General features: G+C 58.9%; 52 protein-coding genes, 1 tRNA gene and 1 pseudogene (1 of these 54 cut by a window edge). 19 read left to right on the forward strand and 35 right to left on the reverse strand.

The window, feature by feature from the left end:
- Positions 1-390: 390 nt before the first annotated feature.
- Complete coding sequence (locus B3F77_RS04475) at positions 391-735, reverse strand: c-type cytochrome (RefSeq protein ID WP_293603796.1); 345 nt, start codon at positions 733-735, stop codon at positions 391-393.
- A 335-nt stretch (positions 736-1,070) separates the two neighbouring features.
- A complete protein-coding gene (locus B3F77_RS04480) occupies positions 1,071-1,541 on the reverse strand; it encodes a hypothetical protein (RefSeq protein WP_293603797.1) in 471 nt (156 codons plus the stop codon).
- A 547-nt stretch (positions 1,542-2,088) separates the two neighbouring features.
- On the opposite strand from B3F77_RS04480, the gene B3F77_RS04485 reads away from it, so the two are divergent.
- A complete protein-coding gene (locus B3F77_RS04485) occupies positions 2,089-2,466 on the forward strand; it encodes a DUF2784 domain-containing protein (RefSeq protein WP_293603798.1) in 378 nt (125 codons plus the stop codon).
- Between the two features lie 89 nt (positions 2,467-2,555).
- Here the strand turns inward: B3F77_RS04485 and B3F77_RS04490 are convergent, their stop codons facing one another.
- Both B3F77_RS04490 and B3F77_RS04495 read right to left on the reverse strand, forming a co-directional pair.
- Positions 2,556-2,846, reverse strand: a complete 291-nt coding sequence (locus B3F77_RS04490) for a hypothetical protein (protein ID WP_293603799.1) — start codon at positions 2,844-2,846, stop codon at positions 2,556-2,558.
- Between the two features lie 339 nt (positions 2,847-3,185).
- Positions 3,186-4,040, reverse strand: a complete 855-nt coding sequence (locus B3F77_RS04495; RefSeq protein ID WP_293603800.1) for an oxidoreductase — start codon at positions 4,038-4,040, stop codon at positions 3,186-3,188.
- A gap of 160 nt (positions 4,041-4,200) precedes the next feature.
- Between B3F77_RS04495 and B3F77_RS04500 the strand changes: the two genes are divergently transcribed.
- On the forward strand, positions 4,201-4,329 hold the full coding sequence (locus B3F77_RS04500; RefSeq protein ID WP_293603801.1) for a hypothetical protein: 129 nt from the start codon (positions 4,201-4,203) through the stop codon (positions 4,327-4,329).
- Positions 4,330-4,424: 95 nt separating this feature from the next.
- Here B3F77_RS04500 and B3F77_RS04505 read toward each other — a convergent pair whose 3' ends face one another.
- The 4 genes from B3F77_RS04505 to B3F77_RS04520 all read right to left on the reverse strand — a co-directional run bounded on the left by B3F77_RS04505 (position 4,425) and on the right by B3F77_RS04520 (position 7,903).
- On the reverse strand, positions 4,425-5,180 hold the full coding sequence (locus tag B3F77_RS04505) for a sulfite exporter TauE/SafE family protein (protein ID WP_293603802.1): 756 nt from the start codon (positions 5,178-5,180) through the stop codon (positions 4,425-4,427).
- A gap of 116 nt (positions 5,181-5,296) precedes the next feature.
- Positions 5,297-6,499, reverse strand: coding sequence for a 3-oxoadipyl-CoA thiolase (pcaF, locus tag B3F77_RS04510; protein ID WP_293603803.1), 1,203 nt, complete (start codon positions 6,497-6,499; stop codon positions 5,297-5,299).
- 43 nt (positions 6,500-6,542) lie between these two features.
- On the reverse strand, positions 6,543-7,184 hold the full coding sequence (locus B3F77_RS04515) for a 3-oxoacid CoA-transferase subunit B (RefSeq protein WP_293603804.1): 642 nt from the start codon (positions 7,182-7,184) through the stop codon (positions 6,543-6,545).
- A 2-nt stretch (positions 7,185-7,186) separates the two neighbouring features.
- Positions 7,187-7,903, reverse strand: a complete 717-nt coding sequence (locus tag B3F77_RS04520; RefSeq protein ID WP_293603805.1) for a 3-oxoacid CoA-transferase subunit A — start codon at positions 7,901-7,903, stop codon at positions 7,187-7,189.
- Between the two features lie 117 nt (positions 7,904-8,020).
- Between B3F77_RS04520 and B3F77_RS04525 the strand changes: the two genes are divergently transcribed.
- Positions 8,021-8,824, forward strand: a complete 804-nt coding sequence (locus tag B3F77_RS04525) for an IclR family transcriptional regulator domain-containing protein (RefSeq protein ID WP_293603806.1) — start codon at positions 8,021-8,023, stop codon at positions 8,822-8,824.
- Between the two features lie 43 nt (positions 8,825-8,867).
- Here the strand turns inward: B3F77_RS04525 and B3F77_RS04530 are convergent, their stop codons facing one another.
- On the reverse strand, positions 8,868-9,089 hold the full coding sequence (locus B3F77_RS04530) for a hypothetical protein (protein ID WP_293603807.1): 222 nt from the start codon (positions 9,087-9,089) through the stop codon (positions 8,868-8,870).
- Between the two features lie 185 nt (positions 9,090-9,274).
- Between B3F77_RS04530 and B3F77_RS04535 the strand changes: the two genes are divergently transcribed.
- Positions 9,275-9,709, forward strand: coding sequence for a DUF1841 family protein (locus B3F77_RS04535; RefSeq protein WP_293603808.1), 435 nt, complete (start codon positions 9,275-9,277; stop codon positions 9,707-9,709).
- An 82-nt stretch (positions 9,710-9,791) separates the two neighbouring features.
- Here B3F77_RS04535 and B3F77_RS04540 read toward each other — a convergent pair whose 3' ends face one another.
- The gene (locus B3F77_RS04540; RefSeq protein ID WP_293603809.1) at positions 9,792-10,457 is read right to left on the reverse strand and encodes a c-type cytochrome; all 666 of its coding nucleotides are present in this window, start codon (positions 10,455-10,457) and stop codon (positions 9,792-9,794) included.
- Positions 10,458-10,601: 144 nt separating this feature from the next.
- On the opposite strand from B3F77_RS04540, the gene B3F77_RS04545 reads away from it, so the two are divergent.
- The 7 genes from B3F77_RS04545 to B3F77_RS04575 all read left to right on the forward strand — a co-directional run bounded on the left by B3F77_RS04545 (position 10,602) and on the right by B3F77_RS04575 (position 19,735).
- The gene (locus B3F77_RS04545) at positions 10,602-11,444 is read left to right on the forward strand and encodes an AAA family ATPase (protein WP_293603810.1); all 843 of its coding nucleotides are present in this window, start codon (positions 10,602-10,604) and stop codon (positions 11,442-11,444) included.
- A gap of 16 nt (positions 11,445-11,460) precedes the next feature.
- Positions 11,461-11,694 carry a hypothetical protein gene (locus B3F77_RS04550; protein ID WP_293603811.1) on the forward strand — a complete coding sequence of 78 codons (234 nt, stop codon included), beginning with the start codon at positions 11,461-11,463 and terminating at the stop codon, positions 11,692-11,694.
- Complete coding sequence (locus B3F77_RS04555) at positions 11,691-12,287, forward strand: GNAT family N-acetyltransferase (RefSeq protein ID WP_293603812.1); 597 nt, start codon at positions 11,691-11,693, stop codon at positions 12,285-12,287. The genes B3F77_RS04550 and B3F77_RS04555 overlap by 4 nt, the downstream gene beginning before the upstream one ends.
- Before the next feature lie 13 nt (positions 12,288-12,300).
- Positions 12,301-13,515 (forward strand): vWA domain-containing protein, encoded by a 1,215-nt coding sequence (locus B3F77_RS04560; protein ID WP_293603916.1) that lies wholly within the window; start codon positions 12,301-12,303, stop codon positions 13,513-13,515.
- Between the two features lie 123 nt (positions 13,516-13,638).
- A complete protein-coding gene (locus B3F77_RS04565; RefSeq protein WP_293603813.1) occupies positions 13,639-15,537 on the forward strand; it encodes an autotransporter assembly complex protein TamA in 1,899 nt (632 codons plus the stop codon).
- 11 nt (positions 15,538-15,548) lie between these two features.
- Positions 15,549-19,586, forward strand: a complete 4,038-nt coding sequence (locus B3F77_RS04570; protein ID WP_293603814.1) for a translocation/assembly module TamB domain-containing protein — start codon at positions 15,549-15,551, stop codon at positions 19,584-19,586.
- Positions 19,587-19,660: 74 nt separating this feature from the next.
- Positions 19,661-19,735: transfer RNA gene (locus B3F77_RS04575), tRNA-Arg, on the forward strand.
- A 315-nt stretch (positions 19,736-20,050) separates the two neighbouring features.
- On the opposite strand, the gene B3F77_RS04580 is transcribed toward B3F77_RS04575, so the two are convergent.
- The 9 genes from B3F77_RS04580 to B3F77_RS04620 form a co-directional block, all read right to left on the reverse strand.
- On the reverse strand, positions 20,051-21,445 hold the full coding sequence (locus B3F77_RS04580; protein ID WP_293603815.1) for an MFS transporter: 1,395 nt from the start codon (positions 21,443-21,445) through the stop codon (positions 20,051-20,053).
- Positions 21,446-21,972: 527 nt separating this feature from the next.
- On the reverse strand, positions 21,973-22,545 hold the full coding sequence (locus B3F77_RS04585) for a hypothetical protein (protein WP_293603816.1): 573 nt from the start codon (positions 22,543-22,545) through the stop codon (positions 21,973-21,975).
- 73 nt (positions 22,546-22,618) lie between these two features.
- Entirely contained in the window at positions 22,619-22,840 is a 222-nt protein-coding gene (locus tag B3F77_RS04590) for a CsbD family protein (protein ID WP_293603817.1), read from the reverse strand.
- Positions 22,841-23,318: 478 nt separating this feature from the next.
- Complete coding sequence (locus tag B3F77_RS04595) at positions 23,319-24,056, reverse strand: lysophospholipid acyltransferase family protein (protein WP_293603818.1); 738 nt, start codon at positions 24,054-24,056, stop codon at positions 23,319-23,321.
- A gap of 15 nt (positions 24,057-24,071) precedes the next feature.
- Positions 24,072-25,370: a dihydroorotase gene (locus B3F77_RS04600; protein ID WP_293603819.1), complete on the reverse strand. Its 1,299-nt coding sequence runs from the start codon at positions 25,368-25,370 to the stop codon at positions 24,072-24,074.
- A 103-nt stretch (positions 25,371-25,473) separates the two neighbouring features.
- The gene (locus tag B3F77_RS04605; protein ID WP_293603820.1) at positions 25,474-26,436 is read right to left on the reverse strand and encodes an aspartate carbamoyltransferase catalytic subunit; all 963 of its coding nucleotides are present in this window, start codon (positions 26,434-26,436) and stop codon (positions 25,474-25,476) included.
- A 66-nt stretch (positions 26,437-26,502) separates the two neighbouring features.
- Positions 26,503-27,009 (reverse strand): bifunctional pyr operon transcriptional regulator/uracil phosphoribosyltransferase PyrR, encoded by a 507-nt coding sequence (pyrR, locus tag B3F77_RS04610; RefSeq protein ID WP_293603821.1) that lies wholly within the window; start codon positions 27,007-27,009, stop codon positions 26,503-26,505.
- Positions 27,006-27,422, reverse strand: a complete 417-nt coding sequence (gene ruvX / locus B3F77_RS04615) for a Holliday junction resolvase RuvX (RefSeq protein ID WP_293603822.1) — start codon at positions 27,420-27,422, stop codon at positions 27,006-27,008. The genes pyrR and ruvX overlap by 4 nt, the downstream gene beginning before the upstream one ends.
- The gene (locus tag B3F77_RS04620) at positions 27,419-28,006 is read right to left on the reverse strand and encodes a YqgE/AlgH family protein (RefSeq protein ID WP_293603823.1); all 588 of its coding nucleotides are present in this window, start codon (positions 28,004-28,006) and stop codon (positions 27,419-27,421) included. The genes ruvX and B3F77_RS04620 overlap by 4 nt, the downstream gene beginning before the upstream one ends.
- Positions 28,007-28,114: 108 nt before the next feature.
- Here B3F77_RS04620 and B3F77_RS04625 point away from each other — a divergent pair, with 108 nt between their 5' ends.
- Entirely contained in the window at positions 28,115-29,596 is a 1,482-nt protein-coding gene (locus tag B3F77_RS04625) for a cryptochrome/photolyase family protein (protein ID WP_293603824.1), read from the forward strand.
- A 56-nt stretch (positions 29,597-29,652) separates the two neighbouring features.
- Here B3F77_RS04625 and B3F77_RS04630 read toward each other — a convergent pair whose 3' ends face one another.
- The 6 genes from B3F77_RS04630 to B3F77_RS04655 form a co-directional block, all read right to left on the reverse strand.
- Positions 29,653-35,751: an Hpt domain-containing protein gene (locus tag B3F77_RS04630; protein WP_293603825.1), complete on the reverse strand. Its 6,099-nt coding sequence runs from the start codon at positions 35,749-35,751 to the stop codon at positions 29,653-29,655.
- 70 nt (positions 35,752-35,821) lie between these two features.
- Positions 35,822-37,927, reverse strand: a complete 2,106-nt coding sequence (locus B3F77_RS04635) for a methyl-accepting chemotaxis protein (protein WP_414702960.1) — start codon at positions 37,925-37,927, stop codon at positions 35,822-35,824.
- 225 nt (positions 37,928-38,152) lie between these two features.
- On the reverse strand, positions 38,153-38,683 hold the full coding sequence (locus tag B3F77_RS04640; protein ID WP_293603827.1) for a chemotaxis protein CheW: 531 nt from the start codon (positions 38,681-38,683) through the stop codon (positions 38,153-38,155).
- Between the two features lie 22 nt (positions 38,684-38,705).
- Positions 38,706-39,071, reverse strand: coding sequence for a response regulator transcription factor (locus B3F77_RS04645; RefSeq protein WP_293603828.1), 366 nt, complete (start codon positions 39,069-39,071; stop codon positions 38,706-38,708).
- A 5-nt stretch (positions 39,072-39,076) separates the two neighbouring features.
- Positions 39,077-39,469 carry a response regulator gene (locus B3F77_RS04650; RefSeq protein WP_293603917.1) on the reverse strand — a complete coding sequence of 131 codons (393 nt, stop codon included), beginning with the start codon at positions 39,467-39,469 and terminating at the stop codon, positions 39,077-39,079.
- A gap of 75 nt (positions 39,470-39,544) precedes the next feature.
- On the reverse strand, positions 39,545-39,718 hold the full coding sequence (locus tag B3F77_RS04655) for a rubredoxin (RefSeq protein ID WP_293603829.1): 174 nt from the start codon (positions 39,716-39,718) through the stop codon (positions 39,545-39,547).
- Between the two features lie 82 nt (positions 39,719-39,800).
- Here B3F77_RS04655 and thiD point away from each other — a divergent pair, with 82 nt between their 5' ends.
- On the forward strand, positions 39,801-40,766 hold the full coding sequence (thiD, locus tag B3F77_RS04660) for a bifunctional hydroxymethylpyrimidine kinase/phosphomethylpyrimidine kinase (protein WP_293603830.1): 966 nt from the start codon (positions 39,801-39,803) through the stop codon (positions 40,764-40,766).
- Complete coding sequence (gene hemL / locus B3F77_RS04665; RefSeq protein ID WP_293603831.1) at positions 40,747-42,078, forward strand: glutamate-1-semialdehyde 2,1-aminomutase; 1,332 nt, start codon at positions 40,747-40,749, stop codon at positions 42,076-42,078. Before thiD ends, hemL begins: the two co-directional genes overlap by 20 nt.
- Before the next feature lie 167 nt (positions 42,079-42,245).
- Here hemL and purH read toward each other — a convergent pair whose 3' ends face one another.
- The 3 genes from purH to dusB all read right to left on the reverse strand — a co-directional run bounded on the left by purH (position 42,246) and on the right by dusB (position 45,271).
- Positions 42,246-43,835, reverse strand: a complete 1,590-nt coding sequence (gene purH, locus B3F77_RS04670) for a bifunctional phosphoribosylaminoimidazolecarboxamide formyltransferase/IMP cyclohydrolase (protein ID WP_293603918.1) — start codon at positions 43,833-43,835, stop codon at positions 42,246-42,248.
- 102 nt (positions 43,836-43,937) lie between these two features.
- Positions 43,938-44,174 (reverse strand): Fis family transcriptional regulator, encoded by a 237-nt coding sequence (locus B3F77_RS04675; RefSeq protein ID WP_293603832.1) that lies wholly within the window; start codon positions 44,172-44,174, stop codon positions 43,938-43,940.
- Positions 44,171-45,271 carry a tRNA dihydrouridine synthase DusB gene (gene dusB, locus B3F77_RS04680; protein WP_293603833.1) on the reverse strand — a complete coding sequence of 367 codons (1,101 nt, stop codon included), beginning with the start codon at positions 45,269-45,271 and terminating at the stop codon, positions 44,171-44,173. The genes B3F77_RS04675 and dusB overlap by 4 nt, the downstream gene beginning before the upstream one ends.
- Positions 45,272-45,426: 155 nt before the next feature.
- On the opposite strand from dusB, the gene B3F77_RS04685 reads away from it, so the two are divergent.
- Entirely contained in the window at positions 45,427-45,909 is a 483-nt protein-coding gene (locus B3F77_RS04685; protein ID WP_293603834.1) for a YqaA family protein, read from the forward strand.
- Here B3F77_RS04685 and B3F77_RS04690 read toward each other — a convergent pair.
- Entirely contained in the window at positions 45,906-46,655 is a 750-nt protein-coding gene (locus B3F77_RS04690) for an rRNA pseudouridine synthase (RefSeq protein ID WP_293603835.1), read from the reverse strand. The genes B3F77_RS04685 and B3F77_RS04690 overlap by 4 nt on opposite strands.
- A 145-nt stretch (positions 46,656-46,800) precedes the next feature.
- Positions 46,801-47,892 carry a redox-regulated ATPase YchF gene (gene ychF / locus B3F77_RS04695; RefSeq protein ID WP_293603836.1) on the reverse strand — a complete coding sequence of 364 codons (1,092 nt, stop codon included), beginning with the start codon at positions 47,890-47,892 and terminating at the stop codon, positions 46,801-46,803.
- A 168-nt stretch (positions 47,893-48,060) separates the two neighbouring features.
- Here ychF and B3F77_RS04700 point away from each other — a divergent pair, with 168 nt between their 5' ends.
- Positions 48,061-48,687 (forward strand): integrase arm-type DNA-binding domain-containing protein, encoded by a 627-nt coding sequence (locus B3F77_RS04700; RefSeq protein ID WP_293603837.1) that lies wholly within the window; start codon positions 48,061-48,063, stop codon positions 48,685-48,687.
- 688 nt (positions 48,688-49,375) lie between these two features.
- Here B3F77_RS04700 and B3F77_RS04705 read toward each other — a convergent pair.
- The 5 genes and pseudogenes from B3F77_RS04705 to B3F77_RS04725 all read right to left on the reverse strand — a co-directional run bounded on the left by B3F77_RS04705 (position 49,376) and on the right by B3F77_RS04725 (position 53,199).
- Positions 49,376-50,377, reverse strand: coding sequence for a catalase family peroxidase (locus B3F77_RS04705; RefSeq protein ID WP_293603838.1), 1,002 nt, complete (start codon positions 50,375-50,377; stop codon positions 49,376-49,378).
- A gap of 210 nt (positions 50,378-50,587) precedes the next feature.
- Positions 50,588-50,944: a rhodanese-like domain-containing protein gene (locus tag B3F77_RS04710; protein WP_293603839.1), complete on the reverse strand. Its 357-nt coding sequence runs from the start codon at positions 50,942-50,944 to the stop codon at positions 50,588-50,590.
- A 419-nt stretch (positions 50,945-51,363) separates the two neighbouring features.
- Positions 51,364-51,903, reverse strand: a complete 540-nt coding sequence (locus B3F77_RS04715; RefSeq protein WP_293603840.1) for a cytochrome c — start codon at positions 51,901-51,903, stop codon at positions 51,364-51,366.
- Between the two features lie 206 nt (positions 51,904-52,109).
- A pseudogene (locus tag B3F77_RS04720) lies at positions 52,110-52,208 on the reverse strand (GTPase); the annotation flags it as partial.
- 64 nt (positions 52,209-52,272) lie between these two features.
- The gene (locus B3F77_RS04725; protein WP_293603841.1) at positions 52,273-53,199 is read right to left on the reverse strand and encodes an MOSC domain-containing protein; all 927 of its coding nucleotides are present in this window, start codon (positions 53,197-53,199) and stop codon (positions 52,273-52,275) included.
- A 125-nt stretch (positions 53,200-53,324) separates the two neighbouring features.
- Between B3F77_RS04725 and B3F77_RS04730 the strand changes: the two genes are divergently transcribed.
- The 3 genes from B3F77_RS04730 to B3F77_RS04740 form a co-directional block, all read left to right on the forward strand.
- Positions 53,325-54,470, forward strand: a complete 1,146-nt coding sequence (locus tag B3F77_RS04730) for an FAD-dependent monooxygenase (RefSeq protein ID WP_293603842.1) — start codon at positions 53,325-53,327, stop codon at positions 54,468-54,470.
- Positions 54,471-54,507: 37 nt separating this feature from the next.
- The gene (locus B3F77_RS04735; RefSeq protein ID WP_293603843.1) at positions 54,508-55,227 is read left to right on the forward strand and encodes a DsbC family protein; all 720 of its coding nucleotides are present in this window, start codon (positions 54,508-54,510) and stop codon (positions 55,225-55,227) included.
- A 161-nt stretch (positions 55,228-55,388) separates the two neighbouring features.
- Positions 55,389-57,045, forward strand: partial view of a M61 family metallopeptidase gene (locus B3F77_RS04740; protein ID WP_293603919.1) — the 5' portion only. Its footprint extends 155 nt past the window's final position; only the first 1,657 of its 1,812 coding nucleotides appear in the window; it begins with the start codon at positions 55,389-55,391; the stop codon falls past the right edge of the window.

The following is a 57,045-nucleotide window of genomic DNA, read 5'->3' on the forward strand; positions in this document are numbered from 1 at the left end:
CAAAGTCATTGACAAATTCCGCGAGGGCGAAAGAATGGTTCCGCACTAGCATTGAGGAAGTTGAGTCAATTATCAAGTTCGTCAAAGGGGGGAGTGCAAAGAGCCGGAACTCTCCAAGTTGCACATTTGGCGTGGTGTGAATCGAAATACAAAATTATGGGCACCTTCCAGTCGGTCGCCATGATTTGCACGCACAGACAAGCAGCATCGCACAGGCCAAGCCAGTAGCCCGTGGGTGCCGGAATGCCCACTAGAGCCGGGGCAGGAAACAGTACAGCAACTCGAATCCGATTGGTCGACCTTATATGGCTGACCGCGGAAAATTGATTTAAGAAACCACCCGATTGCGGTGGCTTTTTTTGTCTTGTTTCCGACTTTGCACCAACAAAACTATTGCGACAAAATCCAGTCGGCCAGGTTCTTCTGCGCTGCCAAGTCCTTGGTATCAATTACCTTATGCTCCTCTTCGCTGCCGTCGTCGAGCTTGACCTTGGGGCCGGTCGTAAAGTTCTTAATGGCTTTTTCCTGGCCATCAGGTTTGCCTTTGTATTTGGCGGCAATCTTTTTCAGGGAGGGACCTTTTTTGGTCTTGTCGACAGAGTGGCACTTAGTGCAATCATTCTTTTTGAACAAAGCTTGAGCGGCGTCGGCATCGACAGCTGCGTGGGCCGGAAGCATGCTGGCAAACGCCAGTACCGCAGATGCGCTGACGAGGGAGAGGGAAAACTTCTTCATTTGAAACTCCTTAAAGACTATGTGTAAGCCTCACATGCTCAACGCAGTACAGGGGCCGCGTGATGACGACGGTAAATTTTGCTTACAAAACTTTGCAGCTTAGCGACCTGTCGCATGCAACGCCAACTGTGATGTCCCTGGTTCGAGCCCAGGTTGAGGAGCCGAAAACAAGAAACGAATCAAGCACTTAGGTCACAAGCCTAGGTGCTTTTCTCATTTCCGGACTGGTCTATAGCCACTCTGTGGGTTCTGCATTGGTTCGGTTGGAGGGATGTGGGATGTGGCGGAAGGCCTTTGGGGTTTCAGCGAGAGCATCATTTGGGCAGCGTACGCATTCAAATGAGCTTCTCGATGCCACCGCTAACCCCGTTTGCAAACTTCCAATGCTTGCGCTCATCGGCACCAAGATTCCGACTCGCAAAGAGGATAGCGAGCCTCAGCAACGGCGAAGCGCCCACGTAATCATCCTTTATGGCGACCGCCTCGGAGCGATTGCCCGATGAATGCACTACAAGGACAGCGTGGCGCTTGATCACCTCAGATGTGGACTCGGAATAAAGCGCAACAATGTCTGTTGCGTGGTTCCACGCTGATTCTGAGGCAAAAATGTGGAGAATCCACGTGGCGTAGTAAGGGGGCGGCGGGTTTCTCTTACTCTTGAGTGGTCGAAGAAGTTTTGTTGCGATTCGCTTTTGTTCTACGCGCGTCAGGTCATCGAACGACAAGACGTACTTGGCAATCTGCTCAGCGACCGGATAGAGGAGTTCTGCGTTGTCGATGACGAGATCGAGGAAGTCGCGCTTCAACTCTGGCGGTGCGCCAGGGATAGCTTAAAAAAGTCCGGTGTCTTTACGTCGAATCAGTGACCTGGCGCTATGTAAGAAAGGCAGACATGCAGGAAATTATTTTATAGGGCTCAATGCCCAATTACAAGTTTGATGTTGTGCGCCGCAGCGCTCCTCTCCGGAGGGCTGCTGATATGGCGACTTACGGCACACAATCAGGGGAGCATTTCACCGGAATTCGCCTCCGCACCCACCAAAAATTCAAAGGTGGGTTTGAGACAAAAAAAAAGGAACCAAGCAGTGGGCAGAAACGCACGCAGCTTTACACGCCAATTCGACGGGGACGATAAAGGGCATGGGTCCAGACAAGACCCTGCTGGCCGTCGCCTTGCGAGACTATGCTTACGACGTGATGGTCCTGCAAAAGGGTCCGACATAAGTTCCTCAAATCCCACCAGCTCTTCCCCTTACACCGAGGGCATTTTTGAACTTCTTCGGCACTTCTGCACAATAGCGGTATGGCCGTGTCTCGCCCTCATTTGGCATCAACCATTGTGTCGACTTTCTCATGTACTTTCGTTTTGCCGCTGACGGCACCCTCCTGCTCCACTTGGCATTCATCCTATTTGCCCTTTTTGGTGGGGCACTCGCCGTGAGGTGGCGCTGGATGCCACTTGTTCATCTTCCAGTGGCGGCTTGGGCGCTCTTTGTAGAGCTGACTGGTCGCATCTGCCCGCTCACCTATATCGAGAACGATTTTCGTATCAGAGCCGGTCAATCGGGTTACACGGAAAGCTTCGTCGAGCACTATCTCCTCGACGTCATCTATCCTTCAGGTCTAACCCGCGAGGTTCAGTTCGAACTTGCTGCCGCGGTCGTTGTCATCAACATCGCAATCTATTTTTGGCTTTTCCTTCGCCGGCCGACTCAACATAGAGAGGCCTAACCTCTCAACGAGGCGACAGGCACCATTAGCCGCTGTGCTGGCCGGCGCCACCCGACCAATACCCGCTATGCGAAGATAGTTTAGAGGTCTTACTTCTGAGGCTTGGCGGTATTGGCGTTGGTCATCCCGCCTTTTTTTACCGTGTGCTTTGCGCGCTTGACATGCTTGACATGCTTTGCGCGCTTAACGTGTTTTGCGTTATTAAGGGCCATCGGTTCTTTGACCTCAGCGCCGCCGGGATGCGCCCTGAGCCATGCAGCGTCACGTTCAGCAACGAGCTTGGCGCCAGCTTCAGCCGGCGTCGTATCTGGAGCAGATTGCGCAAAGCTTGACACTGCAAAGGCAGAAAGCAAGCATATAAGAGCAAGAAACTTTTTCATGATACTTTTTCCTATGAGTTTGTTGGCCTGTCGGTCCGATTTGTCCGCCGGACTGGCTCCTTAACGGATAACCAGCTCCCTACGTTGACGACTGCTTTGATTGCAGACGAATATGAAGTCAAAGCAGTTGTCCGTCTGTGCGGAACAGGACATCGCGCTACTGGGGGGGTGTAAAAAGAACCACCTTCAATTGCCCTTCACTTTGAACGTCGAATGCCCGCTTCACGGCAAAGCAACTGTCCGCTTTGGAAAAAGATTCTGACCGGCTCCTTGAACTGATTTTTAACCATCAGCTAGGCAGTACGTTTTTCGGGGGCAAGGTCACTTTGGCTGCAACGTTCAACTTTCGTTTTCGGGAAAGTCTGCGCCTATTGTTATGCCTTCCCATGTGTCGAAGTCGCTTCGAAGCAGATCAAGCTTCTTGCGCGCCAGTTCGAGAGCACCCTTGCCCAGCAGCAAACGCAGCGGCGGCGTGTCCGATAGTGCCGCGTTGATGATCGCCTGTGCGGCTCGTACCGGATCTCCCGCCTGCTTGCCGTTGCGGCCCTCTATCTGCCGGCGGCGCTCGCCGGCTGTCGACTCGTAAGCATCGATGCGCGTCGCCGACTGCTTGATCGACGGCCCCGCCCAGTTCGTGCGGAATGGGCCCGGCTCGACGATGAGGACGTCGATGCCAAGCGGCTTGACCTCAAGCGCGAGCGATTCGGAAATCCCTTCGACCGCGTATTTGGTGCCGTGGTAATAGCCGGTAGACGCGAAACTCGTGATGCCGCCGATTGATGAAATGTTGACGATCAGGCCGCTGTGCCGCTCGCGCATCGCGGGTAGCACCGCTTTCGTCATGTCGACCAAACCGAAGACGTTGGTCTCGAACATTGCACGCACAGCATCATCTTCACCTTCTTCGATCGCGGCGAGATAGCCGTAACCGGCGTTATTGACGAGCACGTCGATACGACCGAAACGCTGCAGCGTTTGCGCCACAACGTCGTCGACCTGCTTGCGGTCGGTGACATCGAGTTGAAGTGCGAGCGCCCGATCGGTATTATTCCCGACCAGGTCCGCCACCTTCGACAGATCCCGTGCAGTAATTACGGCGCGCCATCCGCGCGCAAGCACGAGTTTTGCCAGTTCACGACCAAAGCCGGTTGAACAACCGGTAATCAGCCAGACGGGGTTGTCGCGATTCATCATGGGAAAGCTCCTGTTCATGCTGTAGGTGGCGCCGATTGAATATCGACCAGGGGGCTGAAGCTGAACCGTTGAAGGTCAGCTGTGGATAACTATAAGCTCTTTGCTGTTTCTTTTGGTCTTTCGCAAGTAGATTCATCGTGAGAGGCAAGACGCGCAGGGCGTGGCTCGAAGCGGCTTGCCGTGGCATTACGTGCTGCCGACCGCAAACGTGGTGTACGAATGGCAGGGCAAAGGCGCACGGCTGGCGGAGCTGCTGGCCGAGGCTTCGCTGCAGGGGCAATTGCTGTAACGCTGCTTCAAGGGCTGCTTGTTCCCAAGAATTCAAGAAGAAACAGGCTGTACCGCTTACCGAACGGGCGCAAGCAGCTATGTTTTCAATAGCATTCAGCGAAAGCCGTCCCACACCAGCTTGAGGCCGGTGAGCAACATGCCGAAGTAGAGAATCCGGTAAAACCAGACTTGGCTGATGCGCCGCGCCAGGCGAACGCCTATCCACACGCCCACCGGCGCCAGCGGCAACAGCACCAGCGAGGTCGCCAGGTTGCGCCAGTCAAGCAGGCCCAACCAGGCATAGGGAATCCACTTGGAGAGGTTGATCACAAAGAAGAAAAACGCCATGGTGGCGGTGAACTTGATCGGGCTGAGGCGCAGCGGAATGACGTAAGCGCTCAGCGGCGGACCACCGGCGTGGGCCACAAAACTGGTAAAGCCCGACGTTATCGTCAAAATCGCACCCAGCCACTTCGGCGGCGGCGGGCTGTCGGACTTGGGCGGGAACAGCAGGCGCTGCGCCAAAAACAACAGGGTGAAACCACCGACGATGCCGGCCACCACCTTGGCATCAAGCATCTTGAACAGCAGCGCGCCCACCACCGTGCCCATCAGGCCGAAAGGCACCAGAAACTTGAGGAACTTCAAATCGAAGTTTTTACGGAAGGCTGCCACGCCCAACAAGTCCATGAGCAGCAATAGCGGCATCAAAATCGCCGCGGCCTGAGGCACTGTGACCGACAGCGCCATCACCGGCACTGCGAGCGAGCCAAAACCCGCACCAAAGCCGCTTTTGCTGATGCCCAGCATCAGCACGGCGGGAATGGCGACGGCGTAGAAAAACGGGTCGGTGACCAGCGGGAAGGTCATTTTATGGATGAAAAGTGCCTGTAGCGCAATAGCAACGGGCGCAAGCAGCTATTAAAAATATAGCAGTTGACTGCTACGAAAAGCCCGTAGCAAAAGCCTGCAGCGCGCCGCCGCTATCAAACCCGCTCAAGAATAACCGCAATACCCTGCCCCACGCCAATGCACATGGTGGCCAGCGCATAGCGTCCGCCCGTGGTGTGCAGGCGGTTGACGGCGGTGGTGGCCAGGCGCGCACCCGAGGCGCCAAGCGGGTGGCCCAGCGCGATCGCGCCGCCCCAGCCGTTGACGCGCTCGTCGTCATCCTTCAGGCCCAGCAAACGCAGCACGGCCAGGCCCTGCGCAGCAAAGGCTTCGTTGAGCTCAATCACGTCCATCTGTTCGATCTTCAGGCCGGTCAGCGCCAACACTTTTTGCGTGGCGGGCGCCGGGCCAATGCCCATGATGCGCGGCGCAACGCCAGCGGTAGCCATGCCGACCACGCGGGCACGCGGCGTGAGGCCGTTTCTGGTGGCGGTAGCTTCATCGGCCAGCAGCAGCGCGCAGGCGCCGTCGTTGACGCCGCTGGCATTGCCGGCGGTGACGGTGCCGTCAGGTCGCACCACGCCTTTGAGCTTGGCCAGCGATTCCATCGTGGTTTCGCGCGGGTGTTCGTCTTTACTCACCACGAGGGGATCGCCCTTTTTCTGGGCAATCGTGACCGGCGTAATTTCGGCGTCGAAATAGCCGGCCTTTTGCGCGGCCACGGCCTTGAGCTGGCTGGCCAGCGCCATCTTGTCCTGGTCTTCGCGGCTGATTTTGTAATCGGTGGCGACGTTCTCTGCGGTTTCGGGCATGGCGTCGACGCCGTACTTTTCCTTCATCAGCTTGTTGATGAAGCGCCAGCCGATGGTGGTGTCATACACCGCATTGGCACGGCTGAAGGCACTCTCGGCTTTGGGCATGACAAACGGCGCGCGGCTCATGCTCTCTACCCCGCCCGCGATCATCAGCGTGGCTTCACCCGACTTGATGGCGCGTGCCGCCGTGCCCAGTGCATCCAGCCCTGAGCCGCACAGGCGGTTGATGGTGGCACCCGGCACTTCCATAGGCAAGCCTGCCAGCAAGCTGGCCATGCGCGCCACATTGCGGTTGTCTTCCCCGGCCTGGTTGGCGCAGCCAAAAATCACGTCGGTGACAGTCTGCCAATCAACGTTGGGGTTGCGCGCCATCAGGGCCTTGAGCGGAATCGCGCCGAGGTCGTCGGTGCGCACGCTGCTCAATGCGCCACCGTAGCGGCCGAAGGGGGTGCGGATGGCGTCGCAGATAAAGGCTTGCTTCATGAGGGTTCTCGAAAAATGAAAGGCTTGGTAAATTTATTCGGGGTCAGACAGAGATAGGCAGGCCGATGAGTTTCTCCAGCTCGGCGTGCTCCAGACCCTCTATCTTATCGATGAGGTGGAGGCCTTGCGGCGTACAGGCCAGCGTTGCGAGTTCAGAGTAAATGCGCTTGACGCAGGCAATGGCGGTGAGCGGGTAGGTGCATTGCGCCACCACCTTGCTGTCGCCCTTTTTGGTGAGCAAATCCATCATCACCCAGGTTTGCTTGGCGCCTATGGCCAAGTCCATCGCCCCACCCACGGCGGGAATCGCGCCCGGCTCGCCGGTGCTCCAGTTGGCCAGGTCGCCGGTGGCCGAGACCTGAAACGCGCCCAGCACGCAAATGTCGAGATGGCCGCCGCGCATCATGGCGAAGCTGTCGGCATGATGAAAAAATGAGCCGCCCTTGAGCAGCGTGATGGGCTGCTTGCCGGCGTTGATGAGGTCGTAGTCTTCCTTGCCCTCCGCCGGTGCCGGACCCATGCCGAGAATGCCGTTTTCGCTGTGCAAAATAACTTCGCGGCTGGCTGGAATATGGTTGGCGACCAGGGTGGGCATGCCGATGCCGAGGTTGACGATAGCGCCTTCGCAAATGTCTTGCGCCACGCGTGCAGCCAGTTGGTCTTTGGTGCGTTTCTGGTAACTCATGCTCAAGCTGCTTTCTTAAAACCACCGGCCTGAGTCGCCATGCGGTCAATCTTCACGATCTGATGGACAAAAATACCGGGGGTCACGATGTGTTCCGGGTTGAGTGCGCCGAGTTCGACAATTTCATGCACCGTGGCCACAGTTTTTTTGGCGGCTGTGGCCATCACCGGGCCAAAGTTGCGCGCCGCCATGCGGTAAGTCAGGTTTCCCCAGCGGTCGCCCTGCTCGGCCTTGATGAGCGCCACATCACCGTAAATGGGCATTTCGAGCACGTAGTGCTTGCCATTGATTTCACGGGTTTCCTTGGCCGAGCCGTCCGGGTATTTAGCGAGCTCCGTGCCATAGCCGGTAGGCGAGAAAAAAGCGCCAATGCCCGCACCGGCAGCGCGAATGCGCTCGGCCAAATTGCCTTGCGGCACCAGTTCCAGTTCCAGCTTGCCGCTGCGGTACAACCCGTCAAACACCTGGCTATCGGCCTGGCGCGGAAAGCTGCAGATGATTTTGCGCACCCGCCCGGCTTTCAGCAAAGCGGCCAGCCCGACTTCGGCATTGCCTGCGTTGTTGTTGACCACGGTCAGGTCTTTGGCGCCTTGGGCAATGAGGCCGTCAATCAGTTCATTGGGAATGCCGGCAGTGCCAAAACCGCCAATCAGCACGGTGGAACCGTCTTTCACATCCGCCAGCGCATCGGCAATGGATCGGGCAATTTTGTTGATCATTCTATAGTCTCCAACATCTCCAACAAGGACTGAAACATACGCACTTTTTGTCGAGTGCATTTTGTTCGCAACAAGAACAAGCGTTCGTATAATGAATTTTAGGAGATTTAAAGCGCCATGGCAAATGCAGCATCCACCCTTATTGCAGACCTCAAGCCCGGCGACGGCTACGTGCAGTCATTTGCGCGCGGGCTTGAAGTGATTCGTTCTTTCAGCGCCACTGCGCCCCGGCAAACATTGACCGAAGTAGCCGGGCGCAGCGGCCTGAGCCGCGCCGGCGCCCGCCGCATCCTGCTCACCCTGGAGGCGCTCGGCTACGTTCGCAGTGAAGGCAAGCTGTTCAGCCTGACCCCGCGCATACTGGATCTGGGTTTTGCCTACCTCTCGTCCATGCCGATCTGGAACCTGGCTGAGCCGGTGATGGAAGCGCTGGTCGAACAGGTCAAGGAGTCGTGCTCGGCGGCGGTGCTGGACGGCACGGACATTGTGTATGTGCTGCGCGTGCCGACGCACAAAATCATGAGCATCAGCCTGGGCATGGGTTCGCGCTTGCCGGCCTACTGCACATCGATGGGCCGGATGTTGCTGTCAGCATTGCCTGAAGCAGAACTCATGCAGTGCCTGGCAGCGTCAGAACGAACGGCACGCACCAAGCACACCGTGACCGGGGTGGAGGACCTCGTGACCAGGATCGCGCAGATTCGCAAACAGGGCTGGTCGCTGGTGAATCAGGAACTGGAAGAAGGCCTGGTGTCGATGGCGGCACCGATTACCAACCGGGCCGGCGAGATGGTGGCGGCGTTAAACATCAGCGGCCAAGCCAACCGGACCAGCGCCAAAGCGATGCAAGAGGCGATGCTGCCGCAACTGCTCGCAGCAGCGCAGGCGATCTCACGCATGTTGAGTGTGCAGCGCACCTGACAGGTGTCGTGCGGCTGGGCTGCTTGGCGGGTCTGAATTCCGGTCAGGATTTACGAAAACCCATCACCAGCACAATCGCGCCCAAGGCCACAGCACCGAGGCTCAACCACTGGGGAATGTTCACGGCTTCTTTTTCTTTCACCGTCAACTCGATGGGACCGATTTTGGCGGCGGTCCTGTCTTTGGTAAAGCTGAAACCACCAGTGAAAAAGCCGGCCAGGCCGCCAACGATCAAAATAATTCCTGCGATGCGTGCTGCGTTCATTGAAATCTCCTCGCCGGGCTTGTGAGTCGTTGGGTGGCCACGCCCCGGAACTATGCCACCGTGACCCGTAATATAGAGGCGCACGCCCAAACTGTCTGTAGGACGTAGCCGGGCCGTCGCGTCTATGAAGCACTGATACAACAACACGTCGGCAACGGGCGCTCGCCGCGTGATACGCTCTTGCCATGTTCACGCCTTCACAAGCCGACGTACGCCGGTTTTTCTGCTCAGTTTATGCCAAATCCCGATCCGGGCAACCGATGGAAGCTATAGAAACAATAGCAAGCCAGTGGATAGAGGAGCACCCCGAATACCACGCGGATTTTGCCGATGCAGACGCTGCGCTTGAAAAGATGTACTCCGTGGAAGCTGGCAAAACCAACCCCTTCCTGCACCTGTCCATGCACCTGTCACTCAGCGAGCAGTGCTCCATCGACCAGCCACGCGGCATTCGCCAGGCCGTGGAGCTTTTAACCGCCAGGCGCAACTCCCTGCATGACGCGCACCACGAGGCCATGGACTGCCTGGGCCAGATGGTCTGGGAAAGCCAGCGTGCAGGCCGACCACCCGACGGCGCGGCCTATATAGAGTGCGTGCAGCGCCATGCGACCCGGGACTAAACCTGCAGACACAAACTTGCCTTGCGCTAATAAAAAAGCCGCTGAAACAGCGGCTTTTTTATTGAGGGGGATTGTTCCGCCTTCAGCGGAATTTACTCTGGGGAACCACCTTGAGTTCACCTTCGACCGACGACACATAATTGGCCAACAACTTGAGCTCGGCATTGGTGAACTGCTTGGCCATGCCACCCATGATGGCGTTACCACGCCCGACCGTTGGGTTGTTATCGGTCTTGTACGCCTTGAGCGCCACAAACAGGTAGTCAGCATGCTGGCCGGCAATCTTGGGGTACGTGGGGTCGATAGGTTTGCTGAAATTGGTGCCGTGGCAGGATATGCAATTGGCTTTGTTGAGCAAGGCCTGCACCTCGGCGCTGGGCTCTTTGACCGGCTTGGCGGGGAGTTCAGCACCAACCACCACGCCATGCACACTGTAATAAGCCGCCAGATCGGCGATGTCCTGGTTCGTCAGTGACCCGGCAACACCGCGCATGGTGGGATGCTTGCGCTCGCCTTTTTTGTACGCATTGAGCGCAGACATGATGTACTTGGCACCTTGGCCAGAAATCATGGGAACCTTGTACACCTCAGGGAAAGAGGCTTGGTAGCCCTTGATGCCGTGGCAACCAATACACATGGCATTCTTGGTTCCGCCGACTTTGGCATCGCCCTTGGTCTCTTGGGCAAGGCTTGAGACCGTCACACATGAGACAGCTACAGCGAATATCGTAGTGAACAGCTTATTCATTTTTCGCGCACAATCAGGTGAGAATTCGTCGTATAAAAGAACGTCGGATTATATCTGCGCCTGCTGAGGCCAGGCACCAATTGCCGGCAACCCGCGCAAAGGCCCCAAATTCTCGCTCCTCGCCCCTACCTCTGACCCAAGAACATGAAATTCCAAGGCTCAAAAAACTACGTCGCCACCCCGGATCTGATGCTTGCAGTCAATGCCGCTGCCGCCCTGAAAAGGCCGCTGCTGGTCAAAGGCGAACCCGGCACCGGCAAAACCATGTTGGCCGAGGAAGTGGCGCAGGCGCTGAGTCTTCCGCTGCTGCAATGGCACATCAAGTCCACCACCAAGGCGCAGCAAGGCCTCTATGAGTATGACGCCGTGTCGCGCCTGCGCGATTCACAGTTGGGCGATGAGAAAGTCAAGGACATTCACAATTACATCGTCAAGGGTGTGCTGTGGCAGGCCTTTACGGCGGACCAGCCCGTCGCGCTGTTGATCGATGAAATCGACAAGGCCGACATCGAATTCCCGAACGACTTGCTGCGCGAAATCGACCGCATGGAATTTTATGTGTACGAGACGCGCGAACTCGTCAAGGCCAAACACCGGCCCCTGGTGTTCATCACCTCCAACAACGAAAAAGAATTACCCGACGCGTTTCTGCGCCGCTGTTTTTTCCACTACATCAAGTTCCCCGATGCCGATACCATGAAGCAGATCGTGGCTGTGCACTTCCCCAACCTGAAAAAGGAACTGCTGGCTGCCGCCATGAAGAGCTTTTATGAGGTGCGCAACCTGCCCGGCCTCAAAAAGAAACCCTCTACCAGCGAGCTGCTCGACTGGCTCAAGCTACTGGTGGCCGAAGACATTCCGCTGGAAGCCCTGCAAAGCAGGGACGAGAAAGTGGCCGTACCACCGCTGGTCGGCGCACTGCTCAAAAACGAACAGGATGTGTCGCTGTTTGAGAAACTGGTGTTCATGCAGCGCAACAACCGTTAATACAGGAATCGGGCGCATGAATCAAAAATCGTTGTGGATAGAAGGACTGTCCGACGCCATCGGCTTTCTGGGCGGTGCACTGCTCGGTTTCTGGGTGGGGCGACTGCTGGGTCTGGACATTTCTGCGGAGGGCTATGGCCACAGCGCCTTGGGCGGCATCGTGCTGGTGGGCCTGGGCGGTGGCCTGGGCTTGCAATTGGCACGGCGCTGGCGCCGCGCGCAAGCGCAAAAACGAAACGAAGACACATGAGCTTTGTAGACCCCATCATTCTTTCTGCACGAGGCGTGGAACTCGTGCCCCTCGCGCTTGACCATGAAGTGGGTCTGCGCGCCGCTGCCGCCGACGGTGAACTCTGGAAGCTCCGTATCACGTCTGTGCCTGAGCCGGAACAAACGCGGGCCTACATAGAAGCCGCACTGGCGGCACGCGAGGCTGGCCACCGTTTCGCATTTGCGGTCCGCGACCAGGCCTCCGGCACGGTTTTTGGCAGCAGCAGTTACCACGACATATTGCCTGCTATCAAGCGCGTTGAAATTGGCTACACCTGGTATGCCGCACGCTGCCAGCGCACCCACGTCAACACCACCTGCAAACTGCTGATGCTCACGCACGCGTTTGAAACCCTGGGTTGCCATGTGGTCGGCTGGCGCACCGACAATTTCAACCATGCCTCGCAGCGCGCCATCGAGCGGCTGGGTGCCCGCAAAGACGGCGTGATTCGCGGCCATGCGCTGCGGCGCGACGGCACCATTCGCGACACCGTGATGTACAGCCTGCGCTCCGGCGAGTGGCCCGAGGTCAAGGCACAGCTCCTGTATCTCCTTGACAAGCAACGTCACTGAGGTTGACGACGCCATGCTGATTGACTTCTTCTACACATTGCGCTCGGCCAAGCTTCCGGTGTCTATCAAGGAATACCTGATGCTGCTCGAAGCGCTTGAGGCCGGCGTAGTAGGTCCGAACAGCGGAAAACCTGAAGGCAACGCAGGCGCAGGCGCCTACAAAATTGACGACTTCTACTACCTGAGCCGTTGCGTGCTGGTGAAAGACGAAAAACACTACGACAAGTTTGATCGCGCGTTTGCGGCCTACTTCAAGGGTGTGGAAGTGATCGCCGATTTCACCCAGGACGTTCCACTTGAATGGCTGCGCAAAAACCTGGAGCTGGAGCTCAGCGCTGAGGACAAGGCAAAAATAGAAAAAATGGGCTGGGACGAGCTCATGGAAACGCTTCAACGCCGTTTTGAAGAACAGAAAGAGCGCCACGAAGGCGGTAGCAAATGGATTGGCACCGGCGGCACCTCGCCCTTTGGCGCCAATGGCTTCAATCCGCAGGGCATCCGCATCGGGCAGGAAAAAAGCCGTAACAAAAGCGCTGTGAAAGTCTGGGACCAGCGCGCCTATAAAGATTACGACGACACGCAGGAGCTGGGCACGCGCAACATCAAGGTCGCGCTACGTCGCCTGCGCAAGTTTGCACGTCAGGGCAACGAAGAAGAACTCGACCTGGACGACACCATCAAATCCACCGCAGCCAATGCCGGCTGGCTGGACATCAAGATGGTGCCGGAACGCCACAACAACGTGAAGGTACTGCTGCTGATGGATGTGGGCGGCACCATGGACGAGCACATCCACCGTGTCGAGGAAATGTTCTCAGCCGTGAAGGCGGAGTTCAAGCACCTGGAGTTTTATTACTTTCACAACTGTGTCTATGACTTCATGTGGAAGAACAACCGCCGCCGCTTCAGTGAAAAGTTTTCCACCTGGGACATCATCCGCAAGTACAACAAAGACTACAAACTTATCTTTGTGGGCGACGCGACCATGAGTCCTTACGAAATACTGCAACCCGGCGGCAGCGTGGAATACAACAACGAGGAAGCCGGTGCCGAATGGCTGGAGCGGCTGACCCATGCGTTCCCGAAGTTTGCCTGGATCAATCCGGAGCCGCAGGGTGTCTGGCAATACCGCCAGAGCATCAGCGTGATCCAGCAACTGGTGAGCCAGCGTATGTACCCATTGACCATCAGGGGACTTGAAGAGGCGATGCGGTTGCTCTCCAAGTAGTGCGCAAGTAAACTTGAAGCCGTGACCCATCCCAGTACATGCGGCACGCGGACGGCCAGCCAGGCAGGATCAGGGAAACTTCCCCCTTCCTTCGCCCTCTTCGCCCTCCTCGTAATTTTCTTTGTGCCTACGGCCAGAGCGCAAATCGGCACGCCCGCACAGTCTGCTACTTCTTCCATTACCGCCGTTTCAACACCCCCTTCCGGTGTCACGCAAACCGCACCACCTCCTAAGCCACCCCCACAAAAAGTGGAGCCCGCCCCCATACCAGAGGGCGCCGTCGGCCCCACCAACGCCGAGCCCGAAGTCACCGCCTTTGACATTGCCGTGCGTGCCCCGCCGGTGGTACGCGAACTGCTTGAAAAGCACATTGAGCTGCAGCGCTACCGCGCAGTAACTGATCTGGACGAGGCTGAACTGGCCCGCCTGATCGTGCTCGCCGAGCTTAATGTGCGCAACCTCGTGGGCACGCTCGGTTACTTCAGCCCCGACATCCGTATCACGCATGAGGGTGGCGTCAATCAGCGCCCGACCATTGTGGTTGCCGTTGATCCGGGTGAAGCCACGTTGATAGGCCCTGTCGCTATCAATTTTTCGGGTGACATTGCCGAATCACCGGATCCGGATGCGCTGGCCCAGCGCGCCGAAATCCAGCGCGACTGGCGCCTGCCCACCGGTCAGCGCTTCACACAGAATGCCTGGGATGGCGCCAAAACGCAGGCGCTGCGTGGTCTGGTCGCACGCCGCTACCCGGCCGGCAAGTTGGCCGGGAGCCTAGCCGACGTGGACGCACCGGCCCGAACCGCCAGCCTGACAATTGCGCTGGATTCAGGTCCGCTGTACCGCTTGGGCAAGATGGAGGTTACGGGTGTGGAACGCTACGACCCGGTGCTGGTGCCGCGACTGGCCCGTTTAAATGCGGGCACAGTCTACGACCAAAACCAACTGGTGGAAGCCCAGCAACGACTTGCGTCCAGCGGCTACTTTGATTCGGCTTATATTTTTGTCGACCCCGAAAGCGATCCGCTGGCCGCGCCGGTGAAGGTGCAGGTGCGCGAAGCCAAGCTGCAAAAAATCATTCTGGGCATAGGCGTGACGACCGACAGCGGGCCGCGGGCCTCCGTGGAGCATACGCACCACCGAGTACCCGGCATCGGCTGGCGCGCAGCGACCAAATTGCAGCTTGAGAAAAAGTCCCCGTTCGCTCAAACCGAGTGGACCTCCATCCCCGACGAGGGAAGCTGGCGCTGGGTCGCCCTGGGCCGCACGGAACGCCTTGATGACAACGCACTGATCACCCAGGCCCAACGCCTGCGCTTTGGCCGAACGCAGGCCGGTGACCGCATCGACCGTAACATCTACCTGCAATACGACAGGGCGCAGGTGCATGGCGCAGGCCTGCTGGGCAACTCAGCCGTGGATACTGGTGACGGCTCGGCCTTGACAGTCAACTATGTCTGGACCGGCCGCTATTTCGACAGCCTGCCTTTTCCCGGCAAAGGCTACGGCCTCGGATTCGAGATCGGTGGCGGCTCCACGCTGGGTGACGATCGTCAGCCTTTTACGCGTGCGGTGGGCCGCTGGCTGGGCATTCAGGCGCTGCAACGCGGCCGGATTGCGATGCGCGCAGAAGCCGGTGCCGTGCTGGCAAAAGACACCGCCCGTATCCCGAGCACCCAACTGTTTCGTACCGGCGGCGACAGCACGGTGCGCGGCTATGGGTTGCGCGACATCGGCATCAAGCTGCCCAATGGCGTAATCGGGCCCGGCCACTACATGGCCGTCGGCAGCATTGAATGGCAGCGCCCCATGCTGCGCAACGGTTTGCCCAGCGAATGGGAAAACACCCTGTTTCTGGATGCGGGCGCCGTGGCCGACAAGCCGCAAGACATGCGACCGTCCATCGGTGTGGGCACCGGCGTTCGCTGGAAAAGCCCGATTGGTCCTTTGCAGATTGACCTGGCCTACGGTGTCAAGGTGAAACAGGTGCGCCTGCACGTGAGCGTGGGTTTTATCTTTTGAGGGACGTTCCGATGGACCCATTGAACACCCCCAAGGATGAGACTGCTTTAGTGACTGCTGCAGTGCCTGCCAAGCCAGCGCGGCGATGGCTGAGAGTCGCTGCGCTGGCCGGCGGCAGCTTCGTTGTGCTGGCGGTGGTGGCGTTAGGTACGCTGTGGTGGTGGGCCGGTATGGACGGGTCCCTGGCCACCACACTACGCTGGATAGGGCAATCACAGCCCCTGACTGCCGAGCGCGCTACAGGCTCACTGCGTTCACGCGGGCAGATTGACCAACTGGTGTGGCAGCAGGACGGCTTGCGAATAGACGCTCGCGATGTCAGCCTGAGCTGGCAACCCTGGTCGCTGTTGCACGGCACGCTCAAGCTCAACCGCCTGAGCGCCGCCAGCGTGCAGGTGGACGACCAGCGTGCACCCGCTGCCGCGCCACCCACCGGCCCACCCGCTGCTTTGAGTCTTCCTCTGCCGATCGTGCTTGATGCGTTTTCAGTTGGGCAACTGCGGTGGACGGGGCCCACGACCCTTACAGCATTTACGGCGTCGGGCATTTCAGGGCGCTACGAATTCAACGGTCTGCAGCATCAGCTCGATCTGCTCAGCGCGCAGGTGGCCAGTGGCCATTACAGCGGGCGCGCCGTCTTGTCTTCCCGCAGTCCGCTCATGCTGGATGCCAGCTTGTCGGGTGCCTTGGCGGCCGCCCTGCCCGACAGCAAAACCTCCGTACCGCTTGCGTTCCAGGCCACGGTACGCGGTCCGCTAAAGGAGCTGCTGGTGAACGCCGAGCTACAGATGACTGCAAAGCCGGCGGCCGGTCGTGCGCAACCCCAACAGCAACCGCATGCCAGCGCCACGGCACGCATCACACCCTGGGCCGCGCAGCCGCTGCCGCAGGCCGATGCAAACTTCCATGATCTGGACATCGCAGGGCTGTGGCCCGATGCGCCGCAAACCCTGCTGAGCGGTAGCGCCAGCGTACGCCCCCTGGACCGCACCGCGGCGGCCCCCAGCGCTGCATGGTTGCTGCAACTGCAATTGGCCAATCACCTGCCTGGCCCCTGGGACCAGCACCGGCTCCCCCTGGAACGCCTGGAAACCCAGGGCGAGTGGCGAAATGGCGCAGGCATTGTGCGCACACTCAAGGCGCAACTGGGTGGCGGCGAACTGCTGGCCAACGGCGAGTGGACTGGCGCCCCGCCCGCCAAGCCCTCCGCAACGGACACGGCAGCACCGGCGCAAGCCTGGAAACTGCAGGCCACGCTGCAGCACGTCAACCCGGCCCTGCTGCACACACAGCTCGCCCCCCTGCCGATCGACGGCCGGGCCGCTGTGCGCAACCAAGGCACAGCAACGGACTTTGAAGCCAGCGTGCAGGCGGCGAGCAGCGGGGGAAGCGCGCGCAGCACCGGCAACAAAGCACCGGCATCCAGAACACCTTCCAGCGAGAACACTTCCCTGGGCCAACTGCGCCTGCGCGATGCCAGTGCCACCGGCAGCTGGAACCCCCGGCAGGCGGGCGGCACCTTGGTGTTGTCAGCCCTGCGGGTGCGGACCGATGAGGCCGAACTGAGTGGCCAGCTAGAAGTCCAGCCCGCCGCACGTGGCGGCAAAGGCAAGCTGGCGTTGACGGCACCCGGCCTGGACGCAAAGCTGCAGGGCGAGTTGCGGCAAACCAGCGGCGGCGGCACATTGAGCTTGCGCGGCCGGGATGCAGCGCAGGCCTTGCGCTGGCTGCAAAAACTGCCGGGCCTGCCCGCCACCATTCAAACGGCTTCGGCGAGCGGCAGCGCTGAACTCCAGGCCAGCTGGCAAGGAGGCTGGCTCGATCCGGCGCTGCAGGCGCGGCTGGAGCTGCCTTCACTCGACTGGCGCACAGCGGGGCCCATTTCCGCAGCCCCGTCTCCAGCCACCGCCACCCCGGGCGTGCTGAAAATCCGCGCACTGCAAGCCTCACTCTCAGGCCGCTTGAGCCAGGCGCAATTCAGCGCACAGGGCCGCATGGAAGTGGACCAGCGCCGCTACGCCCTGCAACTGGCAGCCGTTGGCGGGCGCGTCAGGCAGGCCGCCGCGCGCAACGCAGCGCTAGGCGAATCGGCCTGGCAAGGCCTGCTCAAGCAGCTCAGCGTGAGCGTTGAGGACCCCGCCTTGGGAGCGGGAGCATGGCGGCTGGCGACGCGCGCAGCGGTGCCGCTCAAGTGGACGCCGACACGCGCTGGCGGTGCATTTGAAAGTGGTGCTGGCGAGGCCTTGTTAAGCGCGCCGTCCGCGAGCGCCTCAGCCACCGCTCCCTCACAAGCCACGCTCACCTGGCAACCTATACGCTGGCGGCCCGGTGAACTCTTCACCGCCGGCAAACTCACCGGCTTACCCATGGCCTGGATTGAGTTGCTGGGCGGCCCGCAGATGGCCGGTGCCGGCCTTGCGGGCAACCTGGTATTTGAAGGCGAATGGGATGCCAGACTCAGCGATACCTTGGCACTCAAAGCCAGCCTGACACGTAGCAGTGGCGACATCACGGTTCAGGCAGACACCGCACAAGGCACTTCTACCCGCGTGGCGGCCGGTGTGCGGCAAGCGCGGGTGTCGCTGGTTAGTGAAGGCGAGGCCTTGACGCTGGCTGTGCGCTGGGACAGCGAACGCGCGGGCACCGCCGACGGCCGGCTTTTGACGCGCCTGGCGCGCGCTCCTTCAGGCACCGGACTGGGTGGCTGGCTCTGGCCGGCTGATGCGGCGCTCAATGGCCAGCTGCATGCGCAGTTGCCGCGCATTGGGGTCTGGTCGATGCTGGCACCACCGGGCTGGCGGCTTCGCGGCTCGCTCGGGGCCGATGTGGCCATTGGCGGCACGCGTGCTGCCCCCCAGCTGACAGGTGACCTGCAAGCCAACGACCTGGCCTTGCGCTCGATCGTCGATGGCATCGAGTTTGGCAACGGCCGCCTGCGGGCCCGGCTGGATGGCACGCGCATGCGCATCAACGAGTTCTCCCTGCAAGGGGCTGGCGACAAAGGCACCGGCGGCCTGCTGACGGCGCAGGGCGAGGCCGGTTGGATCGAGGGCCGGCCGCAAGTACAGCTGAGTGCCAAACTGGAGCGGCTGCACGCCAGTCTGCGCACCGACCGGCAAGTCACCGTGTCTGGCGAGGTGCAGGCCAGCCTCAAGGGTGACCAGACCGAACTGACTGGCAAGCTGGTGATAGACCAGGCGCGCATCATTCTTCCCGACGAAGGCACGCCCCAGCTGGGCGACGACGTGCTGGTGCGCACTACCCGCGGTGCCGCTGCCGGCCAGAAGGCACCGGCACAAACCAGCGCACCGACATCGGACAAGGAAGTCCGGCCCATCAAGCTGGCCGTTCAAATCGATCTGGGCCGTGACTTCCGGATCCAGGGCAAGGGCCTTGACACGCGGGTTCGCGGCACACTGGCCCTCTATGGTGACTCGCTGCGCGAGCCCCGGCTGACGGGCACGGTCAACACCGCTGGCGGGCAGTACCGCGCCTACGGTCAGCGTCTGGATGTCGAGCAAGGCGTGCTGCGGTTCACCGGGCCTGTCGACAACCCAACGCTGGACATCCTGGCCATTCGCCCCAACCTCACCCAGCGCGTGGGCGTGCAAATCACCGGCACGGCCTTGCTGCCGCGCGTGCGCCTTTACGCGCAGCCCGAGCTGCCCGATGCTGAAAAACTGTCATGGCTGGTGATTGGTCGGCCGTCGGCCGCCGGCGGCGCCGAAGCAGCGCTGCTGCAGCAGGCGGCACTGGCACTGCTGGGCAGCAAAAGCGGCGGAATTTCGGGGGGCCTGGCTGCATCGCTGGGGCTCGATGAGTTGTCGTTTCGCGGTGCGTCCAGCAATGCAGATGGCAGCACCACCGAGGGCGCGGTTACGCTGGGCAGACGCTTTTCGCGCAATTTTTACGCCGCCTATGAACGCAGCATTTCAGGCGCCCTGGGCACCCTGTATGTTTTTTATGACCTGTCGCAACGCTTCACGGTGCGCGCGCAAGCTGGCCAGCAAAGCGCCGTGGACCTGATCTTTACGGTGCCTTACGACTGAGCCAGCTTCAGCCCGCCCCTGCCAACGCTCAGCCAGCGCATACAATTCTTGTTCTTCGCAACTTGCCAAGAAGTGCCGCCATAGTTCAATGGACAGAACGAGTGCCTCCTAAGCGCTAGATACAGGTTCGATTCCTGTTGGTGGCACCAACCGCTATTATTTCGATAGCTGCTTGCGCCCGTGAAATATTGGCTAACACCGGATTTAACGCCTAAAAATCCGCGTCCAGGCCGCGATTTACCGGCTGGCGCGACACCCATGCTGCTCAGCGCTCACTAGCGTGCCCCAGCATGAACACGAACGGCAGAGAACTGGACCGCGTGACCTTGGGAGCCATTCGCAGGGCAGCGAATGGTCAAAACCATAAGTTCAGGGTGGCATGCACCCGCCAGACGGATGCGAGTCAACGCCGTTCCCGGCTCAGTCAAGCCTGCGGCCTGATCCGCTCTTTGCCAGCGCCCTCGTCATTGCCGCTTTATACGCAGCGCGCTGCAGGTCCCGGCCACCGCCGCAAAACCTGCGGCCAGCCACAGCGCGACAAGCGGACCTTTGCCGTGCTGCGCATCGAAAAAACTGAAAACGATGGCCAGCAGCACCGCGCCCAGGGTTTGCCCGGTCAGGCGCGCCGTGCCCAGCATGCCGCTAGCGCCACCGCTGCGGTGCGCCGGAGCCGAGGTGAGGATGATGTGGTTGTTGGGCGACTGAAACAGACCAAACCCCACGCCGCACAAGGCCATGCGCCAGACGATATCGGCGTTGGCGGGCTGCGCTGGCAATAGGGCCAGAGCCATCAGGCCCAGGGATAGCAAGCCCATCCCCAAGCCGCCCAACAGCCCGCCCGGGTAGCGACCGATAAGACGCCCCACCAGCGGCGCTATGACCACAATGGCCAGCGGCCAGGCGGTGAGCAGCAGGCCCGCCTCCAGATGACTGCGCCCATAGCTGCCCAGCAACAGGAACGGCAATCCGACATAGGCCAGCGTCTGGGCGCAAAAAGCCCCCACGGAGGTGCCCATGGACAAGGCGAAAACCGGGATGCGCAACAGGTCCAGCGGAAACAGTGGCACCGGCTCTTCCAGCTGGCGCCTCACGTAGATCACGCCCACGACGACGCCCGCAGCCAGCTCGGAAAGCGCTAGCCACATCGGTGTGCCGTGCGCGCCGCCAGGGCTTGCTTCAACCTGAACGCCAAGACCATCAATTCCCAGAAATACCAGCCCGAACATCAGGCCGTTCAATACGACATCCAGCACCGAGAAACGCGCGCCGCTTGCCTTGGCCAAGTTGTCCGGCAAAGCCTTGCGCCCCAACCACAGGCAGATCAAGCCGAAAGGAACATTGATGGCGAACAACCAGGGCCACGAGGCCACCGAAAGAATGCCCGCTGCAATGCTGGGCCCCGCCACCGAGGCGGTCGCCACCACCAGCGAATTGATGGCGATGCCCCGCCCCAACAGGCGCGATGGATAAGTAAGCCGCACCAGCGCCGCGTTCACACTCATGAGACCGGCCGCGCCTATGCCTTGCATCACGCGAGCGAGCGCCAGTGTGGTCAATGAATCGGCCAACGAACACGCCACCGAGGCAGCCGTGAACACCGCCATGCCGGTCAGATAAACACGCCGATAGCCCACGATGTCGCCGAGCGTGGCCAGGGGCAGCAGCAAGGCCAGCGTGGCGATCTGGTAGGCGTTGATCACCCAGATGGATTGGGCGGCGAAGGCATTCAGTTCGCGCGTGATGTCGGGCAGGGCCAGATTGACGATAGTGCCATCGAGCACGGCCATGACAATCCCGAGCATGATCACCACCAGCGCGCGTACGCGTTCGCGCGTGGGCAAACCATCCTGAACAAGCATGCAAACCTTTTGATTAAAGCGGGCGGGAGTAAAAGCCTGCAATGACAGGCGCTGCAACAGCCGGCTGAGTAACCGGTATTTTAAGAGCACTGCCAAAAACTTTCAGAGACAGGGCCTGCCGTGCGAAGCCGATGAACCGCCTTAAGAGCCCAGGTTTTTACTTGACGTCAAACCGTGAGCATTCATGTCATCGCCGCGTAAAAGCTATGATTTTGATAGCTGCTTGTACCCATGGAATAAGGACGGTAGCACTATTGAGACATGAAGTTGCTCAGCAGGCGCTGAAAGCGGTTGGTCTCACTTTCCGGGCGGGCGCCGCATTGCTTATTCGCATGCCAACGTTTTTCTCGTTGTTATTTTCAGAACAAATGAGTCACCAGCGCATATGTCACGGGTGCTTGAAGCTATTGAATACATAGCAAAACTGCTCAAAAAAAATCCCGGCATGCTCTCGCATAGCCGGGATTTTTCTTCAGTGAGGTGAGGCACTATCCCGCCCACCGCAGTGACGGACGGACCTGCTCCTGTTACTTCATGTCGTATTTGCTCTTGGCATCGCTCAAGCAAGTGTCTTTGGCGGTGCCCGCCAGGCTGTTGCAACGCTCTTTGGCCGCACTGTAGTCGGCTTCACGCTTCTCGGTGTTGGTATCTTTCTTCACATCGGTCATTGTTTCGGCTTTGGTTTTGCTGGTATCCACACTGGCCTTGGTCACTTTGGCGTCCGCCTTGGCCTTTACGTGAGCAGCCTTAGCGTCCTTGACGCAGACATCCTTGCTATTACCGGAGAGGTCATCGCATTTTTGCTTGGCGGTGCTGTAGGCCGCGTCCGCTTTGGCGACGCTGACTTTCTGATCATTTCTGGAACTGGGCTTGTACTGGGCCTCCAGCTCGGCCTTGGCCACTTTTTCTGTGCCCTTTGCTTCTGACACGCAGATGTCTTTGGCATTAGCCTTCAAAGCCGTACATTTGTCACGGTTGACCTTGTAGTCGACCGAGATTTGGGTTTTCTGGGCTTTGTATTCATCTTTGGTCAATGCCATGGCATTGCCCGCAAAAACACAAGACATGGCCACAGTAAGCATTAGCAATTTGGTTTTCATGGTGAATCCTTTGGTGCGTTTTTTAATTAAATGAAGAAATTGAAAAAATGAAAATCAGAGTTCCCTGCCGGGCTCAGTAGCGCTCAAAGAAATTGGTGGGATTGCGTTCCTGCCATGCGCTGACCTGCTTTTCGGCTTCTTCCTTGCTGATGCCGTGGCGCTTCTGGATACTGCCCAGCAGTTGATCCCGCTTGCCAGCGATGACATCCAGGTCGTCATCGGTCAGCTTACCCCACTGCTCCTTAATCTTGCCCTTGAACTGAAGCCAGTTACCCTCTACACGATCTTGGTTCATAGTTTCTTCCTGAAGATGTTGATGGATCCGCTTGCAACTTGCACAGTTTTTGGCAACCGTCACAAGCACCTTTACGAATGACTACACCTTACTTTCCATCCATTGCGGTGGCAGTAGTCCCGCGCATTTAATATGCGTAGGCTCATGCCTACAGAAGGGGGAACTGCAGGATCTTGGAATGCAGATGCACTAAAAACAGGTCCCCAGTAAACGCTCTGAATGGTTTGCAGGGCAACCGCGCTGAAGCGCACCAGATAGGCCCAGCGCACCGATCAGACGGGCGGCTTTCATCATATGGACAACCCGCTCGGACAAAGCGGTGCGCGCTAGTAAATACACATAAGGACGATGTGCCATCCCATCATGACCGCGCACTGGGTGGGTGGAGTGGCATACGCTCAGAGGTCTATCATGTCGTGACCGTCCCGCGCGAGGCCCGACGCGCCGAGAACTACCCTGCAGCGCTAAACCTGTCGCGCTAAACTTGTCTTAAGCGCTCAATCTCTTCGCGCAGCGAATGCGCCCATACGCGCCTGGATTGCCCCTGCGGCACCTGGGGCTCCCCAAAAGTCACGACGGTCTTCAGCCCGTGCGCAGCAAGGGTCCGCCAAATCGATCCCATCAGGGTTTCGTCGCCCACATAGCTGGGTGCAAAACTCGTCGCACCGCTGGCTGCATCGATGAATTTGAGTGCCATCGGCTGTACCGGTACAGACGCCTCAATGGCGGCCTGGATCAGGTTGGCATGAAAGGGCTTGAGCGTGATACCGTCGCCGGTCGTGCCTTCGGGAAACACCGCCAGAATGTCACCCTCCCGCAGGCGCTCTGCCATTTGCACCACCACCCGATGCGCATCGCGCCGCGACTCACGCTCGATATACAAGGTGCCAGCACCACCGGCCAGCGTACTGACTACGGGCCACCCCCTGATATCGGATTTGGAAACAAACCGGCAATGGCGTGACGCGTGGATCACCAAAATATCCAGCCACGAAATATGGTTGGACACCAGCAACACGGGCCCCCCAGCGGGCGGTATGCCGTTCACCACCAGCTCGATACCCACGATGCGCAACATTTGACCCGACCATGCGTGAACCCGTGCGTCCCTGTCGGCCTGTTCAAGCCTCGGAAAAAGGATTTTGATCGTCCAAAAACCGTGTCCTGCATGCACCATGGCCCGCAACAACTTCCAGGAAATGCCCAGCAGCCTCATGGTGCAGCCGGTGCTTTAATGCGAGGCTTCGTAGGCCACCTGGCCGCCCACCACCGTCCAGCGCACACGCGCAGAAAGCTGGTGGCCAGAAAAGGGCGTGTGCTTGCCTTGACTGCGCAAGACAGCCGGCTCAACCATCCAGCTACTGTCCGGATCAAACACGCAGATGTCGGCGACCCCGCCCTTGACCAGCCGACCCGCGCTGGCCTGCAGGGTGCCCAGTGCATCACCCAGCACGCGCGCGGGTTCGCTCGTCAACACCGCGAGTGCCCGCAGCATACCGGCTTGACTGTCACTGCCCCACTTGCAGGCCAAGCCCAGCAGAAGTTCCAGGCCGGTAGCACCCGGCTCAGCCTCGGCAAACGGCAGCGTTTTGGCATCCTCGTCGACCGGCGTGTGATCAGACACCAGCGCATCAATCGTGCCGTCTGCGAGCCCCAAACGAATGGCGTCCCGGTCGCGTTGCTGGCGAAGGGGCGGGTTCAGCCGCATGCGGCTGTCGAAGTAGCCGATGTCTACATCGGTCAAATGCAGATTGTTGATGCTCACGTCGCAGGTCACGCCCAGCCCCTCTGCTTTGGCCCTGCCGACCAGCGCAACCCCTTCGGCACTGCTGATACGGCACAGGTGTACCCGTGCACCGGTGGCGCGGACCAGTTCAAAAATCGTGTGGAGGGCAATGGTTTCGGCGGCCACGGACACGCCGCTGAGGCCCAGGCGCGTGGCCAGTGCACCGCTGGCGGCCACGCCCTGGCCGAGGTGCATCTCCTGCGGGCGCAGCCAGACGGTGTAGCCAAAAGTGGCGGCGTACTGCAGCGCACGCATCAGCACCTGGGTGTTGGCCAGCGGCACTTCGGCTTGGCTAAAGCCCACACAGCCAGCCTCGGTCAACTCAACCATCTCGGTCAGCGCTTCACCTTTCAAGGCGCGCGTTAACGCACCCAACGGGAACACACGCGACTGGTGCAGCTTTTCTGCGCGGAACTTGACCATTTCAACCAGACCGGGTTCATCGAGGACCGGATCGGTATCCGGCGGGCACACCAGACTGGTCACGCCGCCTGCAACCGCAGCAGCCAACTCGCTTTCCAGCATGCCTTCATGTTCGTAGCCGGGCTCGCGCAGCCGCGCCGACAGGTCGATCAGGCCCGGTGCCACGATACAGCCCCTGGCGTCTATGGTTTTGTTGGGCACGAAATCGGCGGCGGCGCCTTTCAGCGACACAATGCGGCCTGCAGCAATGGCGACATCGCCCACTTCGTCCAGATGGGAAGCAGGGTCAATGACCCGGCCATTCTTGATGAGGAGTTTCATTTGATTTTTCCGGAAAAAGGCCGCCGCGCCGGGCCGCCCCAAGCAAGGCCAGCCCCCTTGGGGGGCAGCGCATTACACGAAGTGAAAAGCGTGGGGGCCACAGTCATGCTTCATTCCCGGCAACGATGCTCATGACGGCCATACGCACTGCGATGCCGAAGGTAACCTGCGGCAAGATGACGCTCTGCGCACCATCAACCACCGCCGAATCGATTTCCACACCCCGGTTGATGGGGCCTGGGTGCATGACGATGGCGTCCGGCTTGGCCAGCTGCAGCTTCTCGTTGGTCAGGCCAAAGCTCTTGAAAAACTCCTGGCTGCTGGGCAGCAGCGCACCCGACATACGCTCGTTTTGCAGCCTGAGCATGATGACTACGTCGGCGCCCTTGATGCCCTCTTCCAGCGTGTTGCAGACGCGCACGCCCATCTGCGCCATGTCAGCAGGCACCAGGGTCTTGGGACCGACCACACGCACCTCCGCGCAACCCAACGTCGTGAGCGCATGGATGTCGGAGCGCGCCACGCGCGAATGCAGCACGTCGCCCACGATGGCGACCGTGAGGTTGCTGAAGTCCTTCTTGTAATGACGGATGGTGTACATGTCCAGCAAACCTTGCGTGGGGTGCGCGTGCCGCCCATCACCGGCATTGATCACATGCACATGCGGTGCCACATGCTGGGCGATCAGGTAAGGCGCACCCGATTCGCTGTGGCGCACCACAAACAGGTCAGCGGCCATTGCGCTCAGGTTGGCAATGGTGTCCAGCAGCGACTCCCCCTTGGAGGCCGAGGAACGTGCAATGTCGAGGTTGATGACGTCTGCCGACAGGCGTGTGGCGGCAATTTCAAACGTCGTACGGGTGCGAGTGGAGTTTTCAAAAAACAGGTTGAAAACGCTCTTTCCGCGCAGTAACGGGACCTTTTTTACCTCGCGGCTGCTCACGCTGACAAAGTTGGCGGCGGTATCCAGAATCTGCGTCAGGGTCGCCTTGGGCAGACCTTCTGTCGAGAGTAAATGAATCAGCTCACCGTTTTTATTGAGTTGTGGGTTTCGTCGGTACAACACGTTTTAGGCTCCTCTTCCGCTCTGAATTTCTGCTCTGGGTTATCGCTTGGCGATTCGGCTTGGGGGTTACCGGTCCTGAACCTGAAAGCTGAACTGGCCGTCTTCCGCGCGTGCCAGCTCAAGCGTCTGCGAGGCGGGCAAGGTCACTCGCGCCACTGCAAGATCGGGTTGTACGGGCAACTCCCGCCCTCCCCGGTCTACCAGTGCCACCAGCTTGACGCTGGCTGGCCGCCCATAGTCAAACAGTTCATTGAGCACCGCCCTTAGGGTGCGGCCGGTGTAGAGCACATCGTCGACCACAATCAGGTGCGCGCCGTTCACATCAAAGGGCAGCAGGGTTTTCCCGCTCGAAGCCAGGCCGCGCTGCGAGAAATCGTCACGGTGCATGGAGGAAGAAAGAATGCCGACTTCTTCGGCCAAACCCAGGTCCTTTTGCAAGCGCTGTACCAGCCAGGCGCCTCCCGACGCGACTCCCACCAGCCGCGGCGGCTGGTCGTAAGAGGCCAATAGCAGCCGCATGCCGCGCAGCAACTCGCTGTACAGCGCCTCGGCGTCCAATATCAAGCTGCTCATGGAAGACTCCTTAAAAACTGCTCCAGAATGATGCAGGCGGACGCTGCGTCGGCATCCTTAGCGCCGCCAGTCAATGCCTCGGTCGTGCTGTAGCGCTCATCGACCTCAAACACCTGAAGACCATAGCGTCCGCGCAGCTGACGGGCAAATTTTTGCGCACGCACGGTATTGTCGTGGCTCGCACCGTCGGGGTGAAACGGAATGCCGACGACCAGCGCATCGGGCTGCCATTCCTTGATTCTGGCTTCAATCACCGGAAAACGGGCAACGCCTTCTGCTGCGATGGTCGCTTGCGGTGTGGCGGTGCGGGTCAGCACATTGCCGGTCGCAACACCGGTACGTTTGAGACCGAAGTCGAAAGCCAGAAAGGTTTGGAGCCCAGCGGCCTGCACAGGCATGGCTGTCAGGCTCATGCGTGACCAGCCACGGGAGACAACATCCAGATCTGCAGGCCCAGCAGCATGAGGGCCTTGTCGTAGCGCTGCTCCACCGGCGTGTCAAAAAGCACCGTCAAATCAGCAGGCACTGTAAGCCAGCTGTTATCCGATATTTCCGATTCCAGTTGACCTTCACCCCAAGCGGAGTAACCGAGCGAGACAAACACTTTGCGGGGGCCAGCGCCGGTAGACAGCGCTTCCAGCACATCTCTGGACGTGGTCATTTCCAGGCCACCCGGAATCGTCATGGTCGAGGCGTACACCGATTCGTGACCGGGCATCATGGATTCGTGGAGCACAAAACCACGCTCGGTTTGCACCGGGCCGCCCTGAAAAACCGGTGCTTCAGTGAGGTCGTTGCGATGCAGCGGCAGCTCGACCTTGTCAAACAGGCTCTTGAGAGTGATGTCGCTGGGCTTGTTGATAACCAGGCCCAAGGCCCCGCGCTCGCTGTGCTCGCACATGTAGACCACGCTTTTGGAAAACGCTTCATCAGCCAGCCCAGGCATGGCGATGAGGAAGTGGTGCGTCAGGTTAATCAGTCCGGAATCCATGGCCATGTTTTGATTTTACGCGTGGACGGCCTTCGGTGCCGGTCTTAAAAACCAGTTCTACCCTGAAAGCTCTTCGCAAAGCCGTACCGGGACCTTTTCGCTACCATCAGCCTCATGCAAAAAAAATATCACACCGGCCTGATGTGGTTCAGACGGGATTTGCGGGTTGATGACAATGCCGCGCTGTACCACGCACTCAAATCATGCCAGCAGGTGTTTTGCGTGTTCGTATTTGACCGGGACATTCTGGACGCACTGCCTAGAGCCGACCGCCGCGTGGAATTCATCCGGGAGTCGCTGGTCGACCTCAACGAGCAACTACAGCGGCTCGCCCTGGAAAACGGCACATCGCATGCCGGCCTGCTGGTGCGGCACGACAGGGCCAGCAATACTCTACCGATGCTCGCTGCGCGGCTTTCTGTAGATGCGGTATTTACCAACCACGATGACGAGCCTCAGGCCCTGGCACGCGACGCCGGCGTACAAGCCTTGCTGGAAAACAAAGGCGTGGCTTATCACAGCTTCAAGGACCATGTTATTTTTGAGCGCACCGAGGTGCTTAACCTGACCGGCAAACCCTACAGCGTGTTCACGCCCTACAAAAATGCCTGGTTGAAGAAAGTTGACAGCTTTTACCTCAAACCCTATCCAGTGAAGCGGTACGCCGGAGCGCTGGCGGCAAGGCCAGCTGACGAGCAGCGCATTGCGCCGACACTGGACGCTTTGGGGTTTGAAAAAACCAACCTGGCTGCACTAAAAATTCCCACCGGCAGCCAGGGCGGGGCCGCGCTTTTTGCTGATTTTCTGGGCCGCATGGTGAACTACAAAGACACGCGCAACTTCCCGGCGGTAAAAGGCCCGAGCTACCTCGGCGTGCACCTGCGATTTGGCACGGTGTCGATCAGGAAGATGGCCTCAAGCGCGCTGGAACAGCAACAATACGGAAGCGAGGGCGCAGCCACCTGGCTCAGCGAACTGATCTGGCGCGATTTTTATGCTCAGATTTTGAGCAATTTCTCCCATGCGGCAGCCAGCGCGTTCAAGCCCGAATATGACGCGATTGCGTGGGAAGAAGGCGAGAAAGCCCAAGCGCTTTTCCAGGCGTGGTGCGAGGGGCGGACAGGCTACCCGCTGGTGGATGCAGCGATGGCTCAAATCAACCAGACGGGCTACATGCATAACCGCTTGCGCATGGTGAGCGCCAGCTTTCTGGTGAAAGACCTGGGACTCGACTGGCGCTGGGGTGAGCGTTACTTCGCCGAAAAGCTCAACGATTTTGACTTATCGGCCAACAATGGCGGTTGGCAGTGGGCGGCCAGCACCGGTTGCGATGCGCAACCTTATTTCCGCATTTTCAATCCGGTCAGCCAGAGCAAAAAATTTGACGCGGAAGGCAAGTTCATCCGCAACTACTTGGCGGTACTGGAAAAACTGCCCGCCTCCGCCTTGCACAGCCCCTGGCTGACCAAACCGGTGGAGCTCAGCGCCGCAGGTGTGGAACTGGGAAAAAACTACCCGATGCCCATCGTGCAGCACGACGTGGCGCGTGCGCTGACACTGCGGCGCTACGCGGCGGTGAAAAAAGTAACCGTCTGATTTGCTATGTTTTTAATAGCTATTTATGCCCATCCCATATGGGCTGGAGGCACTTTTTATGCTGAAACAGGGATTTCCACGGCACAGTAACGCCGCACCAGGCTCATCAACTCGTCTTCCGAGTAAGGTTTACCCAGATAGTGGTCAACGCCCAGCTCCTTGGCATGCTCGCGGTGCTTCTCGGCAATCCGCGAAGTGATCATGATGATGGGCAGATGGCTCAGGCGCACATCGGCCCGGATGTTGCGCGTCAGATCAAAGCCGTCCATGCGCGGCATTTCAATATCTGACAACACCACCGCAGGCCGTTCTTCCTGCAAGCGCTCCAGCGCCTGCAGGCCGTCGGCCGCCATGGACACACGGTAGCCTTCGCGCTGCAACAGGCGCTGCGTGACGCGCCTGACAGTGATCGAATCGTCCACCACCAGTATCAGGGGAATTTGCGGCACAGCCTGCACAGGCGCCGCTCCCTTCGCGTTGCTGGCGCCCGACTCTTCCAGCACATGCGGTTCGGCCTGGTCCGCGCTCCAGGCACGCGCCTGCTGACCATAGACGGCAGCCAGCGCCACCGGGTTGTAAATCAGCACCGCCGCACCCGAAGCGAGCACAGACATGCCCGCCAGACCCGGCAGCCGCGACAATTGCGGGCCCAGGTTTTTAACCACCACCTCGCGGTTGCCCAGCACTTCATCGACGTGCAATGCGATCCGCTGGGCAGCGCTTCTGAAAATCACGACCGGCGTGGTCTTGGCCTGCGCTACGCTGCTGTGATGCGAGGCCTGCAGCAAGGCGCCCGACCAGAAGAAAGGTACGGCCTCGCCAGTGACTTCAATCGTGCCGGTGTTGTAAGCTTGCTGCAACTCCTTGCTGGAGGCGCGCCGCACGGTCTCCACCACGTTGGCAGGCACACCTACTGTCAGACTGCCTGAGCGAATCATCACCACGTGCGTCACTGCAGTGGTCAGTGGCAGCACCAGTTTGAAGTGTGTGCCCTTTCCGGACACGGTAGAGGTTTCAATCCGGCCGCCCAGTGCATTGACTTCAGTGCGGACCACATCCATGCCGATACCACGTCCTGCGAGTTCGGTCACTTGCGCGGCCGTTGTAAAGCCCGGCATAAAAATCAGGCGGGCAGCCTCCTGGTCATCCAGCGACTGGTCTGCTGTAACCAGCCCGAGGCTCAAGGCTTTTTCGCGGATGCGCCGCAGGTCCAGGCCGGCGCCATCATCGCTGAAGTCCACCGACACGTCGTTACCTTCCTGGCGAAGGTGGACGGTGATGAGTCCGACCGGGTCTTTGCCAGATTCAGTACGACTTTGAGAGCTTTCAATACCGTGGGCCACGCAATTACGCAGCAAGTGCTCGAAAGCGGGTGTCATGCGGTCCAGCATGCCGCGGTCCATTTCGATGGTACCGCCCAGCAAATCCAGCCGCACTTGTTTGCCCGCTTCCTTGGAAGCCTGCCGCACAACGCGGTACAGACGCTCAGAAATGCCTTCAAACTCCACCATGCGCGTGCGCAGCAGGTCGCGTTGCAATTCACGGGTCTGACGGGCCTGGGCAATCAGATCGTCCTCGGTGGCTTCCACCGTGCGCTGCAAGGTGCGCTGCACGGTCGCCACGTCGTTCACCGATTCGGCCATCATGCGGGTCAATTCCTGCACGCGGGTGAAGCGGTCAAACTCGAGCGGATCAAACCCGGCCTGGGCTTCCTTGGCTTGGGCCAAGCGCGACTGCATCTGTGTTTCAGCCTGCAGCTCAATATCACGCAATTGTTGGCGTAAACGGTTCAAGTTACCGTTCATATCGTTGAGGGAGCCGCGCAGCTGAGCGAGTTCGGCTTCCAGACGGGAGCGCGTGATCATGACCTCGCCGGCCTGGTTGACCATGCGGTCAAGCAGCTGGGATCGCACGCGAACGGAGGCAGAGGCAGCCTGCCGCAATGGCTGCATGACCATGGCTTGCGGCGCCGGAATCGCCAGTTTTCTGGAACTGGTGTCACTGGCAGCGGCCCCATCAGCCAAAGGTTCCTGAACCTCCAAAGCGGGCGATACAACAGAGACGGCGGTAGCAGGGACTGCAGGTGCAGCAGCGCCTGCAGCATCGGCCTGACGCAAGCCTTCAAAAGCGGCTTGCATCGCGTCAAAACGAGTCAATAGAGGTTCAAATTCCTGGGTTGCTGCGGCTTCTGAACCGAGATGCTCGATTTCTGATTCAATCCGGTGAGCCATCTCACCGAGCCGCAGGGCCCCGGCCAGACGGGCACTGCCTTTGAGCGTGTGCAGCGCACGCAGTACTTCCATGCGGGCGCCCTGATTGTCAGGTCGCGCAGACCACTGCCGCAGTGCACCGCCCAACTGAGGCATCAGCTCCGCGCCTTCTTCTTCGAAAATCGGAAACAGCTGAGGGTCGATCGCGTCGACCGCATCGATATCCTCATCGCCTTCTTCGCCGAATGTCGCGATGGCATCAGCCGGAACGGCAACAGGTGCAGGCGATACCAGCCGCACGGACGGCGCAACGACCGCGGCAGGTGCTGGCACCTCCACCACCTTGGCCTCCACCATTTCAGGCTCGTGCAGATACACGGGTTCTGCGCTGGCATCGTCCGCCTGCAATGGCTCGGCAGAAAAATCGAGATCAGCAAACTCGCTCGCTGGCGGCAGAACTGGGTCGAAGAAGTCAAGCTGCTTCAAGCGGTCAAGAATGCCGACATCAGGCTCCTTGAGAAACCCGGCAGCAAACTGGTGCAGCAAACGGCGTATGTCTTCCGCCGCATCAACAAATATCTGACCATATTTAGCAGCGCCATCGCTGTGATGAGCCCGGGATTGCTGCAGGGCATGCTCCAGCGCGCGCGCCATTTCAGACAAGGCAACGAACCCGACGGTTGCAGAACTGCCCGCCAGGGAATGAGCGAGTGCCACCGTCGAATCACTGACCGGCTGGTGGCGTTCAATCGCCCATTCGGAAACTTCGGTCACCAGTCGACGCGACCATTCATCGGCCTCGTTCAAATAGACGTTGTAAAGAGGGATGCCTATGCGCAAGGCACCAATAACCTTGATTTTCTCATCTCCATTGCCGTCAACCGGCAGAGCGCCATCAGGAACATCGCCAAGCTCGGCGACGTTCAGGACCGTCGCAGCTTCTTCGATTTGCGAATAAGTGAATTCAAGCGTCTCTACCGGCTCGTACAAAGCGGCAACTCGCTCCCGCTCGGTAGCGGGTGAAACTTCGTCCGTGACAGGCGCGGCTTGGTCGGGCGCTGCAGCCCGGATCTGGAAGTGCCTGTCAAAATCTGCCGCCGACAATTCAATCGCTTCCCCAGGCTCCGGCTCTTCAGACAAGCCCTGGGGCTGGTCTGCCACCGCAGGATCAGCAAGCATGGGTGAGACACTGCTGTCAGCGGAAAGCGCGAACAGGCTGTCGAAATCAATGCCTTCCATATCCATGACGGACGTGGCGACCTGCTCAGCAGGTGTACCGGCCGGCGCCGCTGCAGCAAGGTCGGTATCAAAAACGATATCAAACTCAAAGACGGGTTCAACGGCTACGTTAGCAGGCAGGTTAGCGCTTGTATTGTCAGGTGCCCCGGACTCCGGTTGAAGTTCCGGCAGCTCAAGCGCGTCTGCAGCAGCGACTTCCATAGCGGGGGAGGGAACGCTCGGTTCACTGGCTTTTGCAGACAGGTTCAAGGCGCTGTAGCGCCCTTGGGTACGCATGGCATCTGCACTGCTGCGGAAGGGGGACGCTGACCATGGGTCACCCTGATTCGCAGCGATATCGGCAATCCAGTTTGTGAAACCGGCCAGGACCTCAAAGGACAAGGCCCTAAATTCAATAGTGGCGGTTTTTTGATCAGCCAGCCAGCTATTGAGCATTTGCTCAAGCGACCAGGCTGCTTCGCCAAATTCGCTGAGTCCGACCATTCGCGAACTGCCTTTGAGCGTGTGAAAAGCACGCCGCAATACCGTCAGTTGCGCTCCATCGCCCGGGTCGCTCGCCAGTGCCGCAATGGCTTCCAGGGCATTGCCAACGACTTCACGTGCTTCCTCAAGGAAAATATCGCGCAAGTCATCTTCTTCGAAATCCGCCGAGGCTGCCTGGCTGGCTGGCGCCTGCACGACCTTGGATGCCAAGGTCGTCAGTGCATTGGCTGTGGCTTCAGCATTGTTCGCAGAAACGGCCACCGCCGCATCATGGGCGGTCTGGGCAAGGGCGGACTGCTCAGCAAGTTCAGCATGAGTCGCCAACGCATCCAGTCTCTCGGTGAGATTTTCGTCCGGCTTGCCGACACCCGCTTCCCGCACCACGGAGATAACTTCCTGTGACAGCAAATCGCTGTTCACCGTCACGGCCGAAGCAGCACTGGCTGCGTTTTGCGTACGACCCATCAGGGGCTTGAGTTCACCTTTTTCTTCGTCATAGACAAACAGCTTTTTCGCCAGTACAGGCTGGTAATTTAGCATGTCGATCAGGAAACTCAGGGCACCCAGGTTGTTACCAAGGTGATCAAATGTCCCGGTGGCTCGTGCCCCTTGCTCGTCAATTTCGCTAACGAGCATTTGCTCGACGCTGGCTTTCATGCGTAAAACAGCATGGGCTGCCTGATCGAGCCCGAGCACCGACAATACACCACGCATCTGTGAAAGCTGCCCAGGCACTGCCTGCAAGGCCGTCTTGTCCTGCGGGTTGCGAAAAAACACGTCCAGCGAATTTTCGAGTTCGCCCAGTGACACGCGCAATTCACCGACCACACTACCCATGGTCTGTTTATCACTGACCCGGCGATACAGCTCTTCCATCCAGCCTTCCAGCGGCTGAGGCTCACCACCCGTCCTAACCCGCTCCAGACGCTCCGCCAGATTTGCGGTGCGTACCGTCAGTTGCGGATCGTTGGGGTCCAAGTCATCGAAGGCCGCTTCAAGATAGAGCACCGCTGTCGCAACTTCCATCGCCAACTCAATTCTGGGGGCTTGGGCGGTGCGGACCGTGGAGTCAATCGCACGGGTCAAGGCTTGCGCAAGTGGCTCGCTGGGCGGATGGAGTTTGAGCAGGGAATCAGTCACCAGGCTGAATTGGTCGACCACCGATATGAACTTGCTGACGTCTCCCGCAGAAAGGGAAGACCAGATTTCCTTGGCGGAAGTGATCCGCTTGCGTGCCTGAGCCAACAGGGCTGGATCGAAGCGGCCAAACTGCACCATCTCGTAATCGACCGGTTTAAACCGTGTGAGTCCGTAGGTCGAACGGACAGCCGACAGGATGGGCGTATCACTGGCCCGGCTTGAGACTGCCTGAGCGCAGAAAAAGAGCAGGTCCTGCGCAAGGCGGTCTGATATCGCGGGATCACCTTTGGCAAGCGAGGCATACTGCAACAGGATCCTGGATGCAGCGCGCCTTACATAAATATCGGCGCTCAGCAGATCGTGCGCGATGGCTTCAAAGTAGGCTGCCGCAATCTTCCAGAAAATCCTGGGCTGGCGATCGGCTTGTCTCGCTGAAAATCCAAGGCTCAATTCCTTGAGATTCTGTGCAGCCTGCGGCGCCTTACCCCTCATGAGCTGCAGCACCGACTGGTCCATCGCCGCCCGTGCACTGTCGTCGTAATTCCGGGGTTCGGCGGTCGCCGCCAACTCAGGCTCCAGCCAGCGCCACTCAAACGGCCACAGGTCGGCCGGGTGAATGCGGTCAGCACGTACCAGCTCCTGGATATCACGGTACTGCGGAAACAGGGAAACCGCAGAAACCGGCTTGTCCGCAAGCACACCTTCCAGATATTCAGTCAGTGCAAAGCTGGCACGCTCGATTTTGGCGGCTGCCTCCTGGCTGCATTGCTCGGGTTGCTGCACAAACTTTTGCACCGCGGCCTCCATGGCCCGCAGCACCCGTGCAGGTCCTGCCAGCCCCACCATCTCCAGCGCACCCACAGCCTGGTGTAACTGCTGACGCGCAATTCGCAACTGACTGGCGTCAAGCGCTGCGAGATCGGAGCCGCGTGCCACCTCGGCCTCCCGCACAAAGCGCTTGAGCGCCTTCGCGGCGCCATCCAGCGACTTGCGCAGCTCGTCAAGCACCCAAGCCAGCGGACCAAGATCGTTGACGGTGAGATTGATCTCAGCAGCTTTTGAATTCGGGACCTTGGATTGCATAGATAACGGGCCGGTTCAGAAATCGGGGTTCACAGTCAGCAGTCAGCTGTCAGCGCATAACAGATGGGCATCAGGCGATCTTGAATCGGGACACCGACTGACGCAGTTCTTCCGCCATGCGTGAAAGATCACGCACCTGCTGCGCCGTGGAACGAGTACCTTCTCCCGTCTGCTCCGTCACTGCAAAAATGTGCTGGATGTTGCCTGCCACCACGTTGGCCGATGCAGCTTCCCTGGATGCAGTACTGGAAATCTGCTCAATCAGATCCGCAAGGCGCCGCGACACCTGGTCAATTTCGGTCAGCGCCGTACCGGCGTTATCGGACAGCTTGGCCCCTTCGACCACCCCATGGGTGGACCGTTCCATAGCAGCTACCGCGTCCTGGGTATCGGTCTGAATCGCTTTCACCAGGGCCGAAATCTGGCGCGTTGCATCTGCGGAACGTTCAGCCAGTCGCTGCACCTCCTCCGCAACCACCGAGAAGCCTCGTCCGGCTTCACCGGCCGACGCCGCCTGAATGGCAGCGTTAAGAGCCAAAACGTTGGTCTGCTCGGTAATGTCGGAAATCAGCTCGGTAATCTCCCCAATCTCTTGCGATGATTCACCCAGTCGTTTAATCCGTTTGGAGGTATCCTGAATCTGGTCACGGATGAAGTTCATACCACCGATGGCATTCTGCACAGCCTGCAGGCCAGATTCAGCGGCTGTCAGCGACTGACGCGCCACTTGAGAAGATTCCTGCGCCTGGGTAGACACTTCGTTGATTCGAGAAGCCATGTCGAGCACCGACTGGCCGGTTTCGCGAATCTCTCGCAGTTGCTCGGTAGACGCTGCCAACAGCTCCGTGGAGGTGCTCTCCACCTGCGCCGTCGTCTGCGCCACCCGTGTAACCGTACTTTGCACGTTACCCACCAGCTGGCGCAACTCCTCCACCGTGTAGTTCACCGAGTCGGCAATAGCGCCGGTAATATCCTCGGTCACGGTCGCTTCCTGCGTTAGGTCACCCTCAGCCACTGCCTGCAACTCGTTCATCAAACGCAAAATGGCGGCTTGGTTGGCGTCGTTAACGCGCTTGGCGTCATGCTCCTGGCCTTTGGCTTCCAGCCGCTGACTTTCAGCAATACCCTGGCGTTGCCGGCTTTCCAGAACCTGCAAGCGGGCCAAGCCGGCCGCGCAAAGCAGCGCGAAAGCTGCCGCCACCACCAAGGTCGTCAGCGCAGCCGCGCTCAGGCCAGCCTGGGCAGAAAGCTTACCCTGCAAATCCTCAAGACCACGGCGCAGAGGCTCGCTGTCCGCAATGATCGAAGACTGGGCTTCGCGGGCCGAAACCAGACCCTGCAAGTTGCCCAAAATGGCACCAGCCTGCACCCGCGTTTGCTCATAAAGCGCCATCAGGGCATCCAGTCGCTCGCGGGTCTGGGGGTCTTTGGAACCGCTCAAGCGCAACTCAGCGCTGCCGTCCTGCAGGCCTTGCGCAATCTCCTTGAACGAGTTCAAGTCCTTACCCAGCAGAAACACCGCCTCGGGGCTCACGCCTTCCATGGTCAGGAACTCGTTGGCAGACTTACCAATGCGCTGAGTCAACATCACCAGCTGGCCAGCCGCTGAAATTTCTGCCGGTGCCGCATTTTGCTGGAGCTTGAGCGACGACACGGTTTCTGCAATTTCCAGCAAATCCGAAGATTGGCGGTTAATGGTGCGCAAAGCGTTACCCACCTGTGTCAGGATGTTTTGCTGACCCATAACTGTTTTTGCATTTTTCTCGGCCCGCTCCATGAAGGGGGTGACCTTTTCCACATCGGGCTGCAATTTGTCGCTAACCGGGACCAGGTTCAAACTGGCCTCGCCGACCTTCAGGCCTCGCACGGATTTGGCCAGTACATCAGCGCTTTCGCGCACCTCGGGGAAGGCCTGGGCGCTGCCCACCAGGGCCTGCGATACCGATTTCGCCAGTCGCTGCGACTGCATCAGGGACTGACCGGTTGCCTCCAACTGCTGAGCCACTTTGTGCGCCTGATTCAGTGCCAGAAAGGTCACCGTACCCAGTACCACCACCGCCAAAGCCAGCAAAGTCACCAAAATGACGATGTGCCGATCGAGGGTTCGGCGGCCGAGCAAGGGAAGCGTCAGCAGGTCGGGACTTTCAATCGGCGCACCTTCTTCAGCGGTCGCCATGCGGCTTGGCGCAAGAGAGTCCTCCTTGGCGTCCCTCTGACGGATGGCTGCGGTGTTGAGAGATGCTTCATCCATGGCACCGGTATCCAGGGGATCACCCGGCATGCCTAAGGATGCCATATCCATGCTGTCTTCAGGCTGGACAAACTTGGTTTCAAATTGCTTGTGGATATTTTCAATAACAGACATGGTGAGCCTTCCGGGAGAAACGGGGGACAGGGTGCGCTAGGCGCCTATCGTCAAAAAACGAGCTTGTTGAGCAAGCAACTGAAGGTTAATTTCCTGCCAGGTTGCGCCGTTGAGGTCAACATACTGATGACCAAAAAATTCGGGTGCATCGGGCGCTTTTTCTGAAAAGTCGCTAAACGCGTCCTGTTTTCGCAGCCCAGCCAGCTTGTCGATCAACAAGGCGCAATTAACATCGAGCGCGCTATTGAGCGCGACGAGCCTTGAGTCTGAGTAAGCGAGTTCATTTTTCAGTGTGGGGGCCTGGCCGCTAACGTAACTTGCCAAGTCAACGATACCAAACAAACCGCCCCGCAAATTGGCAACGCCGACGAACCAGGCTTGGGTATATGGGACCGGCTGCGCGCTGACCCACGGAAAAATTTCACCGGACTGGCTCAGGGGAAACAGGTATTTCCTTTCACCGGCCTCCACGGCCAACCAGGACGCGGCAACGCCTTGCGTCCGCGCAATCTGCAACCTTTCGGCCAAGCGGGTTTGTAGCTCCCTGAGAGCTTGTCTGTTCGCCATGCTTTAGTTTTATGCCAGCAAATCAGCCAATGGCTTTGATTTTGGCCACCAATTCAGCAGCATCCACAGGCTTGGTGATGTAGTCGCGAGCGCCTTGACGCATGCCCCATACCCGGTCGGTTTCCTGAGTTTTGCTGGTGCACATCACGATGGGGATGTCGGAATAAAGAGGGTCACGCGCAATGGCACGCGTTAACTGAAAGCCGTTTTGCCCAGGCATCACCACATCCATGAGGATCAGTTCAGGTTTGTCTTCTGCTAGGCGGCGAAAGGCATCTTCCGCATTTTCTGCGGTTTTGACTGTATAGCCATTTTTGACCAGCAGATCGGTCAGAAACATCAATTCGGTTTTGGAGTCGTCAACTACCAGTATTTTTTTAATTGCCATCACACTCATCCTTGTTTTGCACTGCCAAGCGCCTGAACGGTTTGCAGCAGTTGGTCTTTGGTAAAAGGCTTGGTCAGGTAGTCTTGTGAACCCACCATGCGACCACGAGCCTTGTCGAAAACGCCGTCCTTGGAGGACAGCATCACAATGGGAACACTCGAAAATTTCACATTGCGTTTGATAATTGCACAGGTTTGATAACCGTCCAGACGGGGCATCAAAATGTCACAAAAAATCAGGTCGGGCTCATAGTCATTGACCTTTGACAAGGCATCGAACCCGTCCTCAGCCAGCAATACTTCATGCCCACCCTGCTTCAGGAAAATCTCGGCGCTACGCCTGATGGTGTTGCTGTCATCAATGACCAAAACCTTCAATCCGGAACTGGGAATGCTCACTGCCTTTGCTCCTCTTTTTGCAGGCCCCGAAGCGGTAGTGCTGGGCTGCGACTGTTCAGGCAAGTGCCCAAACGCTTATAGCTGAACCATTTCGAAATCTTCTTTGCGCGCCCCACATTCCGGACAGGTCCAGTTCATGGGTACTTGAGCCCATGGCGTCCCCGCGGCAATGCCATGTTCGGGCGCACCAACAGCTTCGTCATAAATCCACCCACAAATTAAACACATCCACGTCATTGATTGAATCACAGCTTAAGTTGCCTTCGAATAGAATGCAACAATTGTATCGATGCGGCGTTGCTTATTCGCTTACAGGGCAAAATCGCAGCTTATGGCAAACCCCAATACCCTTCAACTGGAAAGTCGGCAACTCCAAGTCGAGGCCAGCGACGCGTCACCGGCATGTGTCATGACATTCAATGCCAACGACCCGAGCGGCGCGGGCGGCCTGACCGCTGATATCACGGCCATCGTATCGGCCGGTGCGCACGCGCTGGCTGTCGTGACCGGTGCCTACGTGCGCGACACGGCCGAAATTTTCGACCACTTTTCGTTTGACGAAGAAGCCGTGACCGACCAGGCGCGTCACGCGCTGGAAGACATGCCGGTCTCGGCCATCAAGGTGGGTTTTGTAGGCAGCCCGGAAAACATAAGTACCATTGCCGAAATCGCATCGGATTACGCAGAGGTACCGCTTGTCGCTTACATGCCCAGCCTTTCCTGGTGGGATGAAAGCGAGATTGACAGCTACCTCGATGCCTTTCGCGAGTTGATGCTGCCACAGACCACCGTATTGGTCGGCAACCACAGCAGCCTGTGGCGCTGGTTGCTACCCGACTGGTCTGGCGAGCGCAGCCCTTCGGCCCGGGACATTGCCAAGGCCGCCGCCGATCTGGGCGTGCCCTACACGCTGGTCACCGGTATTCCGCTGCCCGATCAGTTCATTGACAACGTGCTGGCCACGCCGCAAACCGTGCTGTACAGCGAAAAATTCGAGCGCTTTGAGGCCACTTTTTCCGGCGCAGGGGAAACGCTGTCTGCCGCCCTGACGGCCTTGCTGGCCAACGGCCATGACCTGCAGGCGGCTACCGCGGAAGCGTTGACCTATCTGGACCACAGCCTGGATGCCGGTTTTCACCCCGGCATGGGCAACATCGTGCCTGACCGCCTGTTTTGGGCGCAAACCGATGTCGACGCTGAAGAATCCGACGATGAAGCGGGCGACACATACGGTGATGCCTCGCTGACTTTGAATCATCCTTTTGACCTACCTCCCAATGGAACCACTAAACATTAAGTCCGCTACAAACCCTAGTATGTCCCGAAACACCGCCCTGTTTGAGCGGGCCAAAAAACTGATTCCCGGCGGCGTCAATTCGCCGGTTCGCGCCTTCAAGGCGGTGGGCGGCACGCCGCGCTTTGTGCAGCGCGCGCAGGGCGCCTACTTTTGGGACGCGGACGGCCAGCGCTATATCGACTATATCGGCTCCTGGGGGCCGATGATTCTGGGACACGGGCATCCGGCGGTGGTTGAAGCCGTCCAGAAAGCCGTGCTCGAAGGGTTCTCCTACGGTGCGCCAACCGAGCGCGAAGTGGAACTGGCCGAAGAAATCGTGCGTCTGGTGCCTTCCCTCGAAATGGTGCGGCTGGTGAGCTCGGGCACGGAAGCCGCCATGAGCGCGATCCGGCTGGCGCGCGGTGCGACCGGGCGCAGCAAAATCGTCAAGTTCGAAGGCTGCTACCACGGGCATTCCGACGCCTTGCTGGTGAAAGCCGGCTCGGGCCTGGCCACTTTCGGCAGCCCGACCAGTGCCGGCGTGCCGCCTGAGGTGGTGCAGCACACCCTGGTGCTGGAATACAACCATTTGGCCCAGCTTGAAGAAGCCTTTGCCCTGTATGGCAGCGAGGTGGCCTGCCTGATCATTGAGCCGATTTGCGGCAACATGAATTTTGTGCGCGCCAGCGTTCCTTTCATGAAACGCTGCCGCGAGCTCTGCACCCAGTACGGCGCGCTGCTGGTGTTTGACGAAGTGATGACCGGCTTTCGCGTGGCCCTCGGCGGCGCGCAAAGCGTTTATGCCCACAGCATTCCCGGCTTCAAGCCCGACATGACAGTGATGGGCAAGGTGATTGGTGGCGGCATGCCGCTGGCCGCCTTTGGTGGAACCCGCGCGGTGATGGAGCAACTGGCGCCTTTGGGGGCGGTCTACCAGGCGGGTACGCTGTCGGGCAACCCGGTGGCGACCGCCTGCGGTCTGGCCACCCTGCACGAAGTCCAGAAACCGGGGTTTTACGAAGCGTTAGGCGCGCGCACGCGCAGCCTGGTCGAGGGACTGACGCAAGCCGCCAACAAAGCCGGCGTGCCTTTTTGCGGCGACAGCGAAGGCGGTATGTTCGGCTTTTTCCTGCTCGAACAACTCCCGCAAAACTACCCTGCCGTCATGCGAACGGACAGCGCGGCGTTTAACCGCTTTTTTCATGCCATGCTGGACCGCGGCGTGTACTATGCCCCAGCACTCTATGAGGCCGGCTTCGTCAGTTCGGCGCACTCTGCTGCGGATATTGAAGCCACGGTGGACGCCGCTGCGCAGTTTTTTGCCGATCACTGAGCCGCCAGTCAGTCAGCCAGCATCCGGCTCCCGGGTCACCCGGAATGCCGTGAAATGCTATAAATTAAATAGCTGCTCGCATCCATCCCCTAAGGGTTTGGCACTGTTTTTAATCATGAAAACGTCCGGAAGCATGCAACATGCCTCCGGACCCTGCCCACCTGCCGTCAATGTCTAAAATGCCGAACGCCGGTCAACACCATGACCACCTCACGCTCGTTGGCGGCGGCAATCACTTCGTCATCACGGATGCTGCCGCCCGGCTGGATCACGCAGGTCGCGCCCGCATCCACCACCACGTCAAGGCCATCGCGAAAGGGGAAGAAAGCGTCACTGGCCACCGCCGTGCCTTGCAGCGACAGGCCAGCGTGCTGGGCCTTGATGCTGGCAATGCGGGCCGAGTCCAGGCGGCTCATCTGCCCTGCGCCCACGCCCATGGTCATGCCATTGGCGCAAAACACGATGGCGTTGGACTTGACGTACTTGGCGACCTTCCAGGCAAACAGCATATCTTGCAACTGGGCTGATGTGGGCTGCAATTTACTGACCACTTTCAGGTCCGCCAGCGCGAGTTCGCGGTTGTCTGCGGTTTGCATCAGCAAGCCCGAGCCCACGCGTTTGATGTCCATCAAATTGCGGCCTTGCTTCCAGGCAGTGTCGCCACCCGGCGGCAGATCAATCTGCAGAATCCGTACATTGACCTTGGTCTTGAACACTTCCAGCGCCTCGGGCGTGAAGGCAGGCGCCATCAGCACTTCCACAAATTGCTTGGCAATTTGTAGCGCTACGCGCTCGTCGAGTGGGCAGTTCAGGGCAATGATGCCGCCAAAAGCCGATGTCGGGTCGGTTTTGAAGGCCTTGCTGTAAGCCTCCAGCGCATCCGCCCCGGTGGCCACACCGCAGGGGTTGGCGTGTTTGAGGATGACGCAGGCCGCACCGTCTTGCTTCGGATCAAAGCTCCTGACGCACTCCCAGGCTGCGTCGGCATCGGCGATGTTGTTGTAAGACAGCTCTTTGCCCTGCAGCTGCTTGGCCGTGACCAGCGAACCCGGTGCGGGGTGCAGGTCGCGGTACCACGCGGCCTGCTGGTGCGAGTTTTCGCCATAGCGCAGGTCTTGCAGTTTGATGAAGCGGCCATTGGATTGACCCGGAAACTGTGCATGACTGCCGTCAGGCTGGATGCTGGAGAGGTAGTCGCTGATCGCACCGTCGTATTGGCTGATGCGGTTGAAGGCGGCGACAGACAGGGAAAATTTGGTCGTATCCGTCAGCTTGCCGTCGGCCTTGAGCTCATCGAGTACTCCTGCGTACTGCGACGCATCGGTCAGCACGCCCACATCTTTCCAGTTCTTGGCCGCCGAGCGCACCATGGCCGGGCCGCCGATGTCGATGTTTTCGATCGCGTCTTCCAGCGTGCAGCCGGGCTTGGCCACCGTCGCTTCAAACGGGTAGAGATTGACCACCAGCAAATCGATGGTGTCGATCTGGTGGCGCTGAAGGGCGGCCATGTGCTCGGGCAGGTCGCGTCGTGCCAGCAGCCCGCCGTGCACCTTGGGGTGCAGGGTTTTGACGCGGCCATCGAGCATTTCCGGGAAGCCCGTGAGTTCCGCCACCTCGGTCACGGGCAGGCCAGCGTCCGCCAGCAATTTGGCCGTGCCCCCCGTGGAAAGCAGCTTGATGCCTAGCGCATGCAGGGCCTGCGCGAATTCGAGGATGCCGGTCTTGTCGGATACGGAAATCAATGCATTCATGTGAATCATTTCAGGGGCGGCGGGCGGGGTTGCGTTCATTTTTGTCTTTTCAAAAAATTGCAGGTTCGAAGAAGCCCGAACGGCGAGTGGAGAGAACGGGCTATGGAATTATTTGATGAGCTTGTGATCAACCAGTTTTTTGCGCAGGGTGTTGCGGTTCAGGCCCAGCCATTCGGCGGCGCGCGACTGGTTTTGCTCGGCATGTTCCATGACCACTTCCAGCAGGGGTTTTTCAACCACGCGGACCATCATGTCGTACATGCCATCGGGGTCGGTCCCGCGCAGGTCCTTGAAATAGCCTTCCAGGCTGGTGCGTACGCACTCTTCTATGTGTTTCTTGCTCATGCAGCAGCTTCCTCCTGATTTTTATCCTTGTCCATCCATACCTGCACGGGCCCGCCCCGGCTGTCTTTTCTCGGCCCCATTTCCGTATCTGTGTCTGTGTCTGCCGGGATACGGTCCATCCGCTCACCCAGGCCTTCAAAAAAATCACCGACGGCCTGCAGCTGCGCTTCGCAGTCTTCTAGCAGGTTTATCTGCGAACGAAACGCTTCACCGCCTGGCAAGGTCTTCACATACCAGCCGATGTGCTTGCGCGCCATGCGTACGCCGGTGTACTCGCCATACAGAGCGTAGTGGTCCAGCAAATGATCGAGCAGCAGGCGTTTGACTTCAGCCACCAGCGGCGGCGCCAGGTGCGTGCCGGTGGCCATGAAATGCGCCACCTCGCGGAAAATCCAGGGCCGTCCCTGCGCCGCGCGGCCAATCATCACGGCATCGGCACCGGTGTAAGCGAGCACATCACGGGCCTTTTCGGGGCTGTTGATGTCGCCGTTGGCCACCACCGGAATGCGCAGCGCTGCCTTCACCGCGGCGATCGTGTCGTATTCGGCAAATCCCTTGTAACCCTGCTCACGCGTGCGGCCATGCACGGTGACCATCTGCACCCCGGCGCCTTCAGCTGCGCGCGCAATCGTCACCGCATTTTTGTGACCTTGGGCCCAGCCTGTGCGCATTTTGAGCGTAACGGGAACGTTGTGCGGCGCGCAGGCCGCGACCACCGCCTCCACAATCTGCAGCGCCAGCGTCTCGTCCTGCATCAGGGCGGACCCGGCCCACTTGTTGCATACCTTCTTGGCCGGGCAACCCATGTTGATGTCGATGATTTGCGCGCCGCGATCCACGTTATACGCCGCGGCTTCAGCCATCATTTGTGCGTCGGTGCCGGCAATCTGCACCGCAATCGGCGCGGTTTCGCCTTCATGGTTGGCACGGCGCGAGGTCTTCAGGGTGTCCCACAAATCGCGACGCGAAGTCACCATTTCGCTGACCGCATAACCCGCCCCCAGCTTTTTGCACAGCTGGCGGAACGGCCGATCCGTCACACCAGCCATGGGCGCGACAAACAGCTTGTTTGTCAAAGCGTAGGGACCGATGTTCATGAAAAGTGGGGGGAGTTCTGGTTGCCGAAAAGCGAGCCATGATTGTAACTGCCCGAAATTTCAGCAATTGAAATTTGCCTGCTGAGGTGCACATCCTGCTGACAGGGCGTGCCCTGCAGCGTTGCCTATACTTGGCCCTTTATGCTCGGACACCTATGGAAGCCTGGATCCACCACCTTTTAGATCTGCTGGCCTTGCCAGAATTTGGTCTGAGCACGGTGTTTGTGGTGTCCTTCATCTCCGCGACCCTGCTGCCGCTGGGTTCCGAACCCGTGGTGTTCGGGCTTGTCAAACTCAACCCCGCCCTGTTCTGGTCGACAATTCTGGTGGCCAGCGCCGGCAATACGCTGGGCGGTGCATTGGACTGGTGGATGGGTTATGGCGCGCACAAGGTGGTGAACAAGTACGCGCATTCATCGCACCATGGTCGCGCCATCCGATGGCTGGAAAAACTGGGACCCAAAGCCTGCCTGCTGGCCTGGCTGCCGTTGGTGGGAGACCCACTGTGCGCCGTGGCGGGCTGGCTCAAGTTTCCCTTCTGGCCCTGCCTGGCCTACATGGCGATCGGCAAATTTGCGCGCTATTTTTTGATGACGGGCAGTTTGATTTGGGCTTTTCCGGGCGGCTTGGGAAGCTAGAACCGCTCGTGCGGCAGCAAGTAGCGCCACTGGCCGGGCTGCAGTTGGCTCATGGGCACGCGGCCCACGCGTATGCGCTTCATGGACTGCACCTTGAGCCCCACGCTTTCGCACATGTAGGCGATCTGCCCGGGTATCTCGCCCTTGAGGGCAAAACGCAGCCGCGCCTCACTCTGCCAGCTCACCTTGGCTGGCGGCAACAGCACGCCCTTGAAGGTAAAGCCATGGTCAATGCGGTTAAGGCGCTCCAATCCACCGGCTTTGATCTCGCCCGTAACCTCGACCAGCACTTCATGCTCCAGAACGCTGGCATCTTCCCGGAGCTTGCGCGCCACGCGCCAATCCTGGGTCAATACCACCAGGCCGCTGGCAGCAGTAGCCAGCGGTGTCACCAGTTCTGACCCGGAAAAATGTTTTTTGAGCGGGCGGATGCCCGAACGGTCGCTGGGCGACTGGGTGGCGGCCGACAGCAGTTGGGCTGCAGGGACGGCTTTGCTGTCTGCAGCACCGCCCAAGCCGGCCTCGTAGCCCGCGGGCTTGTGCAGCAACAAGGTCACCGGCGTCAGCGCCAGCACGCTGGCATCTGCGGACAGCTCAATGGTCTGATTCTGTACCCGGAATTGAGGTTCCTCTACCACCACGCCATCGACCGTGACCCAGCCGCCTTCGATGTACTGCTCGGCCTCCCGGCGTGAGCAGGATCGCATCTCGGCGAGGCGTTTGGCGAGGCGTACCGGTTCGGTCATTGCAGCGTGTGTCCTGGTGAGTCCGGTTGAAATGAAAACTGACCGCTATTAAATAAATAGCTGCTTACGCCCATATCTATTGGGATACAGGCCAAAAATTCTTATAAAAACAAAACTGTACCGGCATTCGCCCGGCACGGCCCGATCATGAACTGAACAGGAAGTTCATCACATCGCCATCCTTGACGATGTAATCCTTGCCTTCACTGCGCATCTTGCCGGCGTCTTTGGCGCCCTGCTCGCCCTTGAAGGTGATGAAATCCTCATAGGCGATGGTCTGGGCACGGATGTAGCCCTTCTCGAAATCGGTGTGGATGACACCTGCCGCCTGCGGGCCGGTGTCGCCCACATGGATGGTCCAGGCGCGCACTTCTTTCACACCGGCCGTAAAGTAGGTTTGCAGGCCCAGCAGCTTGTAGGCGGCCACGATCAGACGGTTCAAGCCAGGCTCGTCCTGGCCGATTTCGGCGAGGAACATTTTCTTGTCTTCCTCCTCCATGTCGGCCATTTCGGCTTCGATCTTGGCGCAGATCGCCACCACCGGCGCGTTTTGGGCTTTAGCGTAGGCCGTCAGACGGTCAAGAAAAGGATTGTTCTCAAAGCCATCTTCGGCCACGTTGGCCACGAACATGGCGGGCTTGGCGGTAATCAGGAAAAACTGTGTCAACAGCGGCAGCTCTTCCTTGCTGAACGCCAAGGTACGCACGGGTTTAGCCTCGTTCAGTGCAGCCTGGCATTTTTCCAGAATCGCCACCAACTTGATGGACTCCTTGTCGCCCGAGCGCGCGGCCTTGGTCACCCGGTGCAAGGCCTTTTCAACCGCCTGCAGATCAGCCAGGCACAACTCGGTCTGGATCACCTCCATGTCGGAGATCGGATCGACCTTGCCGGCGACGTGGATCACGTTGTCGTCTTCAAAGCAGCGCACCACATTGACAATGGCGTCGGTCTCGCGGATGTGCGCCAGAAACTTGTTGCCCAGGCCCTCACCGGTGCTGGCACCGGCCACCAAACCGGCAATGTCCACGAACTCGACAATCGCGCGTTGCACCTTTTGTGGCTTGACGATGTCCGAGAGCGCATCCAGCCGTGCGTCAGGCACCTCCACGATGCCCACATTGGGCTCGATGGTACAAAAAGGATAGTTTTCCGCCGCGATCCCCGCTTTGGTCAACGCGTTGAACAGGGTGGATTTTCCGACGTTAGGCAAGCCTACGATGCCGCACTTCAAACTCATGACAAAAACCTTAGAAATCAATGCACTATCGAACCCAATGTGGGCATCGTGGAAGTGCCAGACCCGCGAATGGCGCGAAATCGTGAACAACAGAGCAAACCGATCCAAAACCTGCACTAGCGCAAAGTTTTGTCCTCGTTTTGTCCTGGGGGAATAATGTCAATTGTAATGATTAGCGAGTCCCTGCTACTCAGGACCACCGCCACTGACGGTCGAATTCTGCGGGATCGGGTGCTCAGTGGCTTTGGCGTGCGCCTGAACGCACGCAAGCGCACCTTCCTGATTGCCACAAGCGTTTCAGGGGAACAGTTCCGAATGATGCTGGGTTACTGGCCTCTGATGACCGTGGATGAAGCTCGTTCGCGGGCCATGGATGTCTTGCGGCAGTGCCGCAACGGTGAACGGCCCAGTCGCAGGGTGGCGCCCAACGTGCCTACCCTGCGGGAAGCCTGCGAGGCGTATTGCAAGGCCAAGAGCATCAAACCGTCAAGCCAACGTCGGTATGAATCCATCTTCAGAACTCACTTTGGGACTTGGCTTGACCGCCCGGTGAGTGATTTTGGGTATGCAGAGTTTGCCGAGCATTGCCACACGTTTGCACAATCCAAAGGTGCTGCGCTGGTCGAGGTCGGCCGGGGTCTGGTTGGAGCGTTGATCAAATTCGTCAATGCGGTTCACAGTCTGGATCTGAAAACGCCATTTACCAAGCTGGCAGCCGCAGGGCTGTTGATCGTCTGGCTTCAACCCCTTACAGCGACGTTCCAGAATCTCCCGCATCAAGGGCGTGATGGGTAACGAATGCGGGCGCCCGTTCTTGGTCACAGGAACCACCAGGACGCCCCCAGCAAGGTCAATCCGACCCCGGCATAGCCCTTCTTTGCCCTCATTGCGTCGCAAGCCCGTGTAGAGCGACAGGTAACCCATCAATTTTTGCGTGCGTTTCATAAAAAATATTAATTTGATTGATGTGAGTGTTAACCCTAGTATTGCCCCAGTTCGCAAGACATTGCTTGCTCAATTTTTTAAAGGAAACATTCATGACAAACGCTGTTCTCGCCTATACATTTTTCGGGTCTAGCCTTGTGCCGTTCGCTAATGCGATCAAGCAAATATTCAAACGCGACGTAGCAGATGGTGACTCGTCATATGGTCAGTACATCTGGGGGCTGTAATTCAGGTTCAGCCGCTACGTTCTAGGCAAAGGCTTGACCCATTTCCACCAACGACCGTTGAGGTGGCTTGGCGGGGGATTCCGAGCCGTCGCTGCATCTCGACCTGGATTTTCACCAGCCCATCCCGAACATCCCCAAAGTCCAACCCCACATAGTGCCGGTGCAGCACATCCGTCTTGGGTGCCGTGTGGTTCAGGATTCTGCGCAGCACCGCAGAGCTAATTCCCGTCACTCAGTTGAACCACCGAACATCAAAGCCCCAAAGGGCGGATGTATGAGAAGTGATTTACTTCGCGTCGAAATGCATGCCTTTAAAGCCCGCCGAGCCGCTTGGCAAAAGAGAACGCATAGGCCGGGGATCGAAACAAAAGGATCGGATCATTCGTCGGCGCGATACCGTCACCCATCACCAAGGGATCAAAGTTGATTTTTTCGCATTCGGCGCCCTTCTGCGGCATTGCCGAGGAAATGGTCAGCGTACCTGCTTTGATTTGCCTGCGGCTCTCGGGCCAAGCTAGCGTCGGATTGTCTTCAGGATCACCCGGCTCGCCAATTGAGACCATCATGTTCCAGCGCGCAGGCCCCTGCTTGGCCCGATTGATCAGCGCTTGCTCAAGGAAATTCGCAGGCGCCGATTTAAGCTCATCATCGGTAAGCCGTTTCACGCCATCCTGCGGCACGAAACGCCAGCGCACGAGCGTAGTCTTGTTTTCTCGATTAATGAACTTGAAGGTGTGAATGCCAAAGAAGGCGCTGTTGGCGTAGCTGGCAGGAGGGTTGTTGTTCGCCAAATACTCCGTCTGTGCCAAGTTGTCAGGATGGCTCGCCTTGAAAGCCTTGATCTTTTCCGGGTCGGGCTTGCCCGTTGCGGGATCAGGTTTCGTTGCGACCATCAGGTCGAGAAAGGTTCGAGGTTGCATGGCGCCGAAGATCGGCGTATTCAGCATCGTCATGTGCTGCAGGCCACCATCAGACAGTTTGAACTGCAGAGCCATGCCACGGGCGCTCTTCGCCGTATCAGGCGCCTTGGGATTACCGCCGGCCAAAGAAAAACGGGCAATGACTGGAATGCTCTTGCCCGAAAAAAGCCCTGATTTTGAATAAGCTGCAGCCTCTGGTGATCCGACGAACTCACCTTGCGCACAAGTGCCCTTGGTGTGATTACGTCGTTCGCCAGGTGTCACCCCGAAGGTGCCCTCAATCGCGGTGACCACCTGATCAGCGGTCACCTCATCTTGCGCGGCCATGCCCAACGGAGCGCTGAGTGCCAATACGCCGGCGAGCATCCATTTAGGAGATTTGTTGATCTGCATTTTCATTCCTGGCGATTGTTGAGATTTGAGTGAGTTACTTCTTCAGGATAAATGTTCAATCCTTCCCTCGTGAAGAGAGATAACCCTGTATCAAGTACCGCTCGGGATTACTGCGGCCGACTTTTCGGCGCCATTCTCCTATGATGGCCTCAAGTTGAGCTTCCCCCCAGTTTCCCGGACACATTCAATGACCACCCTTCCCAAAGAAGATTAGTCCAAAAACTTGCTCCAGGTTCCGATGTTATAAACCTTCCGGTAGCCCTTCTTCCTTAGCATTAGTTTTGCCATTCCACTTCGTGTTCCGCTAGCACAGCAGAGAACAACCGGGGAGGACTTGGGTATCTCACCGAGTCTGCTTCCCAATTCCTGAAGGGGGATGTTAATTGTTCCAGGAGCATTCCCATTTGCGAACTCCCCAGCTGATCTAACGTCGACAAAGATTGCGCCGTTCTTCTTAAGTTCTGGCAGCATAGCAATGACTCTTTTTGAATTCCACCACTTGTACGCAAACCAAAGAACCAGAGCCATGAATGGCCAATACTTTTCAAAAAGACCCAGAAAATCCATATAACTCCTTGGTAGACCGAATGGATGAAGTAGCGGAGGATAAGCTGTTGGCGCCGATCCACTTTTGACCCATGTGCCGGGATTCGGCTGACCCATGCACCAGCCTTGCGAACGTTGCCAGCATTGCGATTGCAGGGATTTCGCTTGGGTCAGTCCATCGTCGGCACGTGGGTCAATTCTCGACTGGCCGCAACACTTCGGCCAAGTAGATACGAATTTACCCACACATAGAGCGCCAGCATAGCCGACATCGTGGCGACGGTCTCCTGTCCTAGCCTGGACAGCCAAGGTCGGGAAATGATGGAACAGTTTGAACGCACTGAACATTAAGCCGCCATGTGGCGGTGCGGGGTCGCTGGGCCAGATGCAGCGGGTGGTACAGACGGCTGACCTACATCAGGGATACAGCTCAGTCACCATCACTGAAGCCGATATACCGAATGACACGCGACGCACTGCTGAGTCACTCGGGACAGTGCAGCCAACGCCGCTTTTGAGTCACCTGTCTTTGCTGCTTCTGACGCGGCTGTTGCAAAATCGCTGGCCGCGCTGTGCATTGAGTATCCAATGTTACGCATACCTTCAGGCATGAACTGAGCCATCATTTGTTCCATGCTACCGGGCGTGGACATTTGTGGTTGACTTGTTCCCGCCGGTGCTTTGCATCCCTCAGCGGCAGGAGAATCAAGCCCCAACCTGTCTCCAGCTATCTTTGCGGCTTTGCCGAATTGCGCTTTGGAGATGGCATCCACGACTTCAGAGATGACTTGCAGATGATCGCGCATGTTGGAAAGCATATGCGCCTTCATCGGGGGAGGGAAATCTAGGAGCTGACGGCTATCGTTTGCCATCGCAGCCATATGCATTTTGTGATCCATCGTAGGCTGCAGATCAGTCTGAGCATGGGCATACCCAATTAGAGCGAAGGTGAAGATCGAGGCGATGGCGAGGCTACGCATAGAGGTTTTCCAAACTTGACAATCGTGTGAACGCATGGCGATGTGAGTCCCAATGAATAGCCGACAAATCTGCGCCACTCTCCTATCATGGCCCGCACCCGCTGATGATTATTTCAGCGGCAATTTTGTCCTGGCTTAGCTGCCGAACTTTTATGAACGCTCGGAAGTGCTTGAGGCCATTAGCTTTTTTAAATCGTCCAGCCTTGAGGATAGTTTTCCGCCGCGATCCCCGCTTTGGTCAACGCGTTGAACAGGGTGGATTTTCCGACGTTAGGCAAGCCTACGATGCCGCACTTCAAACTCATGACAAACCTTCAAAAACAGGGGAAGAAGTGTATTCGATACTCAATGGGTGAGGAATTTCACCCTTTAGAAACGAAAGTTAGCACCGACCGCCTGACCGACCTTAAGCAGGTGGTCGGTGCCGTGCAACACAATGGCATTCATGCCAAAAGTCACCGCACCATGGACGCGGGCATCCTGGCGATAAGTCTGCAGCATGTCGACGACCTCCGGGCTGCTGGTGGCCGTTGCCGGGTCGATATTGGGAATCGGGCAGCGTGGGCAGGGCTTGACGGGTTTGAGCTGCACCGCGCCTTGCGCTGTGGCGATCTGCAACAGATCGAGCCGGTCTTCGTCGTGCGCTGCCAGTTCGCTGCCGTCGCTCCCCTTAGCCTGATTACCCAGCACGATATTGGGCCGAAAACGCTCCATGCCCACCGCTGCGGCGCCTGCGGCTGTCAGCTTTTCATTGAGGTGGTCAAGAGAGGCTTCGCTGATGACCAGCAGGGAATAACCGTCACTGAACTGGTTGAGCGCTTCAAACCCTGCAGTCCACTTCGGACTTGAGATTCTTTTGTGTTCAGGGTCAAAGCGCACCAGGCGCGCCTTGGTGCCCAGAAAATCGGTGAACCATTGGGCGGCGATGGCACCCATGTCAAAGGCTGGCACTTCATCGTCCCAGACGCGCACACGCATCGGCGCTTCAACTGCATCCAGCGCGATGTGCAGGGCCAGCATGCCGGGGGCGCGCAGCACCATTTCGTAGTGCTTGAGTTGCGGCTTGATCAGCGCCATGCGCGGCAGCTCGCGCTGCGTGAGGAATTCACCTTGCGCGTCCACCACCATCCAGGCGCGGTCAAATTCCAGCCCGGTCTCGGTCAGGAGGGCCTCTTGCACCTGAACTCCGGCGCAGGACTTGACCGGATACACATAAAGCCGCGAAATCACCGCGGACAGATCCGAAGGCGCATCAGAGAAGGCGTCGATCAATGTGTCATTCAATGAAGCGCTCATTTTTTTATCAATTCCTTGTGAATGCAGGGGTGAATCAGGGATGAATGTGTGGGCCGATGCCTGGCCCGGGTGAACAGCCATACCCCCTCAAAACACCAATTTTGCACTGCCTTCTAAAATGGGGCATGTCCAAGACCTTTGATGTTTGTATTCGTGGCGATGGCGTGGTGGGCCGCACACTGGCCTTGCTGCTGGCGCGCGAGCGCCTGCGCGTGGCTCTGGTCACCCGGCCCCACAACGCGCACGCCGTACCGGCCGCTGCCGATGTGCCTACCGACGTACGTGCCTATGCCCTGAACAGCGCTTCCCGGGCGGTGCTGGAGACCCTGCGGGCCTGGCCCGAAGCGCCTTTTGTCACTCCTGTGCTTGAGATGCAGGTCTGGGGCGACGAGGGCGGCAGGCTGGATTTCACGGCGCAAAGCGTGGCCCAGCCGGCACTGGCCTGGATTGTGGATGTGCCCGCCCTGGAGAAGCAACTGATCCAGGCGGTTCGCTACCAGCCGCACATTGAGACCGTGGCGCTACCGGCCAAAGCCGCGCTCAGCGTGATTTGCGAAGGCCAGAAAAGCAGTAGCCGAGATGAATTCGGCCTCAATCGGTCGGTCAACTGGACCGTCAAACCCTATCCGCAAAAAGCCATTGCGGCCCGGCTGGAATCCAGCAAACCGCATGGGGGCATCGCCCGCCAATGGTTTTCCAACGGCGACATCCTGGCTCTTTTGCCCTTGTCCGGCGCGGACGGGAACTCTGTGGCGCTGGTCTGGTCAGTCTCTGTGGAGCGTGCCAGTGCGCTGGAAGCACTGCCACCGGAAGAATTTTGTGCCGCCCTGCAAGCCGTTTATGGCGAGGAAGTTGGCCAGGAAGTCGGCGCTTTGCGGTTAACAAGCGAACGGACCAGCTGGCCGCTTGCGCTGTCCAACGCCGAGCATTGGGTCGGGCCGGGCTGGGCACTGGCCGGGGATGCCGCGCACACCGTGCATCCGCTGTCCGGGCAGGGCCTGAACCTGGGCCTGGCCGATGCGGTGTGCCTCGCCGAGGTGATTGCACAGCGTGAATACTGGCGTGGGCTGGGCGATGAAAAGCTGCTGCGCCGCTTTGAGCGGGCGCGCAAAGCCGACGTGGCCGCCATGGGTGCGGTCACCGATGGGCTGCACAACCTCTTTGCGCAGACCGGTGGCCCGTGGCAGGCTTTGCGCAACTGGGGCATGAAAGGGTTTGCCCGCAGCGACCTTCTCAAGCGCTGGGTGGCGCGCCAGGCTGCAGGGCTATGAGTTGTTGGAAAAGTTGTTGGAAAAACCAGGAATGAAAATGAAACTACTGAAACCGATCGTCCTGCTCAGCCTGTTGGCCTGCAGCTTGGGCGCTGCGTTTGCGCAGGAAGCGGCCATACGCAAAAACCTGGCAGAAAGGTTGCCAGCCCTCTCGAAGATCGACGAAGTCAGCAAAACGCCGATGAATGGCCTGTATGAGATTCGCGTTAATGGCAGCGATATTTTTTATACCGATGCCGAAGGTAACTTTCTGATCCAGGGCCACCTGATTGACACCAGGGCTAAACGCAACCTGACCGAAGAGCGCGTTGAAAAACTCAGCGCGATCGACTTTGCCGCCCTGCCCTTCAAAGATGCGTTTACCGTGGTGCGCGGCAATGGCAAACGCAAGCTGGCTGTATTTGAAGACCCCAACTGCACTTATTGCAAGCGCTTTGAAAGTGACTTACAGAAAGTTAACGACGTGACGATTCACACGTTTCTTATTCCCATCCTGAGCCCGGACTCCGTCGACAAGGCCAGGAACATCTGGTGCGCCAAAGACAAGGGCAAGGCTTGGCTCGACTGGATGGTTCGCGAACAGCCGGCCGCCAAGGCCAGCTGCGACACGGCCGCGCTGGAGCGCAACCTGGACTTCAGCAGGAAACACAAGATCACCGGCACACCGACGGTGTTTTTTGCCGACGGTTCACGTGTCCCCGGCGCCATCAGCGCCCAGCAGGTCGAGAAATTGCTGGCCAGCGCCAAAGCCCAGTAGCCAACGGCAACGCGGCATATTTTTATTAAATTAGCCGTCCAGACCATACAGGACGGTCGCTACAAGCTCCTTTTTTTATAGCAAAACCAGGGCACTGTTTCGACACCAGACGGCCAGCCTTGGCCGATGCTGCGGCAGGCCTGGAGTATTCTTTGTCCAAGATGCCAGGCCCTACCCGAAACACCCCCACCCCCCTTCACTACCGCATCGAGATCGGCGGGCTGCACGCCCATCTGTTTCACGTCACCCTGACGATTGCGCAGCCTGCGGCGCTGCAGCGGGTCTCATTACCGGTATGGATACCGGGCAGCTACCTGGTCCGCGAATTTTCCAAAAACCTGCAGGGCTTGCAGGCCCACCAGGGCGCCCGTACGCCGGTTCCTTTTGAGCAACTGGACAAATGCAGCTGGCAAATCCAGTGCTCTCCCGCCAAAGCACTGGTGCTGAGCTACGAGGTCCATGCCCATGACCACTCCGTGCGCACCGCCTGGCTGGATGCCCACCGCGGCTTTTTCAACGGCACCAGCCTGTGCCTCAAGGTGGAAGGCCAGGAAAAATCGCCACATACGCTGGAGCTGCCAGCCCCCAAAGCCATCACCGGACTCAGCGGATGGTCGGTGGCGACCGGTTTGGCTGCCGAGAAAATCAACAAGCAGGGTTTTGGCACCTATGCGGCGGCCGATTACGACGAGTTGGTTGACTGCCCCGTGGAAATGGGCCCGTTCTGGAGCGGCACCTTTAGCGCGCGGGGTGTCCCGCACCGCTTTGTGGTGGCCGGTGCCGCCGCCACCTTCGACGGTGCCCGGCTGCTGGCCGACACCCAGAAGATTTGCGAGACGGAAATCCGCTTCTGGCATGGCCACAAAAAACCGCCCTATAAAAATTACCTGTTCATGCTCAATGCCGTGGACGACGGCTATGGCGGGCTGGAGCACCGCAACTCCACCGCGCTGATCTGCCACCGCAAAGACCTGCCGCGCATCGGTGAGTCCAAAACTGCCGAGGGCTACACCACGCTGCGCGGCCTCATCAGCCACGAGTATTTCCACACCTGGAACGTCAAGCGCCTGCGTCCTGCGGAGTTTGAAAGCTACCGCTACGAGCGCGAAAACTATACAGAACTGCTGTGGTTCTTTGAGGGCTTCACCAGTTATTACGACGACCTGTTGCTGCGCCGCGCCGGGCTGCTGGACAACGCGGGCTATTTGAAACTACTCAACAAAACCATCAACCAGGTCATGCAGACGCCGGGGCGGCTGGTGCAGTCGGTGGCCCAGGCCAGCTTTGACGCCTGGGTGAAATACTACCGGCCCGATGAAAACACGCCCAACGCCACGGTGAGCTACTACACCAAGGGCGCGCTGGTGGCGCTGTGTTTTGACCTGACCTTGCGTAGCGAGGGGCGCGCTAGCCCTGGCGCAACGCTGGACGATGTGATGCGCGCCCTTTGGCTGCGCTGCAAGGCCGGCCCCCTGCGCGAGGCGGATGTGGCCGAGGCGCTCAAGGCAGCGGGACTCCGCTCATACGCGTCTGAGCTGGCGCGCTGGGTGCATGGCCGGGATCAGCTTCCGCTCAAGGAATTGCTGCAGCAGCACGGTGTGGCCGTGCTGGAAGAACCCGCACAGCTGGCGCATCGACTGGGCCTGCGCGTCAGCGAAAGCCAGGGCCTGCAGGTCAAAACCGTGTTGCGCGGCGGTATGGCCGAGCGTGCCGGTTTTGCGGCGGGCGATGAATGGCTGGGGCTGGAACCGGCCACCAAGGCCGAGGCCAGGCAGCTCGGCAGTGGCTGGCGCATGAGCCGACTCGACGACCTCCTGC

The organism is Polaromonas sp. UBA4122 (assembly GCA_002381615.1).
Taxonomy (GTDB): Bacteria; Pseudomonadota; Gammaproteobacteria; order Burkholderiales; family Burkholderiaceae_C; genus Polaromonas.

Coding starts and splice junctions, on each gene's coding strand:
- B3F77_RS04600 (WP_293603819.1), bottom strand. CDS start 25,370: ATGAAACTCCTCATCAAGAATGGCCGGGTCATTGACCCTGCTTCCCAT.
- hemL (WP_293603831.1), top strand. CDS start 40,747: ATGGAACCACTAAACATTAAGTCCGCTACAAACCCTAGTATGTCCCGA.
- B3F77_RS04515 (WP_293603804.1), bottom strand. CDS start 7,184: ATGAGTTACCAGAAACGCACCAAAGACCAACTGGCTGCACGCGTGGCG.
- B3F77_RS04715 (WP_293603840.1), bottom strand. CDS start 51,903: ATGCGTAGCCTCGCCATCGCCTCGATCTTCACCTTCGCTCTAATTGGG.
- B3F77_RS04635 (WP_414702960.1), bottom strand. CDS start 37,927: ATGGCGACCGCTGAAGAAGGTGCGCCGATTGAAAGTCCCGACCTGCTG.
- B3F77_RS04505 (WP_293603802.1), bottom strand. CDS start 5,180: ATGACCTTCCCGCTGGTCACCGACCCGTTTTTCTACGCCGTCGCCATT.
- B3F77_RS04705 (WP_293603838.1), bottom strand. CDS start 50,377: ATGCAGATCAACAAATCTCCTAAATGGATGCTCGCCGGCGTATTGGCA.
- ruvX (WP_293603822.1), bottom strand. CDS start 27,422: ATGAGCCTGACAGCCATGCCTGTGCAGGCCGCTGGGCTCCAAACCTTT.
- B3F77_RS04525 (WP_293603806.1), top strand. CDS start 8,021: ATGGCAAATGCAGCATCCACCCTTATTGCAGACCTCAAGCCCGGCGAC.
- thiD (WP_293603830.1), top strand. CDS start 39,801: ATGGCAAACCCCAATACCCTTCAACTGGAAAGTCGGCAACTCCAAGTC.
- B3F77_RS04495 (WP_293603800.1), bottom strand. CDS start 4,040: ATGATGAATCGCGACAACCCCGTCTGGCTGATTACCGGTTGTTCAACC.
- B3F77_RS04735 (WP_293603843.1), top strand. CDS start 54,508: ATGAAACTACTGAAACCGATCGTCCTGCTCAGCCTGTTGGCCTGCAGC.
- ychF (WP_293603836.1), bottom strand. CDS start 47,892: ATGAGTTTGAAGTGCGGCATCGTAGGCTTGCCTAACGTCGGAAAATCC.
- B3F77_RS04595 (WP_293603818.1), bottom strand. CDS start 24,056: ATGAGGCTGCTGGGCATTTCCTGGAAGTTGTTGCGGGCCATGGTGCAT.
- B3F77_RS04640 (WP_293603827.1), bottom strand. CDS start 38,683: ATGGCGAACAGACAAGCTCTCAGGGAGCTACAAACCCGCTTGGCCGAA.
- B3F77_RS04685 (WP_293603834.1), top strand. CDS start 45,427: ATGGAAGCCTGGATCCACCACCTTTTAGATCTGCTGGCCTTGCCAGAA.
- B3F77_RS04620 (WP_293603823.1), bottom strand. CDS start 28,006: ATGGCCATGGATTCCGGACTGATTAACCTGACGCACCACTTCCTCATC.
- B3F77_RS04585 (WP_293603816.1), bottom strand. CDS start 22,545: ATGAAAACCAAATTGCTAATGCTTACTGTGGCCATGTCTTGTGTTTTT.
- B3F77_RS04490 (WP_293603799.1), bottom strand. CDS start 2,846: ATGAAAAAGTTTCTTGCTCTTATATGCTTGCTTTCTGCCTTTGCAGTG.
- B3F77_RS04690 (WP_293603835.1), bottom strand. CDS start 46,655: ATGACCGAACCGGTACGCCTCGCCAAACGCCTCGCCGAGATGCGATCC.
- B3F77_RS04475 (WP_293603796.1), bottom strand. CDS start 735: ATGAAGAAGTTTTCCCTCTCCCTCGTCAGCGCATCTGCGGTACTGGCG.
- B3F77_RS04675 (WP_293603832.1), bottom strand. CDS start 44,174: ATGAGCAAGAAACACATAGAAGAGTGCGTACGCACCAGCCTGGAAGGC.
- B3F77_RS04700 (WP_293603837.1), top strand. CDS start 48,061: ATGATTAGCGAGTCCCTGCTACTCAGGACCACCGCCACTGACGGTCGA.
- B3F77_RS04535 (WP_293603808.1), top strand. CDS start 9,275: ATGTTCACGCCTTCACAAGCCGACGTACGCCGGTTTTTCTGCTCAGTT.
- pcaF (WP_293603803.1), bottom strand. CDS start 6,499: ATGAAGCAAGCCTTTATCTGCGACGCCATCCGCACCCCCTTCGGCCGC.
- B3F77_RS04540 (WP_293603809.1), bottom strand. CDS start 10,457: ATGAATAAGCTGTTCACTACGATATTCGCTGTAGCTGTCTCATGTGTG.
- B3F77_RS04555 (WP_293603812.1), top strand. CDS start 11,691: ATGAGCTTTGTAGACCCCATCATTCTTTCTGCACGAGGCGTGGAACTC.
- dusB (WP_293603833.1), bottom strand. CDS start 45,271: ATGAACATCGGTCCCTACGCTTTGACAAACAAGCTGTTTGTCGCGCCC.
- B3F77_RS04550 (WP_293603811.1), top strand. CDS start 11,461: ATGAATCAAAAATCGTTGTGGATAGAAGGACTGTCCGACGCCATCGGC.
- B3F77_RS04590 (WP_293603817.1), bottom strand. CDS start 22,840: ATGAACCAAGATCGTGTAGAGGGTAACTGGCTTCAGTTCAAGGGCAAG.
- pyrR (WP_293603821.1), bottom strand. CDS start 27,009: ATGAGCAGCTTGATATTGGACGCCGAGGCGCTGTACAGCGAGTTGCTG.
- B3F77_RS04725 (WP_293603841.1), bottom strand. CDS start 53,199: ATGAGCGCTTCATTGAATGACACATTGATCGACGCCTTCTCTGATGCG.
- B3F77_RS04630 (WP_293603825.1), bottom strand. CDS start 35,751: ATGCAATCCAAGGTCCCGAATTCAAAAGCTGCTGAGATCAATCTCACC.
- B3F77_RS04710 (WP_293603839.1), bottom strand. CDS start 50,944: ATGGATTTTCTGGGTCTTTTTGAAAAGTATTGGCCATTCATGGCTCTG.
- B3F77_RS04625 (WP_293603824.1), top strand. CDS start 28,115: ATGCAAAAAAAATATCACACCGGCCTGATGTGGTTCAGACGGGATTTG.
- B3F77_RS04645 (WP_293603828.1), bottom strand. CDS start 39,071: ATGGCAATTAAAAAAATACTGGTAGTTGACGACTCCAAAACCGAATTG.
- B3F77_RS04530 (WP_293603807.1), bottom strand. CDS start 9,089: ATGAACGCAGCACGCATCGCAGGAATTATTTTGATCGTTGGCGGCCTG.
- B3F77_RS04570 (WP_293603814.1), top strand. CDS start 15,549: ATGGACCCATTGAACACCCCCAAGGATGAGACTGCTTTAGTGACTGCT.
- B3F77_RS04545 (WP_293603810.1), top strand. CDS start 10,602: ATGAAATTCCAAGGCTCAAAAAACTACGTCGCCACCCCGGATCTGATG.
- B3F77_RS04485 (WP_293603798.1), top strand. CDS start 2,089: ATGTACTTTCGTTTTGCCGCTGACGGCACCCTCCTGCTCCACTTGGCA.
- B3F77_RS04520 (WP_293603805.1), bottom strand. CDS start 7,903: ATGATCAACAAAATTGCCCGATCCATTGCCGATGCGCTGGCGGATGTG.
- B3F77_RS04560 (WP_293603916.1), top strand. CDS start 12,301: ATGCTGATTGACTTCTTCTACACATTGCGCTCGGCCAAGCTTCCGGTG.
- B3F77_RS04580 (WP_293603815.1), bottom strand. CDS start 21,445: ATGCTTGTTCAGGATGGTTTGCCCACGCGCGAACGCGTACGCGCGCTG.
- B3F77_RS04730 (WP_293603842.1), top strand. CDS start 53,325: ATGTCCAAGACCTTTGATGTTTGTATTCGTGGCGATGGCGTGGTGGGC.